Here is a 56,371-nt window from a genome sequence, read left to right as displayed (position 1 = left end):
CGGTGACCTGGCCGGCGAGCTGCCGCAGGTCGGCGCCGTTGTCCCGGGCCCAGCCGGTGACCGCCCGGGTGCCGGCGCGGCGGTCGCGCTCGGCGGTCACACGCTGGTCGGCGGTGGCGGCCGCGTCGTCCTGCGCGCCGCGGCGGATCCGCAGGTAGCGGCGCTCGGCCGCCTGGCGGCTGGTGACCCCGATCGCGGGGGCCAGCTCGGCCCAGCTGGCCCCGGCGGCCCGCGCGGTGGCGATCAGCTTTGGCTCCCAGGCGTCGAGATGGTCGCGCAGGTGGCGCAGCGCGATCAGCGCGGCGAGCGCCGCCTGGGCCGACTCGTCGCCGGTCGCGGTCAGGATCAGGGCGAGCGCGAGCTGCGCCTCATGGGGGTTCGGATCCGGCACGCTCAACTCCGTCGTCTTTCGAATGACATTCCACTTGTCGTCGTTCCGATGACATGCTACAACGGTGGGTGAGCGCATTGACACCCCGGTTGTCAGAGATCTTGGAGGTGGAATCGATGTTGGTGCGCACTGACCCGTTCCGGGAGCTCGACCGGTGGACCCGGCAGATCCTCGGCGACTCCCAGCCCGGTACCTGGTCGCGGCCGGTCGCGATGCCGCTGGATGCGTACCGTACCGGCGACGAGTTCATCGTGGCGTTCGACCTGCCCGGCGTGACCCCGGACAGCATCGATGTCGACATCGAGCGCAACGTGCTGACGGTCAAGGCCGAGCGGCGGCCGCTCGATCTGGGCGACGACGCGCAGATGCAGGCGTCCGAGCGACCGCTGGGCGTGTTCTCCCGCCAGCTGATCCTCTCCGACGTGCTCGACAGCGAGCGCATCCAGGCCGGCTACGACAACGGTGTGCTGGTCCTACGCATCCCGGTGCTGGAAAAGGCCAAGCCCCGCAAGGTGAATGTCGCGGTCAACGCCGGCGACCAGGCGGCGATCGACGCCTGACCGATGGCACTGAGGGCCCCGGCGGTTCGCCGGGGCCCTCAGCGGTAGATCGCCCGCTGGGCCGCGGCGATCGCGGTCCGGTAGGCCTGGCCGGTCAGGCCGCGGTCGCGGACCAGGGCGGCGCGGGCCGCGTTGCCGCCCGGCGCGCCGTGCACGCCGCCGCCGGGATGGGCCGACGAACTGGCGAGGAAGAGCCGGTCGACCGGGGTGTCCGGCCGGCCCAGTCCCGGCGTCGGGCGGAGGAAGAGCTGCTGGAACGCGGCCGACGTGCCGCCGCCGAGCGCGCCGCCGGACAGCGACGGGTCGGCGTCCTCGAGGTCGGCCGGCGCCATCACGCTGCGGGCGAGCACGGCCTTGCCGAAGCCGGGCGCGTGCCGCTCCACGGTCGCCTCCATCCGTTCGACGTGCGCGGCGATCTCGTCGGCCGGCCAGCTCGATCGCCGGGGCAGGTGGGTGTACGCCCACGCCGACTCGGTGCCGGCCGGCGAGCGGGTCGGGTCCGCGGTGGTCATCTGGCCGAACAGCAGGAACGGCTGCGGCGGTGTCTCGCCGAGCGCCAGGTGCGTTGAGTACCGGGTCAGCCCGTCGAGATCGGCGCCGAGGTGCACGGTCCCCGCGCCGGCGGCGGCCGGGTCGCGCCAGGGGATCTTCGAGCCGATCGCCCAGTCGATCTTCAGGGTGGCGCCGTCCCACCGGAAGTGCTCCAGGTCCTCGACCAGCCGGGAGGGCAGCCGCCGCGCCCCGACCAGGTCGAGGAAGAGCGCCGGCGCGGGCACGTCGGCGACGACCGCGCGGCGGGCTCGGTGGTCGGTTCCGCCGGCCGTCCGTACGCCGAGGGCCCGGCCGTGGGCGATCAGGATCCGCTCGGCGGGCGACTTGTACAAGACCTGGCCACCGCGCGACTCCAAACGGCGTACGAGTGCGTCGGTGATCTGTTGCGCCCCGCCGCGGGGGACCGGCCATCCGATCTCCTGGCCCAGCATGGCGAGCAGCCAGCCGTACACGCCGCTGCCGGCCTGCTCGGGCGACAGGTCGGTGTGCAGCGCGCAGCCGGCGAAGGCCAGGGGCGCGCCCTCTCCCCGGAACCATTCCCGGCCCAGCTGGCGGGCCGGCAGGACCAGCCGGCGGCCGAAGCGCAGGGCGCCGGCCGTACCCAGTCCGCGCAGCAGGCGCAGTCCGTCGCGGACCGGCGGGAACGGGGTGAGCAGGGCGTCCATCAGGGGTCGGGACAGCGCGGCCCACTCCCGGTAGACCGCCCTCCAGCGCTCGCCGTCGCCCGGCGCGAACCGCTCCATCGAGGCCATCGTCGTCTCGAGGTCGCGGCTGACCGTGGCGGCCCGGCCGTCCGGCAGCAGGTGCGCGAAGACGGCGGGCGCGTGCTGCCATTCGATCGGCAGGTCCAAAGAGCGCAAGACCGGGGAGGCGTACGCGAGCGGGTAGAAGGCGCTGAAGAGATCGCTGAGATAGCCGGGCGCCGTGATGTGGCCCGAGCGGACCGCGCCGCCGGGGTGGGCGGTCGCCTCCAGCACGACGACGGACCAGCCGGCGTCGGCGAGCAGGTTCGCGGCGACCAGGCCGTTGTGGCCGGCCCCGATGACGACCGCGTCGGATGCGGTCATCGCCGGGTGGTCGGGGAATTCTCGGCGAGTTCGCCCAGCCGGCGCAGCGCCTCGGTGTTGCGGCCATGCAGCGCCAGATCGTTGATCTTGTTCTTGGCCCAGTGCAGCGGTCCGGCGTGGAAGTCCTCGTACATGGTCACCCGGGTGTTGTCGCCGTCCACCGGTGCTAGCTCGAGGTGGACCGTCGCCTCGCCGAGCGGCCAGAGGCCGGCGCGCAGGGTGAGCGAGCGGCCCGGGTCGGCGGCGACCACGGTCGAGGCGTCCTTGAGCGAGAGCGGCCACGGGCCGATCTTGTGGTGCAGCTTCGAGCCGACCGCGGGCCAGGACGCGTCGACGTCGCGGATGTGTGCCGTGCCCACGACCCAGTCGCTGTAGGTCCAGCCGTCGGCCAGGATCGCGTACACCTGCTCGGCGGGGGCCCGGATCGTGCGGCTCACGGTTGCCATGACCGGCGGATACCCGCGTGGGGCCGCGGCTAACGCGTACGTAGATGTTCGTGCCCTGGTTTTGCTTGATCAGTAAGAAATGCCCGGTGAAAAATTGTTACGGCCTGCCGTGGGCGACCTTGAGCTGCATTCATGTCGATCGATCGGGCCGGTGCCGCCACGTCTCGGATTGAGCCCGTGGGAGCGCTCCCGTAACATGCCTGTCGCGAATGCCTGATTCACCGGAAACGATTCCCGCGGCAGGAGAACAGGGTGATGGCCAGATTTAGCAGGGTCAATGTCGGACTGGTGTCGGCCACGGTGGTGGCGCTGGCGTCGGGGGCGGTCGCCGTGGCGTTGCCGGCCGACGCCGCGACGGCGGGCTGCTCGGTGAGCTACGCCGTGTCGTCGCAGTGGCAGGGCGGGTTCGGCGCCAACGTGACGATCACGAACCTCGGCGATCCGCTGACCGGCTGGACGCTGACCTGGTCGTTCGGCGCGGGGCAGACGGTGACGCAGGCGTGGAACACGACGCTCACCCAGTCCGGCGCGGCGGTGACCGCGAAGAACGTCAGCTACAACGGCGCGGTGGCGACCAACGGCACGGTGTCGTTCGGCTTCAACGGGTCGTGGACCGGCAGCAACCCGGCGCCGACCGCGTTCGCCGTCAACGGCGTGGCCTGCACCGGCGGCACGACCCCGACGACGCCGCCGACCACCACGCCCACCACGCCCCCGACGACGCCGCCCACCACACCGCCGACCACTCCGCCCACCTCGGCGCCGCCCGGCAACTGCACGCTCCCGTCGACCTACCACTGGACGTCGACCGGCCCGCTGGCCACCCCGAAGTCCGGCTTTGTCTCGGTCAAGGACTTCTCCAGCGTCGTCTACAACGGCAAGCACCTGGTCTACGCCTCGGACGTCAACACCGGCGGGTCGTACGGCTCGATGAACTTCGGTCTCTTCACGAACTGGTCCGACATGGCCTCGGCCAGCCAGAACACGATGACGACCGCCGGGGTCGCGCCCACGCTGTTCTACTTCGCCCCGAAGAACATCTGGGTGCTGGCCTCGCAGTGGGGCTCGTCCCCGTTCCTGTACCGGACGTCGAGCGACCCGACGAACGCGAACGGGTGGTCGGCGCAGCAGGCGCTCTTCACCGGAAGCGTTTCCGACGCGCCGTACGGCCCGATCGACCAGACGCTGATCGGCGACAGCACGACCATGTACCTGTTCTTCGCCGGGGACAACGGCAAGATCTACCGGGCCAGCATGCCGATCGGGAACTTCCCGAGCAGCTTCGGCTCGAACTACACGACGGTCATGAGTGACACGTCGGCCAACCTGTTCGAGGCGGTTCAGGTCTACAAGGTCCAGGGGCAGAACCAGTACCTCATGATCGTCGAGGCGCAGGGGTCGAGGGGCCGCTACTTCCGCTCCTTCACGGCCAGCAGCCTGGGCGGCACGTGGACCCCGCAGGCGGCGTCCGAGAGCAACCCGTTCGCCGGCAAGGCCAACAGCGGGGCGAGCTGGACCAACGACATCAGCCACGGCGACCTGGTCCGCACCAACCCGGACCAGACGATGACCGTCGACCCGTGCCACCTGCAGTTCCTCTACCAGGGCAAGGACCCCAACGCGGGCGGCGACTACAACCTGCTGCCCTGGCGCCCGGGAGTGCTGACGCTGTCATGAAGAAGCGGATCGGTGCGGCCCTTGCGGCGGCCGCCCTCATCGCAGCCGCGATCCTCACACCCGGAACGGCCGGAGCGGAATCGAACGGAGGCGTACGCGTGATGCCGCTCGGCGACTCGATCACCGACGGGCTCACCGTGCCCGGCGGCTACCGGATCGACCTGTGGCAGAAGTTCGTCGCCGGCGGCTACACGGTGGACTTCGTCGGCTCGCTCGCCAACGGGCCGGCCAGTCTCGGTGACCACGATCACGAGGGGCACTCCGGCTGGACGATCGCCCAGATCGACGCCAACGTGGTCGGCTGGCTGCGGGCCTACACCCCGCACACCATCCTGTTGCACATCGGCACCAACGACATGTACGGAAGCGACCCGGCCGGCGCCCCGGCGCGGCTGTCCACGCTGATCGACCACATCACCGCCGAGGCGCCGCAGGCGGAGCTGTTCGTGGCCACCATCATCCCGCTGTCCTGCTGCGACGCGACGGTACGCGGTTTCGATGCGCAGATCCCCGCCATCGTGACGAGCAAGGCCAACGCCGGGAAGCATGTCCACCTCGTGGAGATGTACAGTGCGCTGACAACCGCCGACCTGGCGGACGGCGTCCACCCGAACGCGGGTGGGTACAGCAAGATGGCAACCGTCTGGTACAACGCCTTGCGCTCGGTACCCGGCAGCCTCGGCACCGGCGGTACGCCGACCACCCCGCCGACCACGCCGCCGACTCCGACCACTTCGCCAACCCCGAGTACGTCGCCCAGCGGGCCGGCCGGCGTCTGCACTGCCGGCTATCAGGTGACCAACAGTTGGGGCACCGGATTCCAGGCCGAGGTCACGGTGCGGGCCGGCAGCTCGCCGGTCAACGGCTGGACCGTCCGGATGACGCTGGCCGGCGGGCAGACCATCACCAACCTGTGGAACGGGGTGAACACCGGCACCAGCGGCGCGATCAGCGTGCGGAACGCCTCGTACAACGGCAGCGTCGCGGCCGGCGGCACGACCACGTTCGGATTCGTCGCCAACGGCAACGGCGGCAGCATCCCGACCGGGATCGGCTGCACCAGCCCCTGACCGACGGAAAGTTTCTCCGAGGCCGGGCGGATCCCCTTTCCGCCCGGCCTCGAACACATTGACGCTTGTCGACGGGCGGCGTAGCTTCAGGACGAAAGTTTCTGGCTGCCTCGGGGAACCGGCAGCATGCGGTGGGCGAGGGCGCGATCCGCAACTACCTCATCTCCGGCCGTGGGCCGCGCAGCTGCCCGACTCGTTCGAGACCGTCGCCCAGTACCAGGGCAAGACCTACAACGCGCTCTTCGGGCTGAACGGGATCGGCGCCGTCCACAACGACGACGCGATGAAGAAGGCCGGCCTCACCGCGCCCGGCACCTGGACCGACCTGCTCGCCTTCTGCAAGGCGGCCGCGGCCAAGGGCACCCCGGCGTACGCGCTGGGCATTCAGGACAACTGGGTCACCCAGCTGGTGCTGTACGCGCTGGTCGCCACCACGGTCTTCGGCCCGGACAAGGACTTCGCCACCAAGATGGCCGACGGCCAGGCCACCTTCGCGAACTCGCCGTGGACCACCGCGATGGCCAAGTACCAGGAGATGAGCAAGGCCGGCTGCTTCCAGAAGAACCCGCTGGGCACCAGTTACGAGGCCGGCCAGACGCTCGCCGCCGCCGGCAGGACGCTCGGCATCGTGCAGGGCAACTGGGTGATCAGCCTGCTGAAGGGCAAGAACGCGAGCGGGCACTTCACGATGAAGGCGCTGCCGGCCACCGACGACCCGGCCGGGTTCCTGATGCCGGCCGCCGCGGGCGCCGGTTACGGAGTGAACGCCAAGGCGAAGAACAAGGACCTGGCGCTGAAGTTCATCACGTTCGTGATGTCGCCGGAGGGCATGAAGACCTTCAACGAGGCGCAGGGCAGCCTGCCCACCCTGGCCGGCGCCGGCACCCCGGTCGACCCGGGCCTGGCCGAACTGACCACGTACGTGAAGGACAACAAGACCGTGCCGTTCATGGACCAGCTGTGGCCCAACGCCAAGGTCCAGCAGACCATGCTCAGCGGCCTGCAGGAGATCTTCAGCAACCAGTCCACCCCGGACAAAGGTCCTCTCCGCCACGGACCAGGACTACAAGGCCAGCTCCTGACCTCGCGTCCCGGGCGCCCCCGCAGCGGGGCCGCCCGGGACGCGGCCCGAAACTTTCTGGATAGGAGCCGGACGGTTTCTCGCCGAGGCGTCTCGGACTTCGACTCTGGTCAATCAGTTGGCGCGTGCTTCGGGCGGGGGTACGCGGTAGGGTGCGGCTGAAACTTTCCCGCGCGGCCGGAGGGAGTCGCCTTGCCCGCCACCGACCCGGATGATCCGTCGCGGCCGGTCACCATCTCCTACATCGCGCAGACCGCCGGGGTGTCGGTCCCGACCGTCTCCAAGGTGATCAACGGGCGGCCCGGCGTGGCGGCCGACACCCGCGCCCGCGTCGAGGCGCTGATCAACGCGTACGGCTATCGCAAGTCCTCCTCGCCCAGCCGCAGCAATCTGATGGAGCTCGTCTTCCCGGCGGTCGAGAGCCTGTGGGGCGTCGAGATCATCCGCGGCGTCCAGCGCGCGGCCCGCCAGCACCAGCTGGGGCTGGTGCTGACCGAGTTCGGCCCGGACGGCAGCTCGATCCGGTACTGGATCGACGACACGCTCACCCGCCGCCCGGCCTGCGTGGTGAACGTCGCCCAGCTGACCGAGCAGGAACGAGAACTGTTGCGGGCCAAGGACATCCCGTTCGTGGTCTTCGACCCCACCCACGAGCTGGACGACGACGTCGCCTTCGTCGGGGCGACGAACTGGGCCGGCGGCCGCTCGGCCACCCGGCACCTGATCCAGCTCGGGCACCGCCGGATCGCGATGATCAGCGGGCCCGACCAGGTGCTGCTCTTCCGGGCCCGGTTCGACGGCTACCGCTCCGCGATGGAGGGTGCCGGCCTGCCGGTGGAGCCGGCCCTGGTGGCCCGCGCCGAGATGAGCCAGGAGGACGGCCACGCGGCGGCCCGGCGGCTGCTGGCGCGGCCCGACCGGCCGACCGCGATCTTCGCCGGCAACGACCTGGTCGCGTTCGGCGTCTACCAGGCGGCCCGGGAGGCCGGGCTGCGCATCCCCGCCGACCTGAGCGTGGTCGGCTTCGACGACCTGCCGGTGACGGCGCTGATGGACCCGCCGCTGACCACCGTCCACCAGCCGCTGGCCGAGATGGCGGTGGCGGCCACCGAGATGGCCCTGGCCCTGGGCCGCGGCGAACGGCTGGCCCAGGTCGGCGTCGAGCTGGCAACCACCTTGACCGTACGGGGGAGCACCGCCCGCCCGCCGGCGTGACTCGCTGGCCGGCGAGCACGAGGTGCGTGCCGCCGTCAGCGGGTCGGCTCGGTGAGCGCGTCGCGCAGCGTGGCCAGGGCGCGCTCGCAGTACTCCTGAACCGGCCCCGGCTGGCCGGCCTGGACCCAGGCGGCCAGGCCGACGCGGACGGCGTCGCCGACGGCGACGGTGACCACGCGGGCACGGAGCTCGGCATCCGGACCGGCCGGGCGGCGCGCCAGCAGAGCCTGGACGATGGCCTCCTGGTCGCGCCAGACGAGCTGGAAGGCGCGGGCCTGCAGGGCGGGCGTGGTCTGGATCAGCTGGTATCCGCGGCGCGCCCGGTCGGGCCGGCGGGCGGTGAGCGCGGCGATCAGCGTCCGCGCGACGAAGCCGGCGTCGGTCTCGCCGGGGCGCTCCTCGGCCAGCGCGGCCCGCACCGCCGCCTCGGTCCGCGGGTCGAGGACCAGCACGTCCTCCTTGGCGGGGAAGTGCCGGTAGAAGGTGCGCGGGGAGACCTCGGCCGCGGCGGCGATCTCCTCGACCGGGACCGCGTCGTAGCCCCTCTCCTCGAACAGGGCCAGCGCGGCGTCGATGATCGCCTCCATGGTGCGGCGGCGGCGCCGCTCGCGCAGGCCGGTCCCGTCGCCGGCGTCGGAAGTGCTCATGCTCCGATCGTACGCTATCTGGCAGTTATGTCTTTTGGCAGTGTTGCCAAGTGGCAGAACTGTCAATAAGCTCCGGGGCATGTCTCTGGACACCTTTGACCTGGCCGCGATCGAGGGCTTCACCCGCGAGTTCGAGCAGCTCTTCTACGGCGACGGCGCCGGCACGATGACGGAGTACTACACCGCCGACGCGCAGATCATGGCGGACGGCATGCGCCCCATCCGTGGCCATGCCGCGATCGGCGAGTTCTGGCGTACGGCGATCGCCCGCGCCACCGCGGCCGGCGCCCGCCGGACGATCGAGATGCACGAGTGGTCGTCCTCGGGCGATCTGGGTTACGTGCTGTGCACCGTCACCGTCGACCTCGGTGCCACCGCGGTCGCCGTCTGGGACGCGACGATCTGGCGCCGCGACGACGACGGCCGGTGGCGGATCGCCGTGGACATCTCGACCCCGCTCCCAGCGCAAGCCTGACTTCTTTGCCGGATCGGCTGCGCCCGGCAGGGCCGCCGGTGAGGGTGAAGTGTGTGGGAGTTGGCTGGAGGTGGCAGGCCCGGTGGCGCTTCCTGGCGGCGCCGCTGGTGATCTGGCTGGTGCTGACCAGCGGGGGCGCCACGGCTCTGCGGTGGGCCCAGCAGCGCGGCCGCGCCGGGCTGATGCAGCGGTTCGAGGTACGGCTGGACCTGCTGGGCGACTTCGTCGGCAGCTACGTCGCGGATCTGATCGACCGGGAGCGGGCGCAGGCCGTGGCGCTGCTGGCCGACCCGGTGGTGACCCAGCGGGACTTCGCCCGGTCGGTGGCCGGCTTCGGCTACCCGGCCGCCGTGCTGCTCGACTCCCGGGGCCGGCTGCTGCACGCGGTGCCCGCCGACGCGTCGCAGACCGGCCAGGACCTGACCGGCCGGTACCCGCATCTGCGGACGGCGGTCCTCCAGGGCCGCCCGGCGGTGTCGCAGGTGGTGCCCTCGGTCGTCCGGCGGGAGCCGGTCGTCGCGTTCGCGGTGCCGTACGAGACGACGTCGGGCCGCCGGGTCTTCTCCGGCGCCGTCGCCATCACGCACAGCCCGCTGTCGTCGTACCTGGCCAGCGCCTGGAGCCTGGTCGGCATCCGGGTCCAGCTGGCCGACACCGGCGGCGCGATCGCGGCCAGCAACGGCGCCGTCGACAGCGCCCGGCCGTTGCTGGCCGACGGCGACCCGGACCTGGCACGCGCCCTGGCCCGCCGGGCCGTCGGCCGCTACCGGGCCGGCGGGCGCTGGTGGCGGTACGCCTCGCTACCGATCCCGGGCGTGCCGTGGCGGCTGTCCGCGACCGTGCCCGAGGACGTCCTGTTCGCCTCCGTGCACGGCAACGAAACCGCGGGCCGGGTGGCGGTGGCCACCGCGGCCGGCGTCGGACTGCTGGTCGTCGCGGCGGCCGCCCGCTCCCGGCGGCACCGCTGCGAACTGCTCGCCAGCGAACAGCGGTTCCGCAAGGTGTTCGACCACTCCCGGATCGGGATGATCATCAGCAACCCGCGAGGCACCTTCATCCGGGTCAACCCCGCCTTCGGCCGGATGCTGGGCCGGCCGCCGGACGAGTTGGTCGGCATGCACTTCGCCGACATCACGCACCCCGACGACGCCGAGGCCGGCCTGGACATCCTCGCCGACTGCCTGTCCGGCCGGCTGGAGAGCTTCGAGCTGGAGAAACGCTACCGGCACGCCGACGGGCACACCGTCGAGGTGGTCGTGACCAGCGCGATGCTGCGCGACGAGAGCGGCCGGCCGCAGTTCTTCGCCACCCAGATCGTCGACATGACCGAGCGGCACGCCCTGGAACGCGCCCGCGACCGGCAGCAGGCGGAGCTCGCCGAACACGCCGACCAGCTGGAGCGCACCAACGCGCAGATGGCCGACTTCATCGCGATGCTCAGCCACGACGTACGGCAGCCGCTGACCGGCGTCGTCGCCCGCGGCGACCTGCTGCTGGAGGAATGGCCGGAACTGCCCGAGACCGAACGGATCCGGTACGTGCGGCAGATGACCGCCGCCGGTCACCGCGCCGACCACCTGGTGGGCGAGATCCTGATGCTCGCCCAGCTGGACGCCGGCGCGATCGTGGCCCGGCCCCGCCGGGTCGACGTGCCGCACGCCGTACTGGAGGCCGTCGCCGGCCACGGCCCGAGCCCCGATCACCCGATCGGCGTGCTGGCGCCGGACCGGACGATCGCCTTCGCCGACCCGGCCCACCTGCGGCTCATCCTCGGTAACCTGCTGGGCAACGCGCTGAAGTACGGCGCCCCGCCGGTGACCGTCAGCGTGGTCAACCGCCCCGCCCACGTGGAGATCCACGTCGCCGACAGCGGCGAGGGCGTACCCGACGAGTTCGTACCCCACCTGTTCGAACGCTTCACCCGCGCCGACTCCGGCGTCGCCCTCACGAAGGCCGGCACCGGCATCGGCCTCTACCTGGTCCGCCAACTGGCCGACGCGGGCGGCATCTCGATCACCTACCGGGCGACCAGCCCGCACGGGGCCACCTTCGTGCTGACCCTGCCCCAGGCCGCCCACCCCGGCGCCGCTGTCGAGACCCGCCCACTGAACGCCCGGGGCGCCTGAACGGGCAGCTCCGGTGTGGCCACCCCCAGCGCCGCCGCCAGGGCGATGGTCCGGCGGGGGGTCGAGCACTGACGGTCCAGGTTGATCCGGCCGCTCCGCGCCGCGACCGAGTGGATCGTGAAATCCGGGACGCTGAGCGCGGTCAGGCGCCCGCCGTGACAGGCATCGGTGTCGAGGCCGAAGACCCGGCCGTCGAGGATCATCGGCGCCGGCCCGACCACGTGGTGGCCGACCGCGACCGGCTTGGCGTCGGTCGAGCAACTCGGCCAACTCGTCGAAGCACCCATGGACATCCCCGACGACGACGGTGCGACTCAGGGGAAGGTCGTCTGTCGCCACAAATGCACGTTGAACCGCGGGGCAAGTCCGTTTTCGGGTCAGCCTTGCTGGGCGAGGATGTCGCGGGTCACGGCGGCCTGTTCGGTCAGGACGCTGCTGATCATGCCCTGGGTCTCGTTGATCTGGACGACGATGGCACCGATCGCGCCCAGCGACTCCACCACGTTCCCCGCGTCCGTCTGGATGGCGCCGATCAGGGCCGCCACGTTGTCCGTTGCCTTCGCGGTCTCCTGGGACAGCTGCTTCACCTCCGAGGCGACCACCGCGAAGCCCTTGCCCGACTCGCCGGCGCGGGCCGCCTCGATCGTGGCGTTCAGCGCCAGCAGATTTGTCTGGGCCGCGATCGCGGTGATCACCCCGACCACGTCGCCGATCTTCGCGCTGGATTCGGAGAGGCGGGAGACGACCTTGTTGGCGTCGCCGGTCACCGTGCTCGCCTGGCCGGCCACGGTGGTGGCCTGCACGACGTTGCGTTCGGCCTCCTCGATCGAGGTGACCAGTTCGGCGCCGGCCGCGGCCAGCTTGCGGGCCTCGCGGATGCGCTGGACCGCCTGCGACACCAGGAACGCCGTGTTGCGCAGCGCGCTGGCCCGGCTCTCGGACAGCTCCAGCCGTTCGGTGGCGAAGAAGTCCAGCGTGCCGATGACCGCGTCGGACACCATCACCGGGAGGCAGACACCGGACTTCACGCCGACCCGCTGCGCCACGGGGGCGCGGACGCAGTCGGTCATCGTGCCCAGGTCGGCCACGAACACCATGTCCCGGGCCTGCCAGGCCCGGCCGGCCAGGCCGACGCCCCGCGGGAAGCTGGCCTGACGGGTCACCCGGCGGAACTCCTCGCCGGCGTCCCCGGACTCCAGGACGAAGGTCAGCGCGTTCTCGTGGGCGTCCACCGTCCAGAACGACCCGTACGTCCAGCCGAACTCGCGCCGGATCGTGTCGAGGGCGCCGCTGATCGCCGCGTCCTCGTCGGCGGCCGCGGACAGTTGCCGCATCACCGTGTTCACCGCGGCGACGTCGGCGGCCGCGGCGGCCTGCTGCTCCGCGACGGTCACCCGCTCGAGCGCCTGGGAGACCAGCAGGCCGATGCTGCGGAGGATGTCCAGCCGCTGCGGGGAGGGGTCCAGGGTGGCGGTGGTGAAGAAGTCCATCGTGCCGACCACCCGGCCGGCCTCGATCACCGGGAAGCACACCCCGGAGCGGACGCCGGCGCGCTGGGCCACCGGTGCCCGTACGCAGTCGCGCATCTCGCCCAGGTCGGGGACGAAGACCAGGTCCCGCTGCTTCCAGGCCCGGCCGGAGAGGCCCACGCCCTCGGCGAACGACGCCTCCGTCGTCACCGCGCGGAACTCCGGCCCGGCGTCGCCGGACTCCACCGCGAAGCGCAGCACGCTCGCCTCCGGGTCCAGCCGCCAGTACGAGCCGTAGCTCCAGCCGAAGCAGTCCCGGACCGCGTCCAGCGCCACCTTCGCCGCGGTCGCCGGCGTCGACGCCGTCTGCAGGGCCACCACCACCTTGACCAGGGCGGCGCTGTTCTCCCGCGCCTCGGTCAACGCGTCGGCGTCCCCCCGCCCGCGCTCCTGCCGCCGCATGCCCACCGTCGTTCTCCCCTCAAGGCCATTACAACAACAGATCGACACGTACGGCGGGAAATCAGCCGGAAACGAAAAAGTCCGACGGTCGGCGGGCGCAGGAGCGTCATCGCCCGCGCCACGGCCACCCGGGCCGGCTCGCCGCCACGCGCGCCGAAGCCGAAAACGACGGACATGGCCCCGCCTTTCCGCGGAGGGAAACGTTGTGTTCGTAGTGCGAACAGTAGTCGTTCGTACTACGAACACAACGGCTCTGTTCCGCGGATCACACCGTTTCGTCCTCCGCCGCCAGGAAGACCGCCGGGACCTCGTGGTCGCGCACGACGCGGCCGAGCAGGGCGGCCAGCGTGTCGCGCTCCCCGGCGGTGAGGGACGCCGGCAACTCCTCGACCCGGCGGCAGGTCTCGGCGTAGAACTCCTCGACCACCCGACTGCCGTGCGCCGTCAGCGCCACCCGCACCAGCCGCTGGTCAGCGGGGTCGGGCACGCGCCGGACGAAGCCGTTGCGCTCGGTGCGGTCGACCAGGCCGGTGAGGCTCGACCGGGCCAGCCGCAGCATCGGGCCGAGCTCGCTCATCCCGTACGGCCGGGCCATCAGCACGCACAGCAGCTGACCCTGCTGCGCGGTGAGACCGTATTTCCGGGCCGACGCCGAATACACCGTATCGACCAGGAACGCCGACCGCACCAGGGCGGCCACGATCCCCATTTCGCCGTCCTCGGTCTTGCTCATACCTCGAGAATACCGGACCGTTCGCAGTGCGAACTGTGGGCGGACCGCTCAGCCGAAGTCGTGATCGGCGTACGCGGCCCGCAGCGCCTTTTTGTCGGGTTTGCCCAGACCGGTCAGCGGCAGCCGGTCCGTCACGATGACGTGCTTGGGCGCGTGGACCGGCCCCTTCCGGTCGCGGACCAGGGCCTTGAGTTCCGCCGCCAGGCCCTCCTCGGCAGAACCGTCGCGCAGCACCACGATCGCGGTGACCGCCTCGCCCCAGGTCGGGTCGGCCACGCCGATCACACCCACCTGCGCCACCGCGGGGTGGGTCGCGATCGCGTCCTCCACCTCACGCGGGAACACGTTGAAGCCGCCCGTGACGATCATGTCCTTGACCCGGTCGACGATGTGCCAGTAGCCGTCCGGGTCCTCGCGGGCCACGTCGCCGGTGCGCAGCCAGCCACCGGTGAACGCCGCCGCGGTCGCCTCCGGCTTGTTCCAGTAGCCGGCGGCCAGCAGCGGCCCGGCCACGCAGATCTCGCCCGGCTCGCCGGGCTCGACCGGGTCGCCGCGCTCGTCGAGCAGCGCCGTGCGCAGGAACGCGGACGGCCGCCCGCACGAGGTCAGCCGGGCGTCGTCGTGCTCGCCCCGGGGCAGGTAGCTGATCGCCATCGGCGCCTCGGACTGGCCGTAGTACTGGGCGAAGATCGGCCCGAACCGGTCGATCGCCTCGCGCAGCCGTACCGGGTTGATCGACGCCGCGCCGTAGTACACCGTCTCCAGGCTGGACAGGTCACGCGTACGCGAATCGGGGTGGTCGAGCAGCGCGTACAGCATGGTCGGCACCAGCATGGTGGCGGTGATCCGCTCCTGCTCGATGGTGCGCAGCACCTCGGCCGGGTCGAAGCGCGGGAGCACCACCAGCGACCCGCCCTTGAGCAGGGTGGGCACGAAAAACGCGGCGCCGGCGTGCGACAGCGGCGTGCACACCAGGAACCGCGGCGCGTCCGGCCACTCCCACTCGGCCAGCATCACCTGCGACATGGTCAGCATCGACTGTGCGGTGCCCATCACGCCCTTGGGCAGCCCGGTGGTGCCGCCGGTGTAGGTGATCGACACGACGTGGCCGGGCTCCAGCGGAGCCGGCCGCAGCGGCGCCGCCTGGTAGACCGAAGCGGTGGCGACCAGGTCGACCGCGCCGGGCAGCGCCGAGGGGCCGATGGTGAGGATCTGCTTGAGCCCGGGCGCCTTCTCCAGCAGCCCGAGCGCGCGTTCCGCGTAGACCGGGTCGACGATGAGCGTGCCGATGCCGGCGTCGTTGATCGCGTACGCGTGGTCGTCGAGCGAACCGAGCGGATGCAGCGCCGTCCGCCGCGCGCCCAGGATCTGCCCGGCCGCGACGATCAGCAGCACCTCGGGCCGGTTGCTGGACAGCAGCGCCGAGGGGCCGACCCCCAGGGCTTCGAGGGCCTGCGCGTAGCGGCTGACCTCGGCGGCCATCTCGCCGCCGGTCAGGGTGGTGCCGCCGAGCTCCATCACCGGCTTGTCCCGGTGCCGTCGCAGCGCCGCGACCATCAGGTGGCCCAGGTGGTTAGGTTCCCGCATCGCCATGGGTTTCTCCTCGATAAAGGGTGACCACGCACGCGCCGCCGAGCCCGAGGTTGTGCGCCAGCCCCAGCCGCGCTCCCGGCACCTGGCGATCGCCGGCCTCGCCACGCAGTTGCCAGACCAGTTCGGCGCACTGGGCCAGGCCGGTCGCGCCCAGCGGATGTCCCTTGGAGATCAGCCCGCCGGACGGATTCACCACCCACTGGCCGCCATAGGTGGTCGCGCCGGACCGCACCAGCTCACCGCCGCCGCCTTCCGGACAAAGACCGATTGCTTCGTACGTCAGAAGCTCGTTGATCGAAAAGCAGTCGTGCAGTTCGATCACATCCACCTCGGCGATGCCCACCCCGGCGTCGGCCAGCACGCCCGCCGTGGCGCGGCGGGTCATCGGGGCGCCCACCACGGCGATCGCCGAGCCCCCGGCGAACGACTCCTCGGTGTCGGTCACCATCCGCTGGCCGACGATCTCGACGTCCCGGCCGGGCCGCGCGGCTCGCTCGCCCACCACGACCGCGGCCGCGGCGCCGTCGGACATCGGCGAGCATTGCGTACGGGTGAGCGGCCCCGCCACGGTCTTGTCGGCGAGGATCTCGTCGAGCGTGAACGGCCGCTGGAACTGGGCGTACGGGTTACGGGTGGAGTGCTCGTGGTTCTTCACCGCGACCCGGGCCAGGTCCTCGGCCGTCGTGCCGTACCGGCGCATGTGCTCCTCGGCCGCCCGCGCGAAGAACCACGCGGTCAGCGGGGTGCCGTCCGGATCGCCGGGCAGCGCGGCCAGGTGCGCGTCGATGGGGGACACCTTGGACGGACGGCCGGCCATCGCCTCCCGGGTCATCTGCTCGAAGCCGACCGCCAGCGCCACGTCCACCGCGCCGCTGAGCACCCACTCCCGGGCCAGCATCAGCGCCGTCGAGCCGGTCGCGCAGTTGTTGTTCACGTTGACCACCGGGATGCCGGTGAGCCCGACGTCGTACAGGGCGCGCTGGCCGGCCGCGGACGGCTGGAACACGTACCCGACCGCGGCCCGCTGCACGTCGCCGTAACCGATCCCGGCGTCGGCCAGCGCGGCGCGCACCGCCTCACCGACCATTCGCGGATAGCCGATTTCCCCGCCGATCCGGGTGAACGGCGTCATCCCGACCCCCGCCACGTACGCCCTCATGCTGTGCCTTCCTCAGGCATGCCCTTCCGGCCCTCGCCTGCGACGCCGTCGTCCGGTGGGGCTGGGTGCCGCGCGGTGCAGGTGGTCACCCCGGCACCTCGCTTCCCACCACCCAGAGCGCGTGGAACTGCGACGCGCCACCCATCGCGTGCCCGACCGCCCGGCGGGCGCCCGGCACCTGGTGCTCGCCGGCCAGGCCACGCACCTGCAGCGCCGCCTCGGCGAACCGGAGCAGGCCGGTGGCGCCGGTCGGGTTGCCGGAGAGCACCCCGCCGGACGGGTTGACCGGCAGGTCGCCGCCGAACGCGGTGCGGTCCGCGTCGACCAGCCGCCAGCCGTCGTGCTCGGCGGCCAGCCCGGTGTTCTCCAGCCACATCGGCTCGTACCAGCTGTACGGGATGTAGAGCTCGGCCACGTCGATCTCCCGGGCCGGGTCGGCGATGCCGGCCTGCCGGTACGCGTCGGCCGCGCAGTCCCGCCCGGCCTGCGGGTTCACCTCGTCGCGGCCGGCGAAGTGCCCGGTCTCGGTGCGCCAGGCCATGCCGTGGATCCAGGCCGGCGGCCGCGGCGCCCGGCGGGCCAGCTCGGCGCCGGTGACCACGATCGCGCACGAGCCGTCCGAGGACGGGCACGACTCGAGGTAACGGACCGGGTCCCAGAGCATCGGCGACTGCCGCACCTCCTCGACGGTCAGGTCGGCGCGGCGGATGTGCGCGTACGGGTTGCGCGCCGCGTTGTGCCGGTGGTTGACGGCCACCTTCCAGCCGATGTGCTCGGGCGCCCCCGACCGGCGGATGTACTCCCGGATCACCGGCGCGAAGTGGCCGCCCGCGCCCGCCCCGAGATGCGAGCTGAACGGCAGCCCGCGGGACAGCGCCCAGGTGAAGTTGCCCTCCGATTCCTTGCTGTACGCGACGACCAGCACCCGCCGGGCGAGGCCGGCCGCCACCAGATGGGCGCCGAAGATCGCCGCGTGCCCGCCGACGCTGCCGCCGGTGAACACCCGGGTGACCGGCAGGCCCACCGCGCCCATCGCGTCGGCCAGGTACAGCTCCGGGTTCATCACCCCGTCGAACAGGTCGGGCGTCTTGCTCAGCACCACCGCGTCGATGTCGCCGAACCCCAGCTCCGCGTCGGCAAGGGCCTCGTCGACCGCCTCCCGGACCAGCGCGCCGATCGTGACCTCGCGACGCTTGGCCTGCACACTCTGCCCGACCCCGATCACCGCCAGCGGCCCGCTCATCGCGCCTCCCCAGCGTCGCGTGCCGGTGCGGCGTCGCGTGCCGGTGCGGCGTCGCGTGCCTGTGCGGCTTCGGGCGGTTGTGCGGTGTCGCGTGGTTGCGCGGCGTCGCGTGGTTGCGCGGCGTCGCATGGCTGTCCGGGTTCGCGTGGCTGTCCAGCGTCGCGTGGCTGTTCGGGTTCGCGTGGCTGTTCGGGTTCGCGTGGCTGTGCGGCTTCGGGCGGCTGTGCGGCGTCGCGTGGCTGTCCGGGGTCGCGTGGCTGTCCGGGGTCGCGTGGCTGTGCGGCGAGCAGGCAGACCAGGTTGTGTTGCAGGGCCGGGCCGTTGGTGGCGTGCGCGAGGGCCCGCCCGGTGGTGCCGTCCATGATGCGGCGGGCGGCTTCGCCGATCCGGATCAGGCCGGTGGCGGTGGCCGGCCAGCCCGCGAGGGGACCGCCGGACGGGTTCACCTCCGCGTTCTTCAGGCCGAGCTCGGCGACCAGCAGCGGCTCCTGATAGCTGTACTCGGTGTGCAGTTCGGCCACCTGGACGTCGGCCGTGGCGAATCCGGCCAGTTCGGCGGCGCGTTCACCGGCCCGGCGGGTCGAGGGGGAGCACGTCAGATCCCGTACACCCGGGTAGTGGGTCTCCATCCGGTGGTCGAGCCCGCGCACCCAGGCCGGGTGAGCGGTCAGCCGGCGGGCGGTGTCACCGGCCGCGAGCACGATGACGGCGGCCGCGTCGCCCGGTGGCGCGATGTCGTGGGCGCGCAGCGGTGCAGCCACATGTGGCGCGTCCATCAGCTTGTCCACTGCCACGTCCTTGTATCGGGACACGATTTCGGCCAGCTGTCGCTCGGTGAGCAGCCCGGCGTCGATCAGCGCCCGCGCTTGCAGACCGGCCAGCGCGTCGCGGTGTGGCCGCAGCGGGGCCAGCAGGTAGGGGTCCAGCTGGGCGGGCAGGATCTGGTCGAGGTCGGCGGCGAGCGAGGAGCGGCCGATGCCGTACACCATCGCGGTCTGGCCCTCGCCCAGCTGCAGCCAGGCCCAGGCCTCGGCGAACGCCCACGCCGCGTCCATCTCCACATGGGACTCGGAGATCGGCGGCCAGGCGCCGACCGCGTCCAGCGACTCGATGTAGGAGAACGTGCGGCCCTCGTAGAAGTCGTGGCTCCCGGACGCGAAGAAGTCGATGTCGTCGCGGGTCAGCCCGCACGCGTCGAGGGCCTCCCGGATCACCGGCAGCACGATCTCGGCCATGTCGTGCTCCCGGTCGGCCGGCACGCACGGTGACTGCGCGAAGGACACCACCGCGACCTCACGCATCGGCCGGCCCGATCGGCGTCTGGGCGTAGGGCACCACCGCGACCTCACGCATCGGCCGGCCCGATCGGCGTCTGGGCGTAGGGCACCGCCGCCACGTCACGCGTCGGCCGGCCGATCGGGCGGAAGTACCGGATGCTCGTGGTCGACGTATCGAGCTCGTCGTCATCCACCCAGACCGGCTCCACCCGCAGGCCGATCGTCACCTCCTCGGGCGCCACCTCGCGTACCAGATGCATGAGACGGTTGTGGGCGCCGTCCAGCATGATGTGCGCGACCACATACGGAGGCTCGTAGACCTGTCCGGGGAAGGGGAAATTCACCACGCAGAAGGTGGACACCTCGCCGGTACCCGGAAGCTCGAACGGCGGGCCGACCGGGCGCAGGCAGCGGGAGCAGAACTCGGGGGCCGGCGCGTAGACAAGGGAACAGCCGGGGCAGTGGCGGGCCAGCAGGCGCCGCTCGTTCAGCCCGCGGAGGAAGACCGACCGGCCGGTGCCGGCGACATAGGTGTAGTTCATGTACAGCGGGCTGGACGTCGTCTCGACCGGCTCGGGCAGCGTCATGGCGCCTCCGCCTCGAAGCACCAGAGGTCGCGCAGGTCGCCGCTGCGGTCGGGGCGCCACTTCGCCCGTACGCGCAAACCGGTCTTGATCTGGTCTTGGTCGCCGCCGACGTCGACGCAGTGGAACAGCGCGCCCACCGTGCCGTCGATCGCGATCAGCGCCCAGGCGAAGTCGTGCGCCACCGGATCGCCCGGCCGGGCCGGCACCCAGGTCCACGTGGTGACCGTGCCGACCGGCTCCAGCTCCACGAGCTCGCCGGTCGCCGCGCCGTCGACCGGGTCGAACTCGAGCGGCGGGCACAGCACGCCCCGCGCCGTCCGCACCCCGAAGAGCCGCGCCTCGCGCAACCCCGCCAGGAACGTGCCGATCTTGGGCCCCACCGTCCGGCGGAAGGGAAATTCGATGGTGTACGGCGCGGACAGGCTCATCGCGCCCGCCGCTCGTAGCCGGCCCGCTCCGCCGAGCCGATGGCCGACAGCACCGCCGCGTCAGCGCCGGACATGCGCTGCGGCCAGTCGCCGAACAGCGAGCCTATTTTGAGCAGCACGCCCACCCGCGCCGGCACATAGGTCTCCGGGCGCGGCCGGCGCACCACCCGGACGATCGCCTCGGCCACCGTCTCCGGCGGGATCGGCCGGTAGCCGCGCACCTCGATGCCGGCCGACAGCTCGGTGGCCACCAGGCCGGGCAGCACGCAGGACACCGCGACGCCGCTGCCGCGCAGTTCGGCCCGCACCGCCGCGGAGAAGGCCAGCACCCCCGCCTTGGTGGCGGCGTAGGTGGCCGCGCCCGGGCCCGGCGCCCGCGCCACCACCGACGCCACGTTCACGATGTGGCCCCGGCCGCGCGGCCGCATCCGGGTCACCGCCTCCCGCGTGCCGTGGATCGCGGCGTGCAGGTTGACCGCGAGGATGCGGGCGGTGACCTGGTCGGGCTCGTCCTCGATCCGGGCCAGCGGCATGATCCCGGCGTTGTTCACCAGCACGTCCAGCGGCCCCTCGCGGCTTTCCACCTCGTCCAGGAACTTGGTGTAGGCGGCCCGGTCGGTGACGTCGAGGGGCAGTGCCCGGGCGCCGATCTTCGCCGCGGTGCGCTCGGCGACGGCCACGTCGAGGTCGCCGATGACCACCCGGCAGCCGGCGCGGGCCAGCGCGGCGGCGGTCGCGGCGCCGATCCCGCGACCACCGCCGGTGATCGCCACGGTTCTCATCCCAGCGGAAGAGCGACGGACTTGAGCTCGACGTACGCGTCGATGCCCTCCGGGCCGAACTCGCGGCCGATGCCGCTGGCCTTGAACCCGCCGAACGGCGAGTTGAAGTCCAGCAGGTACTGGTTGATGCCGACGGTGCCGGTGCGCACCCGGCGGGCCACGTCGACGCCGTGCTCCACATCGGCCGTCCAGACCGTGCCGGCCAGCCCGTACTCGGAGTCGTTCGCGATCCGCACCGCCTCGTCCTCGCCGTCGTAGGGGAGCACGCACAGCACCGGGCCGAAGATCTCCTCGCGGGCGATCCGCATCCCGTTGTCCACGTCCGCGAACAGCGTCGGCCGTACGTACCAGCCCGAGTCGAGGCCGTCCGGCATGCCCGGGCCGCCCAGCACCCGGCGGGCGCCCTCCCGCTCGCCGAGCTCGATGTACGAGCCCACCCGCTCCTGCTGGCGGCGGGCCACCATCGGGCCGATGTAGTTGGCCATGTCCAGCGGGTCGCCGACGGTCAGCGTGCCCATCATCGCGGCGATCGCGTCGACCACCTCGGCGTACCGGGCCCGCGGCGCCAGGATGCGGGTCTGCGCGATGCACGCCTGCCCGCTGTTCATCAGCGAGGCCATCTGCAGGCCCTGCGCGACCTCGCCCGGGTCGGCGTCGTCCAGCACGATCGCGGCCGACTTGCCGCCCAGCTCCAGGGTCACCCGGCGCAGGTCGTTGCCGCACAGCGCGGCGATCCGCCGGCCCGCCGCGGTCGACCCGGTGAACGCCACCTTGTCGACGCCCGGATGCGTGACCAGGTGCTCGCCGACCTCACGCCCGGCCGGCAGCACGCTGACCACGCCCTCGGGCAGCCCGGCCTGGTCGAGGATCTCGCCCAGCACCAGCCCCGAGGCGGGCGCCTCGGGCGCCGGCTTGAGCACCACGGTGCACCCGGCGAGCAGTGCCGGCACCAGCTTGGCGAGCGTCACGAAGTGCGGCACGTTCCACGGCGTGATCACCCCGACCACCCCGGCCGGCTCCCGCCGCACCACGACCGGGCTGCCGAACGAGCCGACCCGCCGCTCCTCCCACGGATAGCTCTCCGCCGCGGCGACGAACGCCTCCAGCGCCATGGCGGTGGCGCCGACCTGCCCGACGTGCGAGAACCAGAGCGGGGCGCCCATCTCGGTGCTGATCAGCTCGGCCAGTTCCTCCTGCCGGGCCAGGTACGCGGCGGCGAACCGCTGCACCGCGGCGAGGCGCTCGGCCGGCTCGGCCCGCGACCAGGGGCCCTCGTCGAACGCCCGGCGGGCCGCCTCGACCGCACGGTCGACATCCGCCTCGGTCGCCTCGGGCGTGCCGCCCACGGGTTGCTCGGAATGCGGCGACACCACCGGGATCCGCCGGTCCGAGGCCGGCGCCGCCCACCGGCCGCCGACGTAGAGCTCCTTGTACTCCAGCATCGTTGCTCCTCACCGGGAACGGCGCAAAACTAGAACGCGTTCTCGTTACCATAACAGGATTTCGGCCATCCGAGACCGGTTACTCTCCGTAGTCGGATGATCTACGTCACACCGTCGAAAAGGGACGGATCTGGATTCGGCGCCGGTCCGTCGCTAGGGTGTGCAAGCCACATTGGCGGGCGGGGGCCGCGTTCGTGCGCGCTCATCGCCGAGCGCAGTCCAGATAGGATCGACTTTGTCGCCGAAATCGGCCGAGTCCGCCGTCGAGCCGGACGAGCCCACCAAGAGTCCGGCCCGCCGGCAGTCGATCAAGCGGAGGGTCGTCCGGCTGGTCCTGGTGCCCAGTGTGGTCGCCCTGCTGCTCTGGTTCACCGCCTCGGGTTACCTGGTCTTCCAGGGCTTCTACAACCGCGCCGTCGCCCAGTCGGTGCGACAGGTCTCGATCCCCGCGGTCGCCGCGCTCTCCTCGATCCAGCAGGAGCGGCGGCTCAGCGTGGCGTATCTCGCCCGCCCCTCCCGCGACCTGAACGCGCTGCTCAGCCAGCGCAGCAAGACCGACAAGCAGGTTGCCGACCTGCGGACGGCGGCCGGCGCCGCGCTCGGCCTCGCCCCGGATTCGATCAAGTCCAAGTGGCAGGCCCTGACCACGGTGCTCGACCAGCTGCCGAACACGCGCAGTGCCGTCGACGCGCGGTCGTTGACCGCGGCCAAGGCGTACGCGTTCTACAACACCGTGCTGGACGCGGCCACCGACCTGTTCGACAACCAGGCCCGGGTCGTGCCCGACGTGACCGCGACCCAGGGCGGCCTCACCGCCACCGAGGTCTTCCGGGCCAGTGACCTGATGTCCCGGGCGGCCTCGTCGATGGACGGCGCGTTCGCCTCCGGCGCCCTGAACCAGGCCAGCTACCTCCAGTTCGTCCGGCTCGTCGGCGCGTACCGCTTCGCCCTGGGCGACGCCGCCGGCCACCTCGAGCCGGACGCCCGCAAGCAGTTCGACACGCTGCAGGCGACCGCGTCCTGGCAGCAGCTGACGACGGTGGAGAACGCCATCATCTCGGCCGGGCCGTGGCATTCCGGGGTCCCGGTCAGCATCTCGGCCGGCCGCGACAAGTGGACGAACCTGACCGACGCGGTCTCCGACGACCTCATCAACGTCACCGTCACCCAGGCCGACCGGGTCTCCGCCAAGGCCCTGGACACCGGCAACAACCAGCTGCTCACCGCGCTGCTGGGCAGTCTCGTGGCGCTGGCCGTGGCGATCGGCGCGATCGTCTGGGCGGTGCGCCAGTCGCGGGTCCTGGTCGACCGGGCCCTCTCGGTGCGCCTGGCCCGGCTCGGCACGGACGCCGGCGAACTGGTCGACCGGCGGCTGCCCGCGGTCATGGACCGGCTGCGCCACCGGGAACCGGTCGACCTGATCACCGAGTTCGCCACCGCCGACTACGGCGGCGACGAGATCGGCCGGGTGGCCGAGGTCATCAACCGCTCGCTGCTGGTCGCCGCGGGCGCCGCGGTCGACGAGGCGAAGGCCCGCGCGGCCGGCACGGCGATGCTGATGGGCGTCGCCCGGCGTCCGCAGCGCCCGCTGCAGCGCGGCCTGAAGGTCGTCGAGGACCTGCAGAACCGGATCGGCGACGAGCAGCTGCTGGTCGAGCTCTTCGACATCCACCACCAGCTCAACCAGACCCGGCGCTTCCTGGAGAACCTGGTCATCCTGGCCGGCGGCCAGATCGGCCGGCACTTCAAGAACCCGGTCACGCTGCGCCGGGTGCTGCTCGCCTCGTTCGCCGAGGCCCGCAACTACCAGCGGATCACCCTGCGCGGCGCGGCCGACGTGGCGCTGGCCGGGCACGCGGTGGCCGAGGTCATCCACCTGACCGCCGAGCTGCTCGACAATGCGCTCGCGTTCTCCCCGCCCGCGTCGACGGTATGGGTGACGGCGAACCAGGTCAACCACGGCGTGGCCATCGAGATCGAGGACGCCGGCGTGGGGATGAGCGCCGACGCCGTCGAGCAGGCCAACACCCTGCTGGCGACCGCGCCCACCCCGGACGTCACCGAGCTGAAGGACGGTGCGCAGGTCGGCCTGTACGTGGTGGCCGAGCTGGCCAAGCGGGAGGGCCTGCAGGTCAGCCTGCGGCGCTCGGCGTACGGCGGGCTGCTGGCCATCGTGCTGCTGCCGGAGCGGCTGCTGGTGGCCTCGACCGAGCCGCCGGAGAGCGGCACGGCACCGGCCCGGATGGCGCCGTCGGCCGAGACCCGGCACGAGCCCGAGCGGCCGGCCATGCCCGGCATCGTCCCGACGGCGAGCCGGTCGGCGGTGGGCCTGCTCGAACCCGAACCCGAACGCCTACCCGGGCCCGGGCCCCAGCGCGTACCCGAGACTCCAGGCGGCGCCGTGACCACACCCTCGCGCCCGGAACGGCCACCGCTGCCGCATCGGCGGCCGCAGCAGCACCTCGTTCCCGAGCTGCGCGAGGACGGCGCCGACCAGGGCGCCCCGCCGCCGGCCCGCTCGCCCGACGAGGCACGCAACCGGTTCGCGCGCTACCAGCAGGGCCGCAACGAGGGCCGGGTGGCCGGCCGCGACGAACAACAGACCTACGGCGAGCAAGGCGGGAACGCGTGACCATCTCGACATCGCAGAACGATCTGCCGTGGATGCTGGACGACCTCGTCGAGGTCCCGCACGTGGTCTCCGTGGTGGTGCTCTCCACCGACGGGCTGATCGTGCAGAAGTCCTCGGCCATGTCGCAGGACCTCGCGGAGATCCTCGCCGCCGGCGCCTCCTCGATGTACAGCGTCGCGGCCGGCACCGGCCGGCGGTTCGGCAGCGGCGCGGTCCAGCAGGTGATCATCGAGTACCTGGACCACACCCTGTTCATCGCGGCGGCCGGCCAGAACGCGCGCCTGGCCGTGCTGTGCGACCAGGACGTCGACATGGGCATGGTGGCGTACGAGGTCAGCCGCTTGGTGACCCGGATCGGGGAGTACCTGGGCACCGCGGCCCGCTCCGCCGGGGACGGTTATGCCGTTTGACGTCTGGGACGGCGAGGACGAGTCGGCCGGCGGCCGGTTCGTGCCCCTGTACGTCCTGGTGAACGGCCGAACCAGCCCCCGCGACAGCCGCCTCGACCTGGCCACCCAGGTGGTCGCGCTGCCGGTGGACACCCGCCTGCTGGACGCCGAGTACCTGCGCATCGTCGACCAGTGCGGCAACTGGATCTCGGTCGCCGAGATCGGCGCCTACCTCCAGATCCCGCTCACCATCGCCAAGGTGATGGTCGACGTGCTGGTCGAGCAGGGCTACTTGGGCGTCGGCACCCCCGCCCAGAGCAAGATCGTCGACCGCCACATCCTCGACTCGGTGCTGGCCGGGCTGGAACGGCTGTAGGAGAGCAGGACGTGGAACGCACTTCCGTCAAGATCGTGGTAGCCGGCGGTTTCGGCACCGGCAAGACCACCCTGGTCGGCTCGGTCAGCGAGATAGCCCCGCTGACCACCGAGGAGGTACTGACCGAGGCCAGCGTCGGGGTCGACGACACCACCGGCGTGGAGGGCAAGACGCATACCACGGTGGCGCTGGACTTCGGCCGCATCACGATCAGCCCCGACGTGGTCCTCTACCTGTTCGGCACCCCCGGCCAGGACCGCTTCTGGTTCATCTGGGACGAGCTGGCCCAGGGCGCGGTAGGAGCGATCGTCCTGGTCGACACCCGCCGCCTGGAGAGCAGCTTCCCCGCCGTCGACTACTTCGAACGCCGCGGCGTCCCCTTCGTGGCCGCGGTCAACCGCTTCTTCGGCGAATGCGCCTACACCGAGGACGAAATCCGCTCCGCCCTGGAACTAGCCCCCGAAGTCCCCCTGGTGTGGTGCGACGCCCGCGACCGCGGCTCCAGCAAGCTGGCCCTGATCGCCCTCGTCCGGCACGCCCTCGGCCGCCTCTCGCCCGCCCGCGCCTAACCGGCTCCGCTCGGCTCCGCTTCACTTCACATCACTTCGTCGTTCCACTTCACATCGCTTCACCTAGCCGAGCAAGATACTAGCTGAGCAAGATACTAGCCGAGCAAGATACTTGCTCAGCAAGATACTAGCTGAGCGAGATAGTCGTCTCGGATAGTGAGCCCGCGGTTTCAGGAATGGGCACCATTCCAAATGCCGGCCGATGCTCCCGCCAACCGGCCACCGCGTCCATATGCTGGGCTTTCGCAATGCCGCCTGTCCCGATATTTCCCCCAAATCGGGCGGCACGCGCGCCCGACCTCGCAAGGGTGAAGCCGGAGTGCTCGCAGCGAACACGGATTCTCCAAGATCTGGGGCCCCGAACTGGATCGTGGAGACTTTGTGCTCGTCGCCGGCGACCGCACGCGGCTGGGTGATCGCAAAACGGCTCGCTGATCGCAAACGGCAGGCTGGCAGCACAAACGGTTGGCCGGTCTGCGCGGACGACGGCAGGGGCGAAAGCCACCGGTCGAGGCGGCGCAGCCGCCGCAACACCCCAAACCCGAAGGTGGGTGATCTCCTAGCGACGGCAGCCGTCGCAAGGAGATCACTCACCGCCCCAGCGCAACAAGCACGCCAGCCAGATCTTCGCAGCGATGGCCGGGTCTGGGCAGAGCCCAGGGTCTACCCCCGAACACCCAGGAGTGGACAACGGCGAAGCGGTGCCAGCCAACGGAACGGCGGACAACGGGACGGGAGGCAGCCAGCGTGCCGACAGCGGCCAGCGGGATGGCGGTGGGCCGCATGGTGGCGGTGAGCAACGGGACGGCGTGGGCTGCGGGGGTGGCGGCGGGCTGCGGAGGCGGCGGTCGGGCAGCCGGGCGGCGGCCGGGCGGCGGGGTGACGGTCGGGCGGCGGGGTGACGGTCGGGCGGCGGGGTGGCGGTCGGGCGGCGGGGTGGCGGTCGGGCAGTGGGGTGGCGGTCGGGCAGTGGGGTGGCGGTCGGGCGGCGGGGTGACGGTCGGGCAGCGGGGTGACGGCCGGGCAGTAGGGCGGCGGCTGACAGCCGGGGCGGTGGCGGACGGCGGGCCGGGGCCGACGGCAGCGGAGCGCAGGCGGCCGGCGGCGGGCGAGGGCGGGGACCGGCGGGGTGGCCGGGCCATGCGGGACAGCCCGGCGGCCGCGTGCGGAGGGCGACCAGCGACGGCGCGAGGCGCCGCAGCGGGACTGATGTCCGGCGTACGAAATGGTGGTTGGCAGTCAGGCGGGGAGAGGGGCCAGCCGCACCTTGAAGTGCCGCAGAAGGGGCGGCGTCGACACGATGCGGTAGCCGCGGACCCGCTCCGGCTCCTTGGCTATGGCGGCCAGCGTGTCCGCCACGTACGCGAAATGCTCCTCGGTATAGACGCGGCGGGGGATCGCCAGCCGGACCAGCTCGAACGGTGCCGGTGTGACCAGGCGGTGCTGGTCGTCGAGGGTGCCCAGGTAGAGCGAACCCAACTCGGCGCAACGGATGCCGCCCGAGAGATAGAGCGCGCAGCCCAGCGAGTGCCCCGGAAACTCGCCCGGCGTCAGGTGCGGCAACAGGCGCCCCGCATTCAGGTAGAGCGCGTGGATGCCGGCCGGCTGCACCGTGTCCACGCCGGCGTCGTTGATCATGCGGGCCAGGCGGGCGGTCGAGGCGGCGCGGGACGCCAGGTACTCCGGCTCCACCACCTCGCGCAGACCCTGGGCGAGTCGTTCCAGGTCGTGCCCGGCGAGGCCGCCGTACGTGGAGAAGCCCTCGGTCGCGATCAGATTGGCCTCGCAGCGGGCGAACAGGTCGTCGTCGCGCAGCCCGATCAGGCCGCCGATCGCGGACAGCCCGTCCTTCTTCAGGCTGATCACGCAGCCGTCGGCCAGCCCGAAGGCCCGGGTGGCGATCCGCCGCGGCGTCCAGTCCGCGTAGCCGGGCTCCCGGGAACGGACCAGCCAGGCGTTCTCCGCGAAGCGCGCCCCGTCGAGGAAGAACGGCACGCCGAAGCGCCGGCACAGCGCCGCGACCGCCTCGAGGTTGGCCATCGACACCGGCTGCGCGCCGAGCCCGTTGTTGGTGATGGTCATCAGGACCACGCCGACGCGTGGGCCCTCGGGACCGGCCAGGGTGCTCTCCAGCGCGGCCAGGTCGATGTTGCCCTTGAACGGGAAGTCGGAGTCGAAGTCCAGGGCCTCGGGGCAGGGCAGGTCGCGGGCCTCCGCGCCGGCGAGCTCCACATTCGCGTGCGTGGTGTCGAAATGTGTGTTGCTGACACAGATCTGGCCCGGTTTCAGCAGGGTGGAGAAGAGAATCCGCTCGCCCGCGCGGCCCTGGTGCACCGGCAGCAGGTGCGGGTACCCGGTGAGGTCGGCGGCCTCGTCGCGGAACCGGAACCAGGAGCGGGCGCCGGCGTACGACTCGTCGCCGACCGCGGCGGCCGCCTCCTGCGCGGCCGAGGTCGCCCCGGTGCCGGAGTCGGAGAGCAGGTCGATGGTGATCTGGTCGGCCCGTAGGTTGAACGGGTTGTGCCCGGCCTCGTCGAGCGCCCGGGCCCGCTCCGGTGCGGAGAGGAACGGAATCGGCTCGACCACCTTGATGCGGTACGGCGGGGGAAGTCGGCGGGGATCGGACACGGCGGCCTCCTGAGGCTCAAGCGGCGAGGTGGGTGGGTGCGGCGACGCCGTACGCCTCGGTCGAAAAATAAACGGTGAGCCCGGGCCGGGGCCGTCCGAGCCGGAGCGCGACGTGCGCGATGAGCCCGACGCCCTGGTCGAGCGGGCGCTGGGCCACGGCGTCGATGGCCCGGTCGAGCAGGGTGTGGTCGAGCTCGTAGCAGTTCATCAGCTCGAGCACCCGCTCGCGCGCCTCGCGGTCGTCGCCGACGTAGCTGCGGATGGGGACGTAGACGCTGTAGCCGGTCGGCCGGGTGACGCCCTCGGTGAGGGTGTAGCTGCTGACCAGCGGCCGCGCCGTGAACAGGCCGACCCGCCCGGCGAGCGCGCAGAACTCGGCGACCTCGGCGGCGTGGATCTCGTCGACCACCGCGGCGGCGCGCGCGGCGTCCCGGGGGTGGACGTCGTGGTGCGAGATGTAGAGCTTGACCCGGGACTGCGGGCCGTCGTGCAGGTCGAGGGCGAAGAAGCTGAGCCGGTCGAGCCGGCCGAGTTCGCCGGGGCGCACGGCGCGGTCGAGCATCGTCCGGTACGAGGCGGCCAGGCCGAGCCGGCCCAGTGCCTCGGCGACCAGGCTGGGCGAGCGGCTCACTCCCTGCGCCTCGGGATTGAAGTAGACCTTGAACTCGGGGTGGCGCCCGCTGCGGAAGACCAGCGAGCACCACAGCGCGAAGACGGCGTCCGGGGACGCGGACGCGAACAGGTCGCGGACCGCGTCCAGCCGGTCGGTGCGAAGACCGTGCCTTGCGGTCTGCCGGTCGAGGAAGTCGTACGCGGCGGCCATGTTGGCGTGCACGCCGGGCGCGGCGTCCACCACCTCGGCCAGGATGCGCAGCGAGGGCGGCTCGGTCCGGTTCCAGGCCACCGAGAACTCGACCGGGGAATTGTCGTCGGCCACGTCGGACGGCCAGGCCGGCGGTTTCGACAATGGGCGGGATCCGTGCGGACCGAGCAGATCCGTCAACAGTTCGGCCGGAGTGGCCGGATTCATTCCGAGAGCGTGGCAGAGGCGGCCCAATTGGCCGCCGATATGTTCCTGGACAGAGACGGCCTGCATTCTTGACCCCTGTTTCTTTTCCGGCTGCCGCCGATCGTCCGGGGCGGGACTCGCGGTGTCCCTCGGATGATCAGCCGCATCACGAATCGTGATCGAGTAACTACTCTTTGTCGAGTGAGACATCGATCACACCGTCGCCAGGGTTCAAAGATCGACACTTTCCGATGTCGCGTTGCCGGTATATATACGATAAATAGGTCACGACGACTACGGGGAGTCGCGGGAGACCGTACCCCAGACGTGAGGTTTTCTCACCATAAGCACGGAGGGTGCGATCGACCGATATGGACCTATCGGACCATTCACGCCTCTGGCGCCGCGCCGGAATGCCGTCTAATCTTCGGGCAGCCCCCTATTCCGCAAGGCGGTAGCGCAATGGAACACGTCATTCTGCTCGACGAGTCGGGAAACGCGCTGGGACATCAGGACAAACGCACGGTGCACACCGCGTCGACCCCGCTGCACCTGGCTTTCTCCTGCTACATATTCAATGCCGAAAACCAGGTTCTGGTGACCCGCCGCTCGCTGCGCAAGCTGACCTGGCCGGGCGTCTGGACGAACAGCGTGTGCGGCCATCCGCAGGAGTCCGAGCCGATGGTGGCCGCAGTCAGCCGCCGCGCGGCGTACGAGCTGGGCCTCGCCCTCGACGAGGTGCGGCTGCTGCTGCCCGGCTTCCGCTACCGCGCCGAGTGGGGCGGCGTGGTGGAGAACGAGATGTGCCCGGTCTTCACCGCGTCGGTGAGCGCCGAACCCCGCCCCCACCCCGACGAGGTCGACGCGTTTCGCTGGATGTCCTGGCCCGACTTCCTCGCCGAGGCGACCGCCGAGGGGTCGCTCTACTCGCCGTGGTCCCGCATGCAGGTCACCCTGCTGGCCGCACTCGGGCCGGACCCCCGCGCCTGGCCGTCCGCGCCGTCCGCGGCGCTACCCCCAGCAGCGCACACGCTCGTTCACTGAACCCTGCTGGTTTCCCGCGCCGCCCGCCGGCTGAGCCGGCGCAAGCGGCGCTCGACCACGTGATCGACGTGCAGCGCTATCCAGCCGCACACTGCGGCCAGCGGCAACTCGATGAAGATCGCGGAGAGGATCGCCGCCGGCCGGTCGGCGCGGTTCGAGATGCCCACGTCGAACCAGGCGTCCAGCACGAGCATCGTCGCGGTGATCGTGGCCAGCAGTCCGACGGACCGGTTGCCCCGCCAGGCGAGGTAGGCGGTCGCGAGCAGCACCACGATCAGCATGATGTCGAACCCGACCCAGGTGAGCCGGTAGTGATGGGTGCTCTCGCGCGACGGGAGGGTCATCGCGAGATACACGGTCCACGGCACGGCGGCCGCCCCGAGAACCGCGAAGACCGGTGCCACCCAGCGCGGCGAGGTCAGCCGCCGGCCGGGATCGTTCAGCGTGCCCACCGATCAAGCATGCCACCCGCGGTCGCGGCCCACGAGGCGAGCAGGGTCAGCGCGTGCGCGGTGGGGGAGTCCGGCTCGGCCGCGTAAATAGTCATCTTGAGGCCGGGCTCGGCAACCAGATCCATCGTTTCGTACGCGAGTTCCAGGTCACCGACCACATGGTGGCGGAAATGCTTGACGCCCGTGCCGTGGATGCGCACGTTGTGCGACCCCCAGCGGCGCCGGAAGTCGTCGCTGCGGGTGGACAGCTCGCCGACCAGGTCGTGCAGGCCCTTGTCGTGCGGGTCGATGCCGGCCGCCGTCCGCAGGTTCGCCACGGTCATGTCGGCGAACAGGTTCCAGTCCGGGTAGAACCGGTGCGCCGCGCTGTCCAGGAACGTGAAGCGGGCGAAGTTCGGCGGGGTGGCCGGGTCGGCGTACAGGTCGTTGTGCATCGCACGGCCGAGGTGGTTGGTGGCCAGCAGGTCGGAGCGGTGGTTGACGACGATCGCCGGCGCGGTGATGGTGTCGAGCGACCACTGCAGGCTCGGCCGGACGGTCCACTGCTTCGGCCGGCGGCTCGGGCGCAACAGGGCGCTGCTGCCGTTCGCCTCCTGCGCCAGGCGCATCAGGTGGGCGCGCTCGGCGTCGTCGAGCCGCAGGGCGCGGGCGATCGCCTCGAGGACCCCGGCGGAGACCCCGGCCAGCTGGCCGCGCTCGAGCTTGGCGTAGTACTCCACGCTCACCCCGGCCAGCGTGGCGACCTCGCTGCGGCGCAGGCCGGGCACGCGCCGCGACCCGGCGGCCGGCACCCCGGCCAGCTCCGGCGAGATCTTGGCGCGGCGCGAGGTGAGGAACTCGTGCACTTCGGCGCGGTTGCTGTTCACGTCCTCGACCGTACGACGGGCCGCGCGGAACTGGGATGTACTGCCAGTACACCCCTCAACAGGAACTCCCTCCGGCGGTTCCGAAGCGGTTGGCTGGGAACTGTCACTGGACGGCGAAGACCAAGGAGAAAACATGCGCGGCGTGGTCATGCACGCTCCCGGCGACGTCCGGGTGGAGAACCGGGACGACCCCCGGATCGAGCAGCCGACCGACGCGGTCATCCGGGTGTCGGCCGCCTGCGTGTGCGGGTCCGACCTGTGGCCGTACCGGGGCGTCGACAAGGTCGAGGGGCCGAGCCCGATGGGCCACGAGTACGTGGGCGTCGTCGAGGAGGTCGGCAGCGAGGTCACCGGGCTGCGGCCGGGCCAGTTCGTGGTCGGCTCGTTCTGGGCCACGGACAACACCTGCGAGCTGTGCCGGGCCGGCTACCAGAGCGCGTGCGTGCACCGGGTGCCGATGGGCGCGCTCGGCGCGCAGGCGGAGTACCTGCGGGTGCCGCTGGCCGACGGCACCCTGGTGGCCGCGCCGGAGCTGCCCCCGGCCGAGCTGATCCCGGGCTACCTGGCCGCCTCCGACGTGCTGGGCACCGGCTGGTTCGCCGCGGTCGCGGCCGAGGCCGGTCCCGGCCGGACCGTCGCGGTCGTCGGCGACGGGGCCGTCGGGCTGCTGGCCGTGCTGGCGGCCAAGCAGCTGGGCGCGGAGCGGATCATCGCGATGAGCCGGCACGAGTCGCGGCAGAGGCTGGCCCGCGAGTTCGGCGCGACGGATGTCGTGACCGAGCGCGGCGACGAGGGCATCGCCCGGATCAGGGAGCTCACCGGCGGGCTCGGCGCGCACTCGGTGGTCGAGGCGGTCGGCACCCAGGAGTCGATGATGCAGGCGATCCATTCGGCCCGGCCGGGCGGGAGCGTCGGCTTCGTCGGCGTCACCCACGACGTGAGCCTGCCGGGGATGGACCTGTTCTGGTCGCTGGTGCGCCTGCAGGGCGGTCCGGCGCCGGTACGCCGATTCCTGCCCCACCTGATGGAACTGATCGCCGCCCGTACGATCGAGCCGGGTAAAGTCTTTGATCTTGAACTGCCGCTGGAGCGGGCAGCTGACGGCTACCGGGCGATGGACGAGCGGCGCGCGGTCAAGGCGCTGCTGCGCCCGTAGCCGAAGTCCGTAACGAACCAGGGAGGACATCATCCGCACCGTCAACGCGATCGCCGCGACCTCGGCCACCGACCCGCTCGTCCGTACCACGATCGAGCGGCGGGACCTGGGCCCGCGCGACGTTCTCATCGAGATCCGGTACGCCGGAATCTGTCACTCCGACATCCATACCGTACGCGGGGAGTGGGGCGAGATCGCCTACCCGCAGACCGTCGGCCACGAGATCGTCGGGTCGGTGGCCGAGATCGGCGCCGAGGTCACCAGGCACGCCGTGGGCGACCGGGTCGGCGTCGGCTGCATGGTCAACTCGTGCCGCGAGTGCGAGAACTGCCGGGCCGGCCAGGAGCAGTACTGCCTCAACGGCAACACCGGCACCTACACGAGCGTCGACCGCGACGGCACCATCACGCAGGGCGGTTACTCGACGCACATCGTCGTCGACGAGGACTTCGTGCTGCGGGTGTCCGAGGCTATCCCGTACGAGAAGGCGGCGCCCCTGCTGTGCGCCGGCATCACCACGTACTCCCCGCTGGCGCACTGGAACGCCGGGCCCGGCAAGAAGGTCGCCGTGGTCGGCATGGGCGGTCTCGGGCACATGGCCGTCAAGATCGCCGCGGCGATGGGCGCCGAGGTGACCGTCCTGTCGCAGACGCTGAGCAAGAAAGACGACGGTCTGGCCTTTGGCGGCGGGGATTACCACGCCACCAGCGACCCGGCCACCTTCGAGGCGCTCCGGAACACCTTCGACCTGATCATCAACACGGTCAGCGCCCCGATCGACATGGCCGCCCACCTGGGCCTGCTGCGCCTGGACGGCACCCTGGTCAGCGTCGGCGCGCCGCCGGAGCCGCTGCCCGTGCCGGTCTTCGCGCTGTTCGGCAACCGGCGCTCGTTCGCCGGCTCCGGCATCGGCGGCATCGCCGAGACCCAGGAGATGCTCGACTTCTGCGCCGAGCGCGGGATCGCCCCGGAGGTCGAGGTGATCGGCGCCGACCAGGTCAACGAGGCGTACGAGCGGGTGCTGCGCTCCGACGTGCGGTACCGCTTCGTCATCGACATCGACACGCTGCGCTGAGACACCCGGCGCCGCGCTGAGTTTGCGGAGCCGGGCCCCCGTGCCCGGCGGTCGCGCGACTCAGCACTGCTTCCACTGGAAGTTGACGATGGTGTAGACCTCCCCGTCGGAGGTCCGCATCGAGATGTAGCTCTTCGCCGTCGAGGTGCCGCCGTCCACCCGCAGCTCCGTGTTGATGTTGAGGCTGCGGGTGGCGCCGCACGGGGCGTAGACCAGCTCGGCGGCCGCCGTGATGTCGGTCGCCCGCCAGGTGCCGTCGAGCGGGCCGCCGAACCAGTGGTCGGCGTAGCTGTTGTTCGACGAGCCCTGGAAGTAGTAGTTGGACCGCTCCAGCGCGGTGGCCCCCGGCTCCAGGTGGGCGCGGCCGGTGTAGTCGGCGCGGGCGATCGCGAAGGTGAACCCCTGCGGGATGTGCACGAGCAGGTTCACCTGGCAGTTCTTGCGGATGGCGGTGGGGTCGGCGTTGCCGCCGTCCTCGGCCCGGAAATCCGTGTATTTGATACGGAAGCCGGTGTTGTCGGGCAGCATTGCGACGCTCGCCGTGCCGGCCGGGCAGCCGGAGCCGTTGACCGTCTGCACGTCGAGGGTGACCTGCCCGGCCGGGGGCGCCGAGGCCTCGTCGGCCCGCGAGACGCCGGGCACGGCGAGGACGGCGAGCGCGCCGGCGGACGCGAGGGCCCATCTGAGCCTGATGCTCATCGGAATTCCTTCCTGCTTGACGTGGTGGAAGCATATTGATCGACATCAATGTCCGACCAGAATGCTAGCCACGTCCGCGGCGCCTCAGCAAGATGCCGAATTTGATCAATTTGACCGGCAAACTGTCTGACGGATGGCAAGGAAACTCATACATTGACGTCCATCAATGGAATAAATAGCCTGGCGGCATCGTAGGGCCTACCGCGGGCCTTATCTGGAAGGAGTCCAAATGCGCAAAGCCTGGCTCATCTGCTGCGCCCTGATCGGGGTGCTGGCATCGACGATGGTGGCCGCGCCGGTATCCGCCACCGGGTTCATGGACCTCCCCGTGCCACCGCCCACCGACCGGATCGTCATCGACGTGGTGACGGTCAACGGCACCGGTTGCCCGCCCGGCAGCGCCGCCGTGGCGGTCTCGCCGGACAACACGGCCTTCACGGTCACCTACTCCGCCTACACCGCCCTGGTCGGGGTGGGCGCCACGGCGACCGACTGGCGGAAGAACTGCCAGCTCAACATCGTCGTCCACGTGCCGCAGGGCTTCACCTACGCGATCAGCAAGGTGGACTACCGCGGCTTCGCATCGCTCGTGGGGGGAGCGAGCGCTCTCGAGCGGGCCAACTACTACTTCCAAGGCCAATCGCAGACCGCGTACGTCAGCCACACGTTCGCCGGGCCGTACGGCGACGACTGGCAGAGCTCCGACGAGGTGCCGGTCGCCGCGCTGATCTGGGCGCCGTGCGGCGCGCTGCGCAATCTCAACATCAACACGGAACTGCGGGCGATGGCGGGGACCTCGGACACCGCGCACACGACGAGCTTCATTTCGATGGACTCGACCGACGGCGCGATCAACACCGTGTACCACTTCCAGTGGGCGCAGTGCCCGCACTGATCCCGATGCATTTCACATACCGCTAGAACGGCACCTCGAACTGTCGCGCCGGCCGGGAAAACCGACCGGCGCGACGCCCGGTTTCAGTGCCGCGTCAGCGTCGTTCCAGCGGGGGCTGTCACGCTGACTCAAGCACTCCCGGCCGGCGATCCGGGAACGAGCGCACCGCGCCGGCCGGGAGGGGCCATCGGCGTCGCCGTCGGCGAGACCGTCTCGCCGAGCCGGGCGTCTCAAGGTGAGACGCCCGGCGCGGGCGCCGCGGGATGTCATGGCGGCATGGAACTCGCTGCGACGGTTGCCTGGTTCGGCGCGCTCGGGCTGGTCCTGGCCGGGCTCAACGTCATCGCGCTCAAGGTGGTACGGCCGGACGACGTGCCGGGCCACGTACGGGTGCGGATCCGCTGGTGGACGGCGCACAACCCGGCCTTCCTGGCGGGCAGCGCGGTGCTCGGCGCGGCCGGGCTCGCCTGGCTGGTCATAGTTTGACGATCAGGTACGCGTTCAGCCCGATGATCAGACCGGCCACCGCCGACGCCGCGAAGGTGGTCAGCGGGTGGTTCACGAACACTCCCATGACGTCCCGCCGCCGGGTCACCATGATGAGCGGGACCAGGGCGAACGGGATCCCGAACGACAGCACCACCTGGGAGATCACCAGGCTGTCGGTGGGCGGGAGGCCGAGGGCCAGCACGGTCAGCGCCGGCGCCATCGTCACCGCCCGGCGGGCGAACAGCGGGATCCGCCGCCGGATGAAGCCCTGCATCACGATCTGCCCGGCGTAGGTGCCCACCGAGGACGACGACAACCCGGACGCCAGCAGCGCCACCGCGAAGGCCAGCGCCGCGCCCCCGCCGACCAGCCGGCCCAGGCCGTCGTGCGCCGACCGGATCGCGTCGTCGGCCGCGAAGCCTCCCGAGCGGTGGAACAGGGACGCGGCCACCAGCAGCATGGCCAGGTTGATCAGGCCGGCCGTGCCGAGCCCGATCAGCACGTCGAGCCGCTGGAAGCGCAGCAACTCCCGCCGCTCCCCGTCGTCCCGGCAGGCCACCCGCGACTTGGTCAGCGCGGAGTGCAGGTAGACCACGTGCGGCATCACGGTCGCCCCGATGATGCCGCAGACCAGCAGCAGGCTGTCGCGGCCCGCCGGCCGCGGCGCGAGGCCGGCCGCGGCGCCGGCCGGATCGGCGCGGACCACGATCAGGTCGTACAGGAAGCCGAGCAGGACGACGCCCAGCAGCCCGGCGATCGCCAGTTCGAAGCGGCGGTAGCCGCGCTGTTCGAGGGCCAGGATGCCGAACGCGACCACCGCCGTGAGCAGGCCGGCCGGGAACAGCGGCACGTGGAACAGCAGGTAGAGACCCACCGCCGCGCCCAGGAACTCGGCCAGGTCGGTGGCCATCGCGATGATCTCGGCCTGCAGCCAGAGGCCGCGGGAGACCGGGCGCGGCAAGTGCTCGCGGCACAGCTCGGGCAGGTCCCGGCCGGTCGCCACGCCGGCCTTCGCGGACAGGTACTGGACCAGCATCGCGGTGAGGTTGGCGACGACGATGACCCAGACCAGGGTGTAGCCGAACTTCGCGCCCGCGGTGAAGTTGGTGGCGAAGTTGCCCGGGTCCACATAGGCGACGGAGGCGACGAAGGCCGGGCCGAGCAGGGCGACCGAGCCCCGCAGCCGCCCCCGGGCCCGGATCTCCCGGAAGACGGGGATCTCCTGGAGGACGGGCTCGGGGGCTACCGCCGTGCTCATCCGACGGACGGGCCGAGGCCGAGCGACTGCGGCGTGCTGGAGTCCGGCGACGGCTGCCGCAGGCCCTCGTCCAGCTCGCCGATCTCGGTCATCAGGGCGGGGCTGCCACCCCAGGGCGTCTGCTCCTCGGCGACCAGGGTGTTGGTGGTGAGCAGCAGGCCGGCGACCGACGCGCCGTTCTCCAGCGCCGAGCGGGCGACCCGCAGCGGGTCCACGATGCCCATGTCGATCATGTTGCCGTAGCGGCCCTGCAGCGCGTCGAATCCCTCGTCCTGGCCGAGCTGGGTGACCCGGGTGACGACCTCCTGGCCGGAGAAGCCGGCGTTGGTGGCGATCAGGAATGTGGGCTCCGGCAGCGCCCGCCGGACGATGTCCACACCTATGGCGTAGTCCTCATCCTTGACCTCCAGGTGGTCGAGCGCGTCGGCGGCGTGCAGCAGGGCGGCGCCGCCGCCGGCCACGATCCCCTCGGCCATCGCCGCGCGGGTGGCCGAGAGCGCGTCCTCGACCCGGTGCTGCAGTTCCTTGAGCTCGGCCGGGGTCGGGGCACCTACCCGGATCACGGCGACCTTGCCGGAGAGCGCGCCGATCCGTTCGGTCAGGACGTCCTCGTCCGCGCCGAAGGTCGCCCGCTCGAGCTCGGCGCGCAGCTGGGTGACCCGGAACTCCACCGCGGTCGGGGAGCCGCCGCCCCCGATGATCGCGGTGCGCTCGGCGTTGACGCGTACCTGGTCGGCCCGGCCGAGCTGGTCGAGCGTCATGGTCTCGAGCGTGAAGCCGGAGTGCCGGCTGAAGACGGCCCCGCCGGTGATCGCCGCCAGGTCCTCGAGCTTGTGCAGCCGGCGGTCGCCGAATCCGGGTGCCCGCACGGCGACACACTGGAAGATGCCGTTCACATGGTTGTGGGTGAGCATGGACAGGGCGGTGCCCTCGACGGTCTCGGCCACGATGATCAGCGGCCGCGGCGCTCGCATGATCTTGTCGAGCAGCGGCATGAGCTGCTGCACCTTGGTGATCTTCTCGCTGCACAGCAGGATGTACGGATCGTCGACGACCGCCTCGAGCCGGGCCGGGTCGGTGACCATGTAGGGCGACAGGTACCCGTTGTCGAACTCGAATCCCTCCACGAAGTCGACGGTCAGCCCGTTGTGCGCCGTCTCCTCCACCGTCACGATGCCGCCGTCGCCGACGGTGTGCAGAGCCTTGGCGATCGTCGCGCCGACCGTGTCGTCGTCATTGGCCGAGATGGCCGCCACCCGGGCGAGCTCCTGCTCGCTGGTCACCTCGCGGGCCACCACCTGGAGGCGCTCCACCAGGCGGTCCACCGCCAGGTCGACGCCACGTTTGACGAGGACGGGGTTGGCGCCCGTCCCGATGGCCGACATCCCCTCCCGGATGATCGCCTGGGCCAGCACCGTGGCGGTCGTGGTGCCGTCGCCGACGACGTCGTTGGTCTTGATCGCCGCCTCCTTGACCAGCTGCGCGCCCATGTTCTCGAACTGGTTCTTGAGGTGGATCTCGCGCGCGATCGTGACGCCGTCGTTGGTGACCACGGGCGAGCCGGTGATCTTCTCGAGGATGACGTTGCGGCCTTTCGGGCCCAGCGTCGACTTGACCGCCTCGGCCAGCTTGTCGACTCCGGTCTGTAGCAGGGTGCGCGCGTCCGCGCCGAATCGAAGTTCCTTGGCCATTTGCGGTCGTCTCCTTAGGGAAGGGCACCTTCGCCCTGGCCGTCGGTGGGGTAGCGGTGCCGCAGCATGCCGCGGCAGATGCCCGTGTTCGCGTCGAGGCTCGTGCGGGTGAGCCGGGCCTTGCGCAGGTGCAGGGGCACCGCGTCGGCGCCGATCGGGGCGCCGGTCTTCGGGTCGATCAGCAGGGGAGCGTCGTCGCCGGCCGGGAGCCCGAGCTCGCGACGCCGGCGCCGCAGCCGGTCCAGTGCCTCCGATTCGGACAAATCACCCAGCCGGACCGCCGCCAGCTCCGCGGGCGGAAGATCCAGTGTCCGGCACACCTGATCGGTGCCGGCCATGACCGCTTTGCGCAGGAAATCCGCGCGCAGGCTGTCGAGCTCGTCGACCGCCTCGCCCTCGAACGACCGGACAAAACCGGCGCGGGCCGCAACCCCTTCGTTGATGGCATCGGAGGCGAAGTGATCATCGAGGATCACGGTGGTGTGCCGCACGCCGTCGAGAGTGGACACCGCGTCAAACGCGTCGGCGACCATCAGATAGGCGAAGTTCGGCGCGCAGAAATAGGTCGGCAGCCGCAGGTGCACCTCGGCCGTGCCGCCCGCGTCCACCGACGCGGACGCCACGAAGCCGAGCGTGGTGATCGGCTCGTCCAGCTCGGGGTCGCGCACCCGGGCCAGCGCGGCCAGGATGCGCGACCCCACAAGGGCGCTGGTCATGCCGGCGACGCCGCCGGCGACTCCGAGCTGACGCCGACCGCGTCGTCCCGGGCCGCCGGTGCCCCCTCGCCCGCGCCGAGCTGATACTCCTCGGGCACGTCGATGCCGTACAACTTCGCGGCATTGAGCCCGAGGATCTTCTTCTTGGTCGCCGTGTTCACGCGCGGGTAGTCGTCGAACTCACTCCCCGGGTAGTCCCAGTCGACGAAGCCCTCGATCTGCCACTTCGGCTCCCAGATGCCGTAGTCGCTGCCGAACGTCATCTTGTCCTCGCCGACCCAGAACAGCAGCTCGCCCATCACCTTGGCGAAGAACCGCGGACGGGCGTGCATCAGGCCCCCGATGACCACGGACAGCCCGGCGTACACGTTGGGCTCCTGCGTCGCCATGAAGCAGAAGTCCTCGATCCGGGGCAGCCCGACGTGCTCGACGATGAAGTTCAGCGCCGGGAAGTCGGTCGCGGCGTGGTCCACGTCGGAGACGTCGAACGCGTCCTTGTCCAGCGGCCAGATCGTCGGGCCCTTGTGCACGTGGATGTTCTTGATGCCGAGTTCCTGGCACTTCTCCAGATACCGGTACGCGGCCGGGTCCTTGAGCGTCCAGCCGCGCGAGCCGTTGTTCCACTCCGCGGTGTAGAGCTTCACGCCGATGCTGCCGAACCGGTCGACGTTCTCGGCGAGCTTCTTCAGCCCGTCGTCGCCGTCGCGTGGGTCCCACCGGGTGTTCGCGATGAACTTGCCGGGGTGCTTGGCGCCGAGCGCGGCGTTGCGCTCGGTGGTGTTGAAGCCCTCCCGGTACCACTCGGTCAGGTACGTCGGCTGGAAGATCGCGACGTCCACGTACCCGTCCTCGAAGACGTCCTTCATCAGGTCGTCCTCGGTGTAGGCCATGAACTTCCCGATCGGCCAGTGCGTCTCGGCCGGGCCGAGGCCCTGGTAGGCGTGGAAGCACTCGATCCAGCCCTTGGCGTACTGCTCGGCGCCCGGCACCCAGTTGGACGGCGCCGCGTTCCAGTAGTGCATGTGGCTGTCGACGATGAAGTACTTCTCGCCGTCCTTCTCGTACAAGGCGCTACCTCCCTTTTCGGTTTCTTGGGCTTGATCTATGCCGACCGGAGGTCCAGGCATCTACTGAGGCCCAGCCTGCAGGTCGAAGCCGATGAACTCGGCCGCGTCCTCCGGGTTGGCGAACATGATCGTGCGGTCGTCCTCGTGGATCATGCGGCCGTAGTGGGTGGACATGTTCTCCTCGAACTGGGCCGCGTCGAAGTAGCCGGCCTCCTCGCCGAGCGCCTCGGCGACCTCGTCGTAGACGACGTCCATCCGGCCGGTCGCGTCCACCCGGATCATCGAGGGCAGGGGAGTGACCCGTACGTTCGGCTTGTCCGCCATCACCTCGGCCACCACCACCCCGACCTGGTTGTTCATCAGCGTGAAGCCGCACATGTTGGACGCCGTGTTGTCCGACTTGAAGGGGCTTTCCGCCACCTTGAACTGCGTCTTGAACTGCGTCATCGGTCCAGCTCCTTGGGGAGTTCCAGGCCCAGGTCCTCGACGATGCCGGCGAACCGGCTCTTCACCCGGTCGAGCGCATCCTCGAAGCGGATCGGCTTGCTGTCCGGCTGCGACCACAGCGGCTGCAGCGCCCGGGCGGCGGGCATGGTCAGCCCGACCCAGTTGGCCAGCCAGCCGTTTAGGATCCGGTTGTTGTGCTCGGCGAACTCGCGGTCGTTGGCGAGCAGGTCGAACATCGCCGCGGTGTAGCGCAGGTCCCGCTCGGAGAAGTCGAACTCCTCGGCGCCGACGATCGTCGGGGTGACGAAGTCGCCGTTGCGCGGCGCCGCCTGCATCACCAGCTGGCTGCGGAACAGCTCGCCGACCAGCGGCTGGAAGACGATGTTCGCCGCGAAGACCGCCTCGGCCCAGTCGTCGATCGCGGTGAGCCGCTCGGCCACCTCGCGCACGCCCTGCCAGGACGGGTCGGAGTTCCACGTCTCCAGGTGCGCGGCGCCGAAGAAGCCCTCGATCTCCTCGTCCAGCGTGAGCTGGTAGAGCGCCAGGTCCTGGGCGGCCCGGATCAGGTGCATGCTGTTCACCGCCATCGCGGTGTTGTGCATGTTGGTCGGCCCGCGGCGGTTGGCGTTGGCGAACAGATACAGGCCAAGGCCGTGGTCGACGTGCATCCACGCGCCGACGTGCTGCTGGACGAAGCGCACCCAGTTCGGGTTCCACTGCTCGAACGCCTTCGCCTGCTTGGCCGCGTCCACATTCGCGTTGACCTGCCGCACCACGTTGGCGTTGTAGCGGTAGAGCGACAGCTCCCACTCCTCGTTCGGGTCGCGGAACTCGTGCCAGCCGTGTGCCGGCCATTCATATCCCTGTCCGCCGGACCCCGGGCTGCGCGACGGCACGGGACGGTTGCTGCCCCACGCCTTGAGCGCCGTCCACTCCAGGGGATAGCCGCCCCGGCCGTCGGCGAACCCGTACAGCCAGCCCTGGGCGAGGTAGTGCCGCGGGTCCGGCTGGACCTCGACCGTCACGTCCTCGTAGTGGGTCTGCTTGCGCTTCTGCGGGACGTAGTAGTTGAACCGGCGCGCCGACGAGTCCGGGAACTCCTTCGCGCCGGCCTCGGCGTCGGTGAAGACGGGCTTGGGAACGCTACGTTCCGTCGCGGTCGTCATCAGTCCTCCCCACCTGTGGTCGTGAACTTGTCGTAGTAGATGTGCTTCTCGGGAGCGCCGAGCGAGGCCAGCAGCGGCATGGCCGCCTCGACCATCGGCGGCGGCCCGCAAAGGTAGGCGTGCGCGCGGCTCAGGTCGGCCTCGTAGCGTTTGAGCACGTCGGTGACGAACCCGACCTCGCCGTCCCACGCCTCGCCCGCGACCGGCTCGGACAGCGCCGGCACGAACTGGAAGTCCGGGAGCTTCTCCTTGAGCGCCTCGATCTCGGCGACAAAACAAAGGTCTTTTGCCGTACGGGCGCCGTAGTAGAACACTGCTTTGCGGTCTATTCCGCGCTCGGCCATCGACCGCAGCAGCGCGAGGATCGGGGCCAGGCCGGCCCCGCCGCCGACGAAGACCAGATCCCGGTCGGGGGCGTCGCGCAGCGTGAACACCCCGAACGGCCCGGTCAGATCGAGCCGGTCGCCGACTCGCAGCTTCTTGTCGAGGAACGCGGAGAAGAGTCCGTCCGGATAGACCTTGATGATGAACTCGAGCTGGTTCTTGGCAGTGCTCGCCATCGAGAAGGAGCGGCTGACCTCCGTACCCGGGATCCTGATGTCCATGTACTGGCCCGGGAAAAAGGTGACCTCGACCGGCTCGATCAGCTTGAGCACCAGGTGCCGGAGGTCGTGGGTCACCGGGGTGATCGACACGACCTCCGCCACCGCGGTCACGATGGGCAGCCCGGAGCGGATCATCTCCTCGTCGAAGTTGAGCAGCTCGATCGTCACGTCCTCGTACACGTGCGCCCGGCACAGGAGCGTGAAGCCCTCCTCCTTCTCGTAGTCGGGCAGCGCGAACGTGGAGTAGCGGTCGAGCTCGATGTCGTCACCGTCCAGGACGAACGACTTGCAGGCCGCGCACTGGCCCTCCTTGCACCCGTGCATGAGCATCAGCCCCTGCTCGGACGCGGAGCGCAGCACGGTCTGCTCCTCGTCGACCTCGATCTCGATGCCGACCGGCTCGAACCTCACCCGGTGCTTGTCGCCCATCGCGTTACTCGGAGCGGGCGAATCGGCCGGCGGGCCCGCCCCGCACGTACGAGGCGTGGAACGCCGCGCGCTCCTCGTCGGTCATCTGGTTGAGCAGCACGTTCGGGCTCTGCAGCGGACCCATCCGGCGCAGGTGGTCGAGCGTCCACATCTTCTTCGGGTCGTCCAGGTGCAGGTGCGGCTGCGCCACCATGGTCCGGCCGTCGTCCCGGACGAAGCCCATGTCCTTGACCACGTCGGCCCAGTTCCAGCCGTGGTAGAGCGTCTCCCACTCGCGGGCGCCGATCAGCTGGCCCATGTTCGGGGTGTTGCGGCCCTGGAACGTCGGGCGGAACGCCTCGGCGTCGGTCCACCGGCAGGCCTCGTGGCAGTACGTGCGCCACTGGCCGTCCACCTGGGCCATCACCATGTCCTCCCGGACCAGGCACGGGACCATGCAGGTCCAGCAGCGGTGCGGGTACTGGTAGTCCACATCCTCGGCGACGATCGGGTGGTGCCCGTTCGGCGTACTCAATCGGTTGTAGTTCTCCCACCACTTGCCGTAGCGGTCGTACCAGCCGGGGTACTTGTACTCGAACCACTCGAAGTCCTTGTCGGTCATCGGGTCGATCCGCCAGTAGTTGGCCAGCCAGCCGGTCGCGAAGAACTGGGCCACCTCGTGCACGTAGCCCTTGTTCCAGATCTGGTTCCACGCCTCCTCGATCAGGTCGTGCGGGATGACCAGGCCGTACTTCTCCAGCGGCACCAGGTAGCTGCGGTAGTAGTCGTCGTAGATCCAGCGGCGCCACATCTCCGCGTACGACTCCCGGTCCTTGCGGCGGTCCTTGGTGCCGTACTCGATGAAGGTGCCGATCGCGGCGTCCACCACGCGGTGGTTGTTCCACCAGGCGTACCGCAGGTCGCGTTCGAGAAGCTGGTGGTTGCCCTCGTCGGCGAGCGCCATCAGCAGGGTCGCGTAGCCGTTGGAGATGTGCCGCGACTCGTCCGACTGCACCGAGTGGAACACCGTGGGCAGCAGGTAGTCGCCGTTCGCGGCGGCCTCGGCCGGCATCGCGACGAACAGGGTGTTGGTGAACGCCGTCTCGGCCACGATGGTCAGGTAGATGCTGGCCGCGGTGATCGCGTCGCCGGTGATGAACCCCTCGGCGAACTGCCGGCCGATCGTGCCGCAGTAGTCGTTCTGGAAGTTGCGCAGGCTCGAGTTGAAGCCGGCCGGGTCGATGTAGTTGTTCATGTACAGGCGCTTGAGGTTCTGCTGGATCGTCGAGTGCCGTACCTCGTCGATCATCTGGATCGCCTGGCCGTTGTGCAGTTCCGGGTTCGGCACGTTGCGGAACAGCAGCGGCATCGCCCGGGCCGCCGAGATCTCCGGCAGCGGGATGATCGACAGGAACAGCTTCTGCCACTCCAGCCAGCGCTCCTGGACCTGGCGGAACATGTTGCCGCGGATCGCGCCGTCCGAGGCGCCGTACACCCGGTGGTCCTTCTCCTCCTGCATCGGGAAGTACGACCGCAGCACCTGCTTGAGCGGGTCCTTCTTCTGGGCCTTGCGGAACGTGTAGTCCGTTCCGTACTGCGAGACGGGCTGGTGGTACATCGGTTCCCAGGACAGCTCCTGGATCTTCTGATGCGCCCTGGCCACGCTCTGCCGACTCATGAGTCACTCCTCATCTGTGGCTGCGTCCTTCAGCGGGATCAGATCTCAGGTTTGGCTCACCTGACGTCTCACATTGAGTCGCCGTCGCCGAAGACCGCGGCTCTGATCTCGGCGAGATGGCGCTGGACGTTCTCGCCGACCTGGCGATCGCCCTCGGCGGCCGGCTCGATGCCGAGGGCGCGCAGCAGCTCCGCCGCCGGCGCTCCCGGGTCGGCGCCGCCCAGCGTCGGGTGCAGCCCCTGGGCGGCGAGGTGGTGGAAGACGACGTTGACCACGGTCCAGGGATTGAAGGTCTCGGATGCCGGCTTCATTGCCGGAGTCCATCCCGGCATCCGCGAAACGGCGGTCTCAACATGAGACGGGACTCCTCGCCCGCTCGCGTAGCGTGTAACCAGCGTGAACCAAGGGGGCGCCGATGCCACCTGCTTCTTTGCCCGAACCCCACGAGAGCTCGCGACTGGCCAGGACGCGCGAGCAGTTCCTCACGGCCGAGGAGGTCGAGCCCCACCAGGTCCGCGACGCGATCCTCGCCTCCTGGTGGCGGTCGCGCCGGTGGAACGTCGCCGCCGACCGGATCGATCTGACCTACCAGCGCGACCCCGACCTGGACACGCCGCTGACCCGCAGTGCCCTCCCCGTGCTGCGGCATCTGCGGGAGGATCTCGACAACCAGCCGATCAGCATCATCCTGACCGACCCGGCCGGCCTGGTGCTGACCCGGCTCGACGCGGGCCGCGACCTCGACGCCCACCTCGACCGGGTCAACCTGGCGCCCGGCTTCAGCTACGCCGAGGAGTACGTCGGCACCAACGGGATCGGCACCGCGCTCGAGGGCGGGCGGCCCATGCACGTCTTCGGCCACGAGCACTACGCCGAGCACCTGGAGGACCTGGCCTGCGCCGGGGTGCCGATCCACCACCCGATCTCCGGCAAGACGGTCGGCGCGGTCGATCTGACCTGCTGGCGCAAGGACGCGGACCCGCTGCTGCTCGCCCTGGCCAAGACGACCGCCGGGCAGATCCAGCAGGCGTTGCTGGCCGACAGCGGCATCCGGGAGCTGGAGCTGCTGCAGGAGTATCTGCGTACGTGCCGGCGTACGGCCGGAATTGTCTTCGCCTTGAACAACGACGTCGTGATGATGAACGACAACGCCCGGCACGCCCTCGATCCGGCCGAACAGGCGGTGCTGCTGGCCCAGGCGGCCGAGACGCTGGCCGGCCGCAATCCGACGGCGTCCATCGAGGTGGAGCTGCCGAGCGGGGTGAAGGCGCGGATGTTCTGCCGTCCGGTGCGGGGCGAGGGGCGGCTCACCGGCGGGGTCGTGCACGTCAAGCTGGCGGAGCGGCCCGCGGGCGTCCACCTGGAGGCGGTCCCGTCGCCGCGGATGTTCCTGCCCGGCCTGGTCGGTTCGGGCGGCCTCTGGCTACGCGGCTGCCATCAGGTGCGTTCGGTCTACGCGGCGGGCGACTGGCTGGCCCTCGAAGGCGAGGCCGGGGTCGGCAAGCTCGCCGTGATCCGGGCCATCCACCAGCACGAGAGGCCGGGCGCCCACTTCGCGGTGCTGGATGCCGCCTCACCGGGCCGCGGCTGGCTGCGCGACGTCGGTGCCGAGCTGGCGCACGAGGGCGCGCTGGTGATCCGGCATGCCGACCGGCTGACCGGTGCCACCCTGCGGTCTCTGTCCCGCCTGCTGGAGAGCGCCCGGGCCGATGGGCCGACGCCGTGGGTTGCTGTCACGCTGAGCCAGCGGCACGACGGCAGCGAGCTGGCCGACCTGCTGCGGTTCTTTCCGAGCACGGTGGAGCTGCCGCCGCTGCGCTACCACCTGGAGGACGTCCAGACCCTGGTCCCGTTCTTCCTGGCCAAGCTCGTCCCCGACGGCCGGCTGACCTGCTCCCCGGAGGCGCTGCAGATGCTCAGCCGGTCCAGCTGGCCGGGCAACATCGAGCAGCTGGGACAGGTGCTGCGCAACATCGTGCAGCACCGGCGGAGCGGCGCCATCCAGCCGGCCGACCTGCCGCCGGAATGCCGGACGGTGAGCCGCCGGCTGCTGAGCCCCCTGGAGGCGATGGAGCGGGACGCGATCGTCCGGAGTCTCGTCGACTGGGACGGGAGCAAGGTGAAGGCCGCCGCCGCGCTGGGCATGTCCCGGGCGACGATCTACCGCAAGATCCACGAGTACGGGATCATCCCTTAGCGCGGTTGGTGGCGATCTCGGAGAGGAACCCTTCGAGGGCGAGGGTGGCCGCGCCCAGGCTGACCGAGTCGCCCGGCAGCGTCGAGCGGGCGATCTCGGTGGCGACGAACGGGCGGCCGAGCGCGTGCCGGGCGACGACCGCGCGGACCTCGGCCAGCAGCGGCTCGCCGAGCCGGGTGGCGACCCAGCTGCTGAGCACGATCGCTTCCGGGTTGAGCAGGTTGATCAGGTTGGCGACCGCCGCGCCGAGGTAGCGGGCGGTCTCCGCGACCACCTTCTGCGCGATCGGGTCGCCGGCGTCGATGCCCCGGGCCAGCGCGTCGATCGTCGCGGTCTGGTCGTTGGCGTGCAGCATCGGGCTGTCCGGGTCGAGCTCGCGCAGGTGCTGGACGATGCCGGGCGCGCCGACGTAGGCCTCGACGCAGCCGCAGCCACCGCAGTGGCACGGCCGCCCGTCCAGGACCAGGGTGGTGTGGCCCCACTCGCCGGCGCTGTTGGTCGCGCCGCGGTAGAGCGTGCCGCGGAACGCCAGCCCGGCGCCGACGCCGGTGCCCAGGTTCAGCACCACGACGTCCTCGCGGCGGCGGCCGGCGCCGAACCACAGCTCGGCGACGATCGCTGCGCGCAGCGGATTGTCCAGGTGGGCCGGGATGCCGAGCCGCGCGGAGAGCAATTCGCCGAACGCGATGTCGTGCCAGTCCCAGTTGGGCGCGAACACCGAGACGCCGCCGCGATGGTCGACCTGGCCGGGCACGGTGATCCCGGCGCCGAGCACCCGGGGCGCCGGCGTCCCCGCGCGGCCGAGGACCGTCCGGACGCCGGAGACGATGTGGCCGACCACTTGATCGGGGCGGTTCTCCTCGGGGCTCAGTGCCTCCTCCACACCGTCCAGGAAGGCCAGCGCGGCGTCGAAGAGATCCACCCGGACGTACGTCTCGGCCACGTCGACGCCGAGCAGCACCCCGCCCGCGTGATCGACCGCCATCAGGGCGCGGGGGCGGCCGGCCGAGTCCTCGAACCCGACCTCCAGCAGGAGCCCAGCGGCGATCAACTCGCCGACCACGGTGGCGACCGTCGCGATGCTGAGCCCGGTCTCGGCCGCGATCCGCTGGCGGGAGACCGGCGACCGGGCGATCACGACCCGCATGATCTCGAACCGGTTGGCCACGCGAATGTCCCGCGACGTCCCCTTGGCGATGCTGTGCCCCCTTGCTCCCTCGGTTGCGGGCCATGCTAACGAATCCATCATTGCGTACGTGTCACATGTCCTGGTAGGAGTATTGCCGACGGTTAACAAATGGGTCAGCGAAAGCCTCCTTAAGGAGCGACATATGACGGTGCGCTGGCGTGCCCGCGCGATCTCGATCGGCGCCGCGGTCGCGATGACCATGACCTTGGCCTGGGCCGGCGTGTCCTCCGCCGCCGACCGCTACCGGTGGGTGCCGCCGGCTCAGTTCCAGGGCGCGAACTGGGCCGACCCCCGAGACAACTACGCCGCCGACGCGGTCGTCCCCAGCGGGCTCGCCGTCGGCGACAACTACCGCACCACGTACCGCAAGGCCGGCACGGTCCTCGGCGCCTTCCGCACCCAGTTCGGCGCCAACACCGTGCGCCTGCCGATCAACCCGGCCAGCGTCGGCACCGCCTGGTGGAATTCGTACCGGGCCGCCATCGACGCCGCCACCGACCGCGGCTTCAAGGTCATCCTGAGCTACTGGGAGTCGAACACCGCCAAGGACGGCAAGGTCGACGACGTGGCCGCCTGGCAGAAGATGTGGCACACCGTGGTGAGCGCGTACGGCGGGAACTCCCGGGTCTATTTCGAGCCGATGAACGAGCCGTTCGGCTACACGCTCGACCAGTGGGTGGCGCTCTGCTCGGGCTGGCTGGCCCAGAATCCGAGCGTCCCCCGCGGCCGCGTGGTGATCAGCGGCACCGGCTACAACGACAACGTGACCGGGGTCGGCGCGACCAAGGCGCTCGACGGGACGCTGCTCTCGCTGCACTTCTACGGGTTCTGGGGCAGTTACCCGACCGAGGCCGAGTGGATCGCCAACCTGCTGCCGCGGATCGGCTCGTACGCCTACCGGACGGTCATCGACGAGGCGGGTTCGCCGATGACGATCGGGCTGAACTACGGCAACCACAACGGCAACGTGTCCACGGCGTACCTGGCCGCCACCACCGAGATCGCCCGCGGCACCGGGATGGGCCTGGTCTACTGGCCCGGCCTGCGGTACGGCGACTCTTACTCCCTGCTGAGCTCGGACCTCAAGGTCAACAGCACGTCCGGGCTCGCGCAGCTGCGGTGGGGCTGGGGCTACGGCGACGTCCCGCCGGTGAACGACCAGCCGCCCGCGCCGCCCGGCGCGCAGATCAAGGGCGTCGCGTCCGGCCGCTGCGTGGACGTGCCGGGCTTCTCCACCACCGACGGCACGCAGCTCGACCTGTGGGACTGCAACGGCGGCGGCAACCAGTCCTGGAACCACACCGCGGCGGGCGAGCTCCAGATCTACGGCAACAAGTGCCTCCAGTACGCGGGCACCGCCGGCCCGGCGCAGATCGGTCCATGTACCGGGACGGCGTCCCAGCACTGGACCGTCAACCAGAACGGGACGATCACCAGCGTGGCGAACGCGTCCCTCTGTCTGGCGGCGGCCGGTGACGGGAACGGGTCCGCGGTGGCGGTCGCCGCCTGCGACGGCTCGACCCGCCAGGCCTGGCAGATCGGCTAGCGCAAGGCGGCTCCGCCCAGAAAGATCGACTATGGTGCGGTGGAGGCCCCCTCTGGTTGGAGCGCATATGGCACCCGCAACCCCCGAACTCCCCCCGATCGACCCGGAGGAGGCGGGGTTGCGGGTGACCGGTCCGGCCGACCACGCCGCCGGTCTCACCGCGGTGCGGGTGAGCATGGCCAAGGCGCTGCGGCAGATGGGCCCGGTCAAGGCGGCCCGCAATCTGCTCAGCGTCAACCAGACCGACGGCTTCGATTGCATGAGCTGCGCCTGGCCCGACCCGCAGGGCCACCGGCACACGGCCGAGTTCTGCGAGAACGGCGCCAAGGCGGTCTCCTGGGAGGGCGTGCGGGACACCGCCGGACCGGAGTTCTTCGCCGCGCATTCGCTGAGCGACCTGGCCGGGCGCACCGGCCACTGGCTCGAGAAGCAGGGCCGGCTCACCCACCCGATGGTGCGCCGGGCGGGCCGCGACCACTACGAGCCGATCTCCTGGGACGACGCGTTCGCCCTGATCGGATCGCACCTGCGCGGGCTGGCCTCGCCGGACGAGGCCGTCTTCTACACCTCCGGGCGGGCCAGCAACGAGGCCGCGTTCCTCTATCAACTGCTGGCCCGGGCGTACGGCACGAACAACCTGCCCGACTGCTCGAACATGTGCCACGAGTCCACGTCGGTCGGCCTCGCCCGCACCATCGGCGTCGGCAAGGGCTCGATCTCCCTGGAGGACCTGCACCGCGCCGACCTGATCGTGGTGTCCGGGCAGAACCCGGGCACCAACCATCCGCGCATGCTCACCGCGCTGGAGATCGCCAAGCGGAACGGCGCCCGGATCCTCGCGATCAACCCGCTGCCCGAGGCCGGCCTGCTGCGTTTCGACAATCCGCAGAAGCCGCGGGGGCTCGCCGGGCACGGCACCGGGCTGGCCGACAAGCTGCTGCGCATCCGCTCCAACGGCGATCTCGCCCTGTGGCAGGCGATCGGGCAGCTGCTGCTGTCGGCGGGCGCGATCGACCGGGACTTCGTCGACACGTACACCATCGGTTTTGAAGCCTGGTCCGCGCACCTGCGCGAACTCGACCGGGAGGCGGTGCTGCGCGCGACCGGGCTGCCGTGGGCCGAGATCGAGGAGGCGGCGGCGATGCTCGCCTCGTCGGAGCGCATCGTGCACTGCTGGGCGATGGGCATCACCCAGCACCACAACGCGGTCGCCACGATCCAGGAGTTCGTCAACGTCGCCCTGCTGCAGGGCATGATCGGCAAGCCGGGTGCCGGCCTGTGCCCCGTCCGCGGCCACTCCAACGTGCAGGGCGACCGCACCATGGGCATCTGGGAGAAACCGCCGGCGATCTTCCTCGACCGGCTGCGCGACGAGTTCGGCTTCGAGCCGCCCCGGCGCCACGGGCACGACGCCACGGACGCGGTGCGGGCGCTGCGCGACGGGCGCGCGTCGGTCTTCGTCGGGCTGGGCGGCAACTTCGTGGCCGCGATGCCGGACACCGAGGTGACCGCGGCCGCGCTGCGCGGTGCCGGCCTGACCGTCCAGATCTCGACCAAGCTCAACCGGAGCCACGTCGACGCCGGGCGTACCGCGCTGATCCTGCCGACGCTCGGCCGCACCGAGCGGGACCGCACCGGCGGGGTGGAGCAGCGGATCACGGTCGAGGACTCGATGTCCGAGGTGCACGCCTCCCGCGGGCGGTCGGCGCCGGCCGGACCGCTGCTGCGCTCGGAGATCGACATCGTCTGCGGCATCGCGGCGGCGACGCTGGGCGCGGCGTTCGACATTCCGTGGTCCGCCTTCGCCCGGGACTACGACCTCATCCGGGAGCGGATCGGCCGGGTCGTGCCGGGCGCCGCCGGTTACGCCGAGAAGATCCGGTCCCGTGGCGGCTTCACCATGCCGCACGGGCCGCGCGACTCCCGGACCTTCCCGACGCCCGAGGGCAAGGCGGTCTTCACGGTCAGCCCGCTCGAGGTGCTGACCGTCCCGCCGGGCCGGCTCGTGCTCCAGACGCTGCGCAGCCACGATCAGTTCAACACCACCATCTACGGCCTCGACGACCGGTACCGCGGCATCAAGTCGGGCCGCCGGGTCGTGTTCATCAGCGCCGAGGACCTCGCCGAGCTGGGCTTCGCCGACGGTGACCACGTCGACCTGATCTCCGAGTGGGCGGACGGGGTCAGCCGCCGCGCCGAGCGGTTCCGGCTGGTGGAGTACCCGACGCCGAAGGGCTGCGTGGCCGCGTACTACCCGGAGACCAACCCGCTGATCCCGCTCGACTCGCAGGCGGCCGAGAGCGGCACGCCTACCTCCAAGTGGGTGGTCGTCCGGCTGGTCCGCTGCTGACGGGTCCCGGGCCGGCGGATCAGCGGCGCGGGCCGTGGATCTTGGCGTGCAGGCGTTCCATCCGCTCGTCGAGGCGGGCGGCGTCGGTGGCGGCCTCGGTCAGCTCGTCCCGCAGGGCGGCCGGCACGTCCTCCTCGAACTTGTAGTGGATCTTGTGCTCGAGGCTGGCCCAGAAGTCCATGGCCACCGTGCGCAGCTGCACCTCGACCGGGACCGCGACCACCCGGTCGGAGAGGAAGACCGGGATCTCGACGATCAGATGCAGGCTGCGGTAGCCGTTGGGCTTCGGCGCGGCGATGTAGTCCTTCGTCTGCAGCAGCGTGACGTCCTGCTGCCGGGTCAGCATGTCGGCGACCGTGTAGACGTCGGAGGCGAAACTGCACACGATGCGTACGCCGGCGATGTCCCGGATCCGGTCCCGGATCGCGTCGAGGGTCGCCGGGCAGCCGATCCGCCGCGCCTTGGCGGTGAGGCTGTCGACGCTCTTGAGACGCGTGCTGACGTGCTCGATCGGGTTGCCCCGCCCGCGGTGCGCCAGCTCCTCGGACAGAATGGTGATCTTGGTGCCGATCTCGGCGAGCCCGAACTTGTAGACCAGCAGGAAGTGGCTCAGCTCGTCGGCCAGCAGCCGAGACGGCTGGATCGCGGCGGCGGGCACCGGCTCCAGCGCGGACCGGTCGGTGGTCACTGTTTCGTCTCCCGGCAGGTTCCTGGGTCGTTGATGCGCACCCACCGTAATCGGTGGGCGCCCGTCTCCGCGCGGGAGTGCCGCCCCTGGCCGGTGACTTCGTCCGTTCAGCTTCGTTTCAGCCGAGCACGACCGGGTCGAAGGTCTTCGAGAAGCTCTGCTGGTCGTCGAGGTTGTCGAAGGACACGTAGTAGTGCAGCTTCGCGTATTCCGACGTGGGCGGGAAGATCAGCTTGGAGTTCGCGACCTCGAGCAGCGAGGCCTTGTCGTCGCCCGACTTCTTGGCCGCGTCCTTGCGTATCTGCGCCTGTGCGGCCGGCACCGGGCAGACGTAGCCGATGTACTCGGCCATCTGGGCCGCGATGTCGGTGCGATAGAAGAAATCGATCAGCGTGATGGCGTCGACCGGCGACTTGGCGGTGATCGGGATGGTCATGTTGTCGGTCCAGATCGTCCCGCCCTCCTCCGGGATGACGAACTTGAAGTTCGTACCGTCGGAAAGGTTTTTCTGGAAGATGTCGCCGGACCACGCCATAGTGATCCACACCTCACCGTTGCTCAGTGCGTCGATGTAACTCTGGTCATAATATTTGCGGACGAGCGGCTTCTGCTTCGTGAGCTCCTTGGCGGCCCGCTGCCAGTCGTCCGAGACCGACTTATCCGGATTGATGCCGGCCTTGAGCATGCCGAAGTTCGCCAGCTCCTGAGTGTCGGAGAACATCCCGATCTTGCCCTTGAACGCCGGGTCCCACAGGTCGGCGAGCTTGGTGATCGGCCGCTTGGTCCTGGTCTCGTCGTACGCGATGCCGGTCATCCCGGACGCCCACGGCACGCTGTAGGCGTTGCCCGGATCAAAGGCCTCCTTGGCGTACGCCGGGCCCGCGTTCTTGGCGAAGTTGGGCAGTCTGGCGTGGTCGAGCGGGGCCAGGAAGCCGGAGTCGCGGAACTGGGCGAACTGGATGCTGTTGGTGATGATCATCAGGTCGTAGCCGATCGACTGGTCCGCGGCCAGCAGCGGCTGCACCTTGGCGAACCAGGGGCCCATCTCCTGGATGACCTCCTTGTAGGTCACCGTGATGTGGGTTTCCTGGGTGAACTGCTTGAGCTGCGGGTGCTTGGGGTCCATGTAGAGCGGCCAGCTCGCGAAGTCCACGTGCCCGGTCCCGGTCTTGCCGGACCAGAATTTCTCGACCACGTCGGGCGCCGCGCTCGCGGCGGCCCCGGGCCGGGCCCGGCCCTGCACACCGCAGGCGGCGAGGGCGGCGCCGAGGGCGGAGAGACCGGAGATCCGCAGAGCGTCCCGCCGGCCGATCCGGCGCTGGGTCAGGCCGCGAAGAAGGGCATTGTCGGGCAGGTTCGAGGCGGACATGTGACTCCGATCAGCTACCGGCATGGGGAGATGACGTCGATCCGGCGATCCGCCACACGCCGAGTTGCTTGCCGACGCGAAACGCTATTTATTCCCGACCGCCGTGTCAACGCCGGGTAGCGAAAGCACGTCGATGTTTCTTGCTGGTAACAAGCCCCGCGAAAATTGGGGATCAGTGGAGTGCATCGATTCTTGTCGTCGGCTTCACACCCGGGCGCCCGATTGAGGAATGGCTTCGTTCCGGAAAACGGAGGTCTGCTCGTCGTAGGCCGGGAGGGGTCAATGGGCGTCGAGGGCGACGAACTGGTAGCCGCGGGCCTGCAGGGCCGGGATGACGGTACGCAGCGCGGCGAGGGTCTGCGAGCGGTCCCCGCCGCCGTCGTGGCAGAGCAGGATCTGTCCCGGCCGGGCGGCCAGCAGGCGGTTGGTGATGTGGGCGACGCCGGGCCGGGTCCAGTCCCGGGGATCGTCGCTCCAGTCCAGCGGCAGCACCCGCGAGTCGGCGACGGTCCGGGCCAGGCTGGGCGACCAGGCGCCGCCCGGCGACCGGAACAGCTTCGGGGTGTGACCGGTCGTGCTGTAGATCTTGTCCTGGGCGCGCAGGATCTCCTGGTGTGCCATCGCCGGGGGGAGGTGGGCGATCCGGCTCGGGTGGCTCCACGAGTGGTTGGCCACCTGATGCCCGGCCTGCACGACGCTGCGGGCGGTGGATTCGTGGCCGAGGACCTGGTTGCCGATCATGCAGAACAGGGCGGGGACGTGGTAGCGCTCCAGCAGTTGCAGGATGGGCGGGGTCCAGCGCGGGTGCGGCCCGTCGTCGATGGTCAATGCGACCGCGTTCGCCGGGAACGCCGGCCCGGGCACGGCCCGGCGGTAGTCGGCCAGGGTGAAGACCGGGCGGGCCGGGGCGGGCGGATGGCCGGGCGTGGTGGCCGGGCCGCCACCGGCCGGGGGTGCCGCAGAAGGCGACGGCGCGGCCCGCGGTGTGGTTGTCGCCCCGCCGAGCCGGGCGGGCCGGGTCGGGGCGGCGCCGGCCAGCAGTGCCGTTGCCGCGACGGCCGGTAGCGCCCGCAGCAGTTGACGGCGGCGCGGGTCCACCTCCGGGATGCGAATGGGGCTCATCACCCCATCTTGTCCTAGTACGGCAGCCGCCGTTCGTGATCATGGCTGAGGCCGGCGGGAACAGGGCGGCCACCGCGTGATCTTGAGTCTGTTGTGGACAAACATCGAAATCT

The 56,371-nt window shown here is 70.8% G+C and carries 52 protein-coding genes (1 of these 52 cut by a window edge); 19 read left to right on the top strand and 33 right to left on the bottom strand.

From position 1 onward, the window contains the following. Positions 1-391: the 5' portion of a hypothetical protein gene (locus IH26_RS0119065; protein WP_211268688.1), read on the bottom strand. 230 nt of this gene lie to the left of the window's left edge; the window shows 391 of its 621 coding nt (coding positions 1-391); it begins with the start codon at positions 389-391; its stop codon lies beyond the left edge, outside the window. A gap of 116 nt (positions 392-507) precedes the next feature. Between IH26_RS0119065 and IH26_RS0119060 the strand changes: the two genes are divergently transcribed. Then, positions 508-951 carry an Hsp20/alpha crystallin family protein gene (locus tag IH26_RS0119060; protein WP_030437566.1) on the top strand — a complete coding sequence of 148 codons (444 nt, stop codon included), beginning with the start codon at positions 508-510 and terminating at the stop codon, positions 949-951. Positions 952-989: 38 nt separating this feature from the next. On the opposite strand, the gene IH26_RS0119055 is transcribed toward IH26_RS0119060, so the two are convergent. Together IH26_RS0119055 and IH26_RS0119050 are read right to left on the bottom strand one after the other, a co-directional pair. Further along, the gene (locus tag IH26_RS0119055; RefSeq protein ID WP_030437565.1) at positions 990-2,570 is read right to left on the bottom strand and encodes a phytoene desaturase family protein; all 1,581 of its coding nucleotides are present in this window, start codon (positions 2,568-2,570) and stop codon (positions 990-992) included. After that, entirely contained in the window at positions 2,567-3,016 is a 450-nt protein-coding gene (locus IH26_RS0119050; RefSeq protein ID WP_030437564.1) for an SRPBCC family protein, read from the bottom strand. Before IH26_RS0119050 ends, IH26_RS0119055 begins: the two co-directional genes overlap by 4 nt. 255 nt (positions 3,017-3,271) lie before the next feature. On the opposite strand from IH26_RS0119050, the gene IH26_RS0119045 reads away from it, so the two are divergent. Genes IH26_RS0119045 through IH26_RS0119030 form a run of 4 tightly spaced genes read left to right on the top strand, consistent with a single transcriptional unit; the run spans position 3,272 to position 8,059 of the window. Beyond that, on the top strand, positions 3,272-4,693 hold the full coding sequence (locus tag IH26_RS0119045; protein WP_030437563.1) for a non-reducing end alpha-L-arabinofuranosidase family hydrolase: 1,422 nt from the start codon (positions 3,272-3,274) through the stop codon (positions 4,691-4,693). Next, positions 4,690-5,763 carry a cellulose binding domain-containing protein gene (locus IH26_RS0119040; RefSeq protein WP_030437562.1) on the top strand — a complete coding sequence of 358 codons (1,074 nt, stop codon included), beginning with the start codon at positions 4,690-4,692 and terminating at the stop codon, positions 5,761-5,763. The genes IH26_RS0119045 and IH26_RS0119040 overlap by 4 nt, the downstream gene beginning before the upstream one ends. Before the next feature lie 58 nt (positions 5,764-5,821). Beyond that, positions 5,822-7,006, top strand: a complete 1,185-nt coding sequence (locus IH26_RS53680; RefSeq protein WP_245665299.1) for an extracellular solute-binding protein — start codon at positions 5,822-5,824, stop codon at positions 7,004-7,006. Between the two features lie 30 nt (positions 7,007-7,036). Next, on the top strand, positions 7,037-8,059 hold the full coding sequence (locus tag IH26_RS0119030; RefSeq protein WP_030437561.1) for a LacI family DNA-binding transcriptional regulator: 1,023 nt from the start codon (positions 7,037-7,039) through the stop codon (positions 8,057-8,059). Positions 8,060-8,094: 35 nt separating this feature from the next. On the opposite strand, the gene IH26_RS55935 is transcribed toward IH26_RS0119030, so the two are convergent. Continuing rightward, positions 8,095-8,706 carry a TetR/AcrR family transcriptional regulator gene (locus tag IH26_RS55935; protein WP_051808280.1) on the bottom strand — a complete coding sequence of 204 codons (612 nt, stop codon included), beginning with the start codon at positions 8,704-8,706 and terminating at the stop codon, positions 8,095-8,097. Positions 8,707-8,785: 79 nt separating this feature from the next. On the opposite strand from IH26_RS55935, the gene IH26_RS0119020 reads away from it, so the two are divergent. Together IH26_RS0119020 and IH26_RS0119015 are read left to right on the top strand one after the other, a co-directional pair. Then, on the top strand, positions 8,786-9,181 hold the full coding sequence (locus IH26_RS0119020) for a YybH family protein (RefSeq protein WP_030437559.1): 396 nt from the start codon (positions 8,786-8,788) through the stop codon (positions 9,179-9,181). Positions 9,182-9,234: 53 nt separating this feature from the next. Then, positions 9,235-11,307, top strand: coding sequence for a sensor histidine kinase (locus IH26_RS0119015; protein WP_030437558.1), 2,073 nt, complete (start codon positions 9,235-9,237; stop codon positions 11,305-11,307). Here IH26_RS0119015 and IH26_RS58000 read toward each other — a convergent pair. The 11 genes from IH26_RS58000 to IH26_RS0118960 form a co-directional block, all read right to left on the bottom strand. After that, the gene (locus tag IH26_RS58000) at positions 11,199-11,594 is read right to left on the bottom strand and encodes a hypothetical protein (protein ID WP_157437261.1); all 396 of its coding nucleotides are present in this window, start codon (positions 11,592-11,594) and stop codon (positions 11,199-11,201) included. The genes IH26_RS0119015 and IH26_RS58000 overlap by 109 nt on opposite strands. A 90-nt stretch (positions 11,595-11,684) precedes the next feature. Further along, positions 11,685-13,238, bottom strand: a complete 1,554-nt coding sequence (locus IH26_RS0119010; protein ID WP_030437557.1) for a GAF domain-containing protein — start codon at positions 13,236-13,238, stop codon at positions 11,685-11,687. Between the two features lie 265 nt (positions 13,239-13,503). Next, positions 13,504-13,971, bottom strand: coding sequence for a MarR family winged helix-turn-helix transcriptional regulator (locus tag IH26_RS0119005; RefSeq protein ID WP_030437556.1), 468 nt, complete (start codon positions 13,969-13,971; stop codon positions 13,504-13,506). A 48-nt stretch (positions 13,972-14,019) separates the two neighbouring features. After that, entirely contained in the window at positions 14,020-15,564 is a 1,545-nt protein-coding gene (gene fadD8 / locus IH26_RS0119000) for a fatty-acid--CoA ligase FadD8 (protein ID WP_051808279.1), read from the bottom strand. After that, positions 15,545-16,723, bottom strand: coding sequence for a thiolase C-terminal domain-containing protein (locus IH26_RS0118995; protein ID WP_030437554.1), 1,179 nt, complete (start codon positions 16,721-16,723; stop codon positions 15,545-15,547). Before IH26_RS0118995 ends, fadD8 begins: the two co-directional genes overlap by 20 nt. Positions 16,724-16,808: 85 nt before the next feature. Beyond that, positions 16,809-17,948, bottom strand: coding sequence for a thiolase domain-containing protein (locus tag IH26_RS0118990; protein ID WP_211268703.1), 1,140 nt, complete (start codon positions 17,946-17,948; stop codon positions 16,809-16,811). 14 nt (positions 17,949-17,962) lie between these two features. Continuing rightward, positions 17,963-19,267: a lipid-transfer protein gene (locus tag IH26_RS0118980; protein WP_084598916.1), complete on the bottom strand. Its 1,305-nt coding sequence runs from the start codon at positions 19,265-19,267 to the stop codon at positions 17,963-17,965. 44 nt (positions 19,268-19,311) lie between these two features. Beyond that, positions 19,312-19,830: a Zn-ribbon domain-containing OB-fold protein gene (locus IH26_RS0118975; RefSeq protein WP_051808278.1), complete on the bottom strand. Its 519-nt coding sequence runs from the start codon at positions 19,828-19,830 to the stop codon at positions 19,312-19,314. Next, entirely contained in the window at positions 19,827-20,258 is a 432-nt protein-coding gene (locus IH26_RS0118970) for a Zn-ribbon domain-containing OB-fold protein (protein ID WP_030437550.1), read from the bottom strand. Before IH26_RS0118970 ends, IH26_RS0118975 begins: the two co-directional genes overlap by 4 nt. Beyond that, positions 20,255-21,031, bottom strand: coding sequence for an SDR family NAD(P)-dependent oxidoreductase (locus IH26_RS0118965; RefSeq protein WP_245665297.1), 777 nt, complete (start codon positions 21,029-21,031; stop codon positions 20,255-20,257). The genes IH26_RS0118970 and IH26_RS0118965 overlap by 4 nt, the downstream gene beginning before the upstream one ends. Positions 21,032-21,036: 5 nt before the next feature. Further along, on the bottom strand, positions 21,037-22,482 hold the full coding sequence (locus tag IH26_RS0118960; RefSeq protein ID WP_030437548.1) for an aldehyde dehydrogenase: 1,446 nt from the start codon (positions 22,480-22,482) through the stop codon (positions 21,037-21,039). A gap of 235 nt (positions 22,483-22,717) precedes the next feature. Between IH26_RS0118960 and IH26_RS0118955 the strand changes: the two genes are divergently transcribed. Genes IH26_RS0118955 through IH26_RS0118940 form a run of 4 tightly spaced genes read left to right on the top strand, consistent with a single transcriptional unit; the run spans position 22,718 to position 26,448 of the window. Further along, entirely contained in the window at positions 22,718-25,114 is a 2,397-nt protein-coding gene (locus IH26_RS0118955) for a sensor histidine kinase (protein ID WP_051808277.1), read from the top strand. Next, complete coding sequence (locus IH26_RS0118950; RefSeq protein ID WP_030437546.1) at positions 25,111-25,524, top strand: roadblock/LC7 domain-containing protein; 414 nt, start codon at positions 25,111-25,113, stop codon at positions 25,522-25,524. Before IH26_RS0118955 ends, IH26_RS0118950 begins: the two co-directional genes overlap by 4 nt. Then, the gene (locus tag IH26_RS0118945; protein WP_030437545.1) at positions 25,514-25,879 is read left to right on the top strand and encodes a DUF742 domain-containing protein; all 366 of its coding nucleotides are present in this window, start codon (positions 25,514-25,516) and stop codon (positions 25,877-25,879) included. The genes IH26_RS0118950 and IH26_RS0118945 overlap by 11 nt, the downstream gene beginning before the upstream one ends. Before the next feature lie 11 nt (positions 25,880-25,890). Beyond that, a complete protein-coding gene (locus tag IH26_RS0118940; protein WP_030437544.1) occupies positions 25,891-26,448 on the top strand; it encodes a GTP-binding protein in 558 nt (185 codons plus the stop codon). A 1,239-nt stretch (positions 26,449-27,687) separates the two neighbouring features. Here IH26_RS0118940 and IH26_RS0118935 read toward each other — a convergent pair. Together IH26_RS0118935 and IH26_RS0118930 are read right to left on the bottom strand one after the other, a co-directional pair. After that, positions 27,688-29,076 carry a tryptophanase gene (locus tag IH26_RS0118935; protein ID WP_030437543.1) on the bottom strand — a complete coding sequence of 463 codons (1,389 nt, stop codon included), beginning with the start codon at positions 29,074-29,076 and terminating at the stop codon, positions 27,688-27,690. A 16-nt stretch (positions 29,077-29,092) separates the two neighbouring features. Continuing rightward, on the bottom strand, positions 29,093-30,106 hold the full coding sequence (locus IH26_RS0118930) for a tryptophan dimethylallyltransferase family protein (protein WP_084598915.1): 1,014 nt from the start codon (positions 30,104-30,106) through the stop codon (positions 29,093-29,095). A gap of 441 nt (positions 30,107-30,547) precedes the next feature. Between IH26_RS0118930 and idi the strand changes: the two genes are divergently transcribed. Further along, positions 30,548-31,129 (top strand): isopentenyl-diphosphate Delta-isomerase, encoded by a 582-nt coding sequence (idi, locus tag IH26_RS0118925; protein WP_030437541.1) that lies wholly within the window; start codon positions 30,548-30,550, stop codon positions 31,127-31,129. Here idi and IH26_RS55930 read toward each other — a convergent pair. Next, the gene (locus IH26_RS55930; RefSeq protein ID WP_051808276.1) at positions 31,123-31,581 is read right to left on the bottom strand and encodes a hypothetical protein; all 459 of its coding nucleotides are present in this window, start codon (positions 31,579-31,581) and stop codon (positions 31,123-31,125) included. The genes idi and IH26_RS55930 overlap by 7 nt on opposite strands. Further along, a complete protein-coding gene (locus IH26_RS0118915; RefSeq protein ID WP_030437539.1) occupies positions 31,569-32,447 on the bottom strand; it encodes a helix-turn-helix transcriptional regulator in 879 nt (292 codons plus the stop codon). The genes IH26_RS55930 and IH26_RS0118915 overlap by 13 nt, the downstream gene beginning before the upstream one ends. Before the next feature lie 133 nt (positions 32,448-32,580). Here IH26_RS0118915 and IH26_RS0118910 point away from each other — a divergent pair, with 133 nt between their 5' ends. Together IH26_RS0118910 and IH26_RS0118905 are read left to right on the top strand one after the other, a co-directional pair. Then, positions 32,581-33,603, top strand: coding sequence for a zinc-dependent alcohol dehydrogenase family protein (locus tag IH26_RS0118910; RefSeq protein ID WP_030437538.1), 1,023 nt, complete (start codon positions 32,581-32,583; stop codon positions 33,601-33,603). Between the two features lie 31 nt (positions 33,604-33,634). Next, positions 33,635-34,678 (top strand): NAD(P)-dependent alcohol dehydrogenase, encoded by a 1,044-nt coding sequence (locus tag IH26_RS0118905; RefSeq protein WP_030437537.1) that lies wholly within the window; start codon positions 33,635-33,637, stop codon positions 34,676-34,678. A 60-nt stretch (positions 34,679-34,738) separates the two neighbouring features. Here the strand turns inward: IH26_RS0118905 and IH26_RS0118900 are convergent, their stop codons facing one another. After that, entirely contained in the window at positions 34,739-35,377 is a 639-nt protein-coding gene (locus IH26_RS0118900) for a DUF4360 domain-containing protein (RefSeq protein WP_030437536.1), read from the bottom strand. A 283-nt stretch (positions 35,378-35,660) separates the two neighbouring features. Between IH26_RS0118900 and IH26_RS0118895 the strand changes: the two genes are divergently transcribed. Together IH26_RS0118895 and IH26_RS0118890 are read left to right on the top strand one after the other, a co-directional pair. After that, positions 35,661-36,272, top strand: coding sequence for a DUF4360 domain-containing protein (locus IH26_RS0118895; RefSeq protein WP_157437279.1), 612 nt, complete (start codon positions 35,661-35,663; stop codon positions 36,270-36,272). 276 nt (positions 36,273-36,548) lie between these two features. Continuing rightward, entirely contained in the window at positions 36,549-36,758 is a 210-nt protein-coding gene (locus IH26_RS0118890; RefSeq protein WP_030437534.1) for a hypothetical protein, read from the top strand. On the opposite strand, the gene IH26_RS0118885 is transcribed toward IH26_RS0118890, so the two are convergent. The 9 genes from IH26_RS0118885 to IH26_RS0118845 all read right to left on the bottom strand — a co-directional run bounded on the left by IH26_RS0118885 (position 36,748) and on the right by IH26_RS0118845 (position 46,108). Continuing rightward, on the bottom strand, positions 36,748-38,019 hold the full coding sequence (locus IH26_RS0118885; RefSeq protein WP_030437533.1) for an Nramp family divalent metal transporter: 1,272 nt from the start codon (positions 38,017-38,019) through the stop codon (positions 36,748-36,750). The two genes, IH26_RS0118890 and IH26_RS0118885, sit on opposite strands and share 11 nt — an antisense overlap. After that, positions 38,016-39,710, bottom strand: coding sequence for a chaperonin GroEL (gene groL / locus IH26_RS0118880; protein WP_030437532.1), 1,695 nt, complete (start codon positions 39,708-39,710; stop codon positions 38,016-38,018). The genes IH26_RS0118885 and groL overlap by 4 nt, the downstream gene beginning before the upstream one ends. A gap of 14 nt (positions 39,711-39,724) precedes the next feature. Continuing rightward, on the bottom strand, positions 39,725-40,426 hold the full coding sequence (locus IH26_RS0118875; protein WP_030437531.1) for an iron-sulfur cluster assembly protein: 702 nt from the start codon (positions 40,424-40,426) through the stop codon (positions 39,725-39,727). Beyond that, on the bottom strand, positions 40,423-41,493 hold the full coding sequence (locus IH26_RS0118870; RefSeq protein ID WP_030437530.1) for an amidohydrolase family protein: 1,071 nt from the start codon (positions 41,491-41,493) through the stop codon (positions 40,423-40,425). The genes IH26_RS0118875 and IH26_RS0118870 overlap by 4 nt, the downstream gene beginning before the upstream one ends. A 60-nt stretch (positions 41,494-41,553) precedes the next feature. Next, the gene (gene mimD / locus IH26_RS0118865) at positions 41,554-41,940 is read right to left on the bottom strand and encodes a propane 2-monooxygenase effector subunit MimD (protein WP_030437529.1); all 387 of its coding nucleotides are present in this window, start codon (positions 41,938-41,940) and stop codon (positions 41,554-41,556) included. After that, a complete protein-coding gene (locus tag IH26_RS0118860; protein ID WP_030437528.1) occupies positions 41,937-43,106 on the bottom strand; it encodes a ferritin family protein in 1,170 nt (389 codons plus the stop codon). Before IH26_RS0118860 ends, mimD begins: the two co-directional genes overlap by 4 nt. Beyond that, positions 43,106-44,140, bottom strand: a complete 1,035-nt coding sequence (locus IH26_RS0118855) for an FAD-binding oxidoreductase (RefSeq protein ID WP_030437527.1) — start codon at positions 44,138-44,140, stop codon at positions 43,106-43,108. Before IH26_RS0118855 ends, IH26_RS0118860 begins: the two co-directional genes overlap by 1 nt. A 4-nt stretch (positions 44,141-44,144) precedes the next feature. Beyond that, the gene (locus IH26_RS0118850) at positions 44,145-45,797 is read right to left on the bottom strand and encodes a ferritin family protein (RefSeq protein ID WP_030437526.1); all 1,653 of its coding nucleotides are present in this window, start codon (positions 45,795-45,797) and stop codon (positions 44,145-44,147) included. A gap of 68 nt (positions 45,798-45,865) precedes the next feature. Beyond that, positions 45,866-46,108: a hypothetical protein gene (locus IH26_RS0118845; protein ID WP_030437525.1), complete on the bottom strand. Its 243-nt coding sequence runs from the start codon at positions 46,106-46,108 to the stop codon at positions 45,866-45,868. 104 nt (positions 46,109-46,212) lie between these two features. Here IH26_RS0118845 and IH26_RS0118840 point away from each other — a divergent pair, with 104 nt between their 5' ends. Continuing rightward, positions 46,213-47,994, top strand: a complete 1,782-nt coding sequence (locus tag IH26_RS0118840) for a sigma-54-dependent Fis family transcriptional regulator (RefSeq protein WP_030437524.1) — start codon at positions 46,213-46,215, stop codon at positions 47,992-47,994. Here IH26_RS0118840 and IH26_RS0118835 read toward each other — a convergent pair. Beyond that, the gene (locus IH26_RS0118835) at positions 47,984-49,162 is read right to left on the bottom strand and encodes an ROK family transcriptional regulator (RefSeq protein WP_157437260.1); all 1,179 of its coding nucleotides are present in this window, start codon (positions 49,160-49,162) and stop codon (positions 47,984-47,986) included. The two genes, IH26_RS0118840 and IH26_RS0118835, sit on opposite strands and share 11 nt — an antisense overlap. Before the next feature lie 163 nt (positions 49,163-49,325). Here IH26_RS0118835 and IH26_RS0118830 point away from each other — a divergent pair, with 163 nt between their 5' ends. Both IH26_RS0118830 and IH26_RS0118825 read left to right on the top strand, forming a co-directional pair. Then, positions 49,326-50,729, top strand: a complete 1,404-nt coding sequence (locus tag IH26_RS0118830) for a ricin-type beta-trefoil lectin domain protein (RefSeq protein ID WP_030437522.1) — start codon at positions 49,326-49,328, stop codon at positions 50,727-50,729. Positions 50,730-50,796: 67 nt separating this feature from the next. After that, complete coding sequence (locus tag IH26_RS0118825; RefSeq protein ID WP_030437521.1) at positions 50,797-53,079, top strand: FdhF/YdeP family oxidoreductase; 2,283 nt, start codon at positions 50,797-50,799, stop codon at positions 53,077-53,079. 19 nt (positions 53,080-53,098) lie between these two features. On the opposite strand, the gene IH26_RS0118820 is transcribed toward IH26_RS0118825, so the two are convergent. The 3 genes from IH26_RS0118820 to IH26_RS0118810 all read right to left on the bottom strand — a co-directional run bounded on the left by IH26_RS0118820 (position 53,099) and on the right by IH26_RS0118810 (position 56,258). Continuing rightward, entirely contained in the window at positions 53,099-53,767 is a 669-nt protein-coding gene (locus IH26_RS0118820; protein ID WP_030437520.1) for a GTP pyrophosphokinase, read from the bottom strand. Positions 53,768-53,885: 118 nt separating this feature from the next. Then, a complete protein-coding gene (locus IH26_RS0118815) occupies positions 53,886-55,136 on the bottom strand; it encodes a polyamine ABC transporter substrate-binding protein (RefSeq protein WP_030437519.1) in 1,251 nt (416 codons plus the stop codon). A gap of 279 nt (positions 55,137-55,415) precedes the next feature. Further along, the gene (locus IH26_RS0118810; protein ID WP_030437518.1) at positions 55,416-56,258 is read right to left on the bottom strand and encodes a polysaccharide deacetylase family protein; all 843 of its coding nucleotides are present in this window, start codon (positions 56,256-56,258) and stop codon (positions 55,416-55,418) included. Positions 56,259-56,371 lie beyond the last annotated feature (113 nt).

It is taken from the genome of Actinoplanes subtropicus, assembly GCF_000721705.1.
In the GTDB taxonomy this organism is placed as follows: domain Bacteria; phylum Actinomycetota; class Actinomycetes; order Mycobacteriales; family Micromonosporaceae; genus Actinoplanes; species Actinoplanes subtropicus.
This window is presented reverse-complemented; position numbering and strand designations above follow the sequence as displayed.

Excerpts from the sequence above, each read along its gene's own strand:
- IH26_RS0119060 (WP_030437566.1), top strand. The coding sequence starts at position 508 with ATGTTGGTGCGCACTGACCCGTTCCGGGAGCTCGACCGGTGGACCCGG.
- IH26_RS0119055 (WP_030437565.1), bottom strand. The coding sequence starts at position 2,570 with ATGACCGCATCCGACGCGGTCGTCATCGGGGCCGGCCACAACGGCCTG.
- IH26_RS0119050 (WP_030437564.1), bottom strand. The coding sequence starts at position 3,016 with ATGGCAACCGTGAGCCGCACGATCCGGGCCCCCGCCGAGCAGGTGTAC.
- IH26_RS0119045 (WP_030437563.1), top strand. The coding sequence starts at position 3,272 with ATGGCCAGATTTAGCAGGGTCAATGTCGGACTGGTGTCGGCCACGGTG.
- IH26_RS0119040 (WP_030437562.1), top strand. The coding sequence starts at position 4,690 with ATGAAGAAGCGGATCGGTGCGGCCCTTGCGGCGGCCGCCCTCATCGCA.
- IH26_RS55935 (WP_051808280.1), bottom strand. The coding sequence starts at position 8,706 with ATGAGCACTTCCGACGCCGGCGACGGGACCGGCCTGCGCGAGCGGCGC.
- IH26_RS0119020 (WP_030437559.1), top strand. The coding sequence starts at position 8,786 with ATGTCTCTGGACACCTTTGACCTGGCCGCGATCGAGGGCTTCACCCGC.
- IH26_RS58000 (WP_157437261.1), bottom strand. The coding sequence starts at position 11,594 with ATGGGTGCTTCGACGAGTTGGCCGAGTTGCTCGACCGACGCCAAGCCG.
- IH26_RS0119010 (WP_030437557.1), bottom strand. The coding sequence starts at position 13,238 with ATGCGGCGGCAGGAGCGCGGGCGGGGGGACGCCGACGCGTTGACCGAG.
- IH26_RS0119005 (WP_030437556.1), bottom strand. The coding sequence starts at position 13,971 with ATGAGCAAGACCGAGGACGGCGAAATGGGGATCGTGGCCGCCCTGGTG.
- fadD8 (WP_051808279.1), bottom strand. The coding sequence starts at position 15,564 with ATGGCGATGCGGGAACCTAACCACCTGGGCCACCTGATGGTCGCGGCG.
- IH26_RS0118995 (WP_030437554.1), bottom strand. The coding sequence starts at position 16,723 with ATGAGGGCGTACGTGGCGGGGGTCGGGATGACGCCGTTCACCCGGATC.
- IH26_RS0118980 (WP_084598916.1), bottom strand. The coding sequence starts at position 19,267 with ATGCGTGAGGTCGCGGTGGTGTCCTTCGCGCAGTCACCGTGCGTGCCG.
- IH26_RS0118975 (WP_051808278.1), bottom strand. The coding sequence starts at position 19,830 with ATGACGCTGCCCGAGCCGGTCGAGACGACGTCCAGCCCGCTGTACATG.
- IH26_RS0118970 (WP_030437550.1), bottom strand. The coding sequence starts at position 20,258 with ATGAGCCTGTCCGCGCCGTACACCATCGAATTTCCCTTCCGCCGGACG.
- IH26_RS0118960 (WP_030437548.1), bottom strand. The coding sequence starts at position 22,482 with ATGCTGGAGTACAAGGAGCTCTACGTCGGCGGCCGGTGGGCGGCGCCG.
- IH26_RS0118945 (WP_030437545.1), top strand. The coding sequence starts at position 25,514 with ATGCCGTTTGACGTCTGGGACGGCGAGGACGAGTCGGCCGGCGGCCGG.
- IH26_RS0118930 (WP_084598915.1), bottom strand. The coding sequence starts at position 30,106 with ATGAATCCGGCCACTCCGGCCGAACTGTTGACGGATCTGCTCGGTCCG.
- idi (WP_030437541.1), top strand. The coding sequence starts at position 30,548 with ATGGAACACGTCATTCTGCTCGACGAGTCGGGAAACGCGCTGGGACAT.
- IH26_RS0118910 (WP_030437538.1), top strand. The coding sequence starts at position 32,581 with ATGCGCGGCGTGGTCATGCACGCTCCCGGCGACGTCCGGGTGGAGAAC.
- IH26_RS0118900 (WP_030437536.1), bottom strand. The coding sequence starts at position 35,377 with ATGAGCATCAGGCTCAGATGGGCCCTCGCGTCCGCCGGCGCGCTCGCC.
- IH26_RS0118895 (WP_157437279.1), top strand. The coding sequence starts at position 35,661 with ATGGTGGCCGCGCCGGTATCCGCCACCGGGTTCATGGACCTCCCCGTG.
- IH26_RS0118890 (WP_030437534.1), top strand. The coding sequence starts at position 36,549 with ATGGAACTCGCTGCGACGGTTGCCTGGTTCGGCGCGCTCGGGCTGGTC.
- IH26_RS0118885 (WP_030437533.1), bottom strand. The coding sequence starts at position 38,019 with ATGAGCACGGCGGTAGCCCCCGAGCCCGTCCTCCAGGAGATCCCCGTC.
- groL (WP_030437532.1), bottom strand. The coding sequence starts at position 39,710 with ATGGCCAAGGAACTTCGATTCGGCGCGGACGCGCGCACCCTGCTACAG.
- IH26_RS0118875 (WP_030437531.1), bottom strand. The coding sequence starts at position 40,426 with ATGACCAGCGCCCTTGTGGGGTCGCGCATCCTGGCCGCGCTGGCCCGG.
- mimD (WP_030437529.1), bottom strand. The coding sequence starts at position 41,940 with ATGACGCAGTTCAAGACGCAGTTCAAGGTGGCGGAAAGCCCCTTCAAG.
- IH26_RS0118860 (WP_030437528.1), bottom strand. The coding sequence starts at position 43,106 with ATGACGACCGCGACGGAACGTAGCGTTCCCAAGCCCGTCTTCACCGAC.
- IH26_RS0118855 (WP_030437527.1), bottom strand. The coding sequence starts at position 44,140 with ATGGGCGACAAGCACCGGGTGAGGTTCGAGCCGGTCGGCATCGAGATC.
- IH26_RS0118850 (WP_030437526.1), bottom strand. The coding sequence starts at position 45,797 with ATGAGTCGGCAGAGCGTGGCCAGGGCGCATCAGAAGATCCAGGAGCTG.
- IH26_RS0118845 (WP_030437525.1), bottom strand. The coding sequence starts at position 46,108 with ATGAAGCCGGCATCCGAGACCTTCAATCCCTGGACCGTGGTCAACGTC.
- IH26_RS0118840 (WP_030437524.1), top strand. The coding sequence starts at position 46,213 with ATGCCACCTGCTTCTTTGCCCGAACCCCACGAGAGCTCGCGACTGGCC.
- IH26_RS0118830 (WP_030437522.1), top strand. The coding sequence starts at position 49,326 with ATGACGGTGCGCTGGCGTGCCCGCGCGATCTCGATCGGCGCCGCGGTC.
- IH26_RS0118825 (WP_030437521.1), top strand. The coding sequence starts at position 50,797 with ATGGCACCCGCAACCCCCGAACTCCCCCCGATCGACCCGGAGGAGGCG.
- IH26_RS0118815 (WP_030437519.1), bottom strand. The coding sequence starts at position 55,136 with ATGTCCGCCTCGAACCTGCCCGACAATGCCCTTCTTCGCGGCCTGACC.
- IH26_RS0118810 (WP_030437518.1), bottom strand. The coding sequence starts at position 56,258 with ATGAGCCCCATTCGCATCCCGGAGGTGGACCCGCGCCGCCGTCAACTG.